Below are 56,611 nucleotides of genomic sequence, written 5' to 3' on the forward strand. Positions count from 1 at the left end.
GCCCGGGCGGTGAGCGCCTCGGCCAGTTCGGCGACGACGATCCGCTGGTCGGCGCGCAGCCGCTCCTGCTCGGCGCGCTGCATGACGTAGAGGTCGGCGACGGCCTTGAGGACGGCGCACTCCATCCGGGTCTCGCGCGGGACGACCAGCTCGGCGGCGTACCGGGTGAGCCGGCCCGCCCCGTACGCGGTGCGGGTCGCGGTCTCGGCGGCCAGGCAGAAGCGGCCGATGAGCTGGCTGGTGGCGTCCTTGAGGCGGGCCTGGGCGACGGCCGTGCCGTCGTAGCCGTGCGGCCACCACTCCTGGGCGAGGAGCCGGTCCAGGGCGGCGGCGAGTTCGGCGGGGTCGGTGTCGGCGGGGACGTACCGGCCGCGGGCCACCTCGAAGACGTCCCGGCGTTCGGGGTCGGCGTGCAGGCAGTTCGGGTCGATGTGGCCGGCGTGCAGGCCGTCCTCCACGTCGTGCACCGAGTAGGCCACGTCGTCGGACCAGTCCATGACCTGCGCCTCGAAGCAGGTACGGGTGCCGGGGGCGTCCTTGCGGAGCCAGTCGAAGACCGGGCGGTCGTCCTCGTAGACGCCGAACTTGTGCGACGCCGGGTCGGTGGGGTGGGCGCCGCGGGGCCAGGGGTACTTGGTGGCGGCGTCGAGGGTGGCACGGGTGAGGTTGAGGCCGACGGAGCCCTCGGGGGTGAAGCGTTTGGGCTCGATGCGGGTGAGGAGCCGCAGGGACTGGGCGTTGCCCTCGAAGCCGCCGCAGTCCGCCGCGAACTCGTTGAGGGCCTGTTCGCCGTTGTGGCCGAAGGGCGGGTGGCCGAGGTCGTGGGAGAGGCAGGCGGCTTCGACGAGGTCGGGGTCGCAGCCCAGGGCCGCGCCCAGTTCACGGCCGACCTGGGCGCATTCGAGGGAGTGGGTGAGGCGGGTGCGGGGGCTGGCGTCCCAGGCGGGGCCCAGGGTGCCGGGCGTCACCACTTGGGTCTTGCCGGCGAGGCGTCGCAGGGCGGCGGAGTGGAGGACTCTGGCGCGGTCGCGTTGGAAGGCGGTGCGGCCGGGGCGTTTGTCGGGTTCCGGGGCCCAGCGGTCGACTGACGTCGGGTCGTAGGCGGGGGGGTGTTGTGCGGTGCCGTCCATGTGACGACAGTAAGCGCGTCTGCGTGTGCCGGGTTCCGATCTCGGGCGGATGCGGGTTGTTCTGGGCTGGTCGCGCAGTTCCCCGCGCCCCTTAGGGGGCATGTTCCCGCCGGCGATTTCAGGCCGAGGCCAGTACCGGTTCGGCCGCCGCCGTCAGCGCCTCCTCGTAGCGGTGGAGGACGAGGTCGGCCGTCGACGGGTGGGTTCCCAGGGGGGCCGCCGCTATCCACGGGGCCGCCTGGGCGCACTGCGTGGCGAAGCGGCCGGGGGCCGTGAAGTAGGAGGCGAGGGCGATGTGGCGGCGGCCCCTGGCCAGGAGGGTGCGGACGGCCGTTTCGACCGTCGGGGTCGCGGCGGAGGCGTAGGCCGGGATGACGGGGACGCCGAGGCGGGCCGCCAGGAGGTGGGCCGTGCGGCCCGTGTCCGTCTTCGCGTCCGGGTCGCGGGAGCCGGCCGCGGCCAGGACGACCGCGCTGGTGCGGTGGGGTGTCCCGCCCCAGCCGGCCTCCGTGAGGCGGGCCTGGAGCGCGTCGACCAGGAGGGGATGCGGGCCCAGGGGGCCGGCGAGGTGGGTGCGGGCCCGGGAGGCCGCCGCCATCTCGGGGATGTCCTGCTTGACGTGGTAGCCGCGGCTGAGGAGCAGGGGGACGAGAACCGCCTCCGAGTCCCCGAGGGCGGCGAGCGTGTCGGGGAGCAGCGGGGCGTTGAGTTCGATGTGGCCCAGGTGCACGGGCACGTCGGGGCGCAGGGCCCGGACCCGGTCGAGGAGTGCGCTCACGGTGCTCAGCGCGCGGGGGTCCCGGCTGCCGTGGGCCACGACCACGAGGGCGGGCGGGGCCGGGCGGCGCGGGGCGGGCGGCGGGAGGAGGCTGAGCTGACTGGGCATGCACCGATGGTCGCGGCGGCACGTTGCCTTCCCGTTGCCTGGGCGTCACGGGTGTTTTCCAGCGGTTCACGACGTGGGAGAGGGGTGTGTGAGGCGGCGTGACCTGCGGTTTCCCGGAACCGGGTGAAGCTGGTCACGTGGGCGTGGATGAACCGGGCGGCCCGGGAGGACGTCCCTGACTGTCGAGGGGCCGACCTGGGGAGGGACCGTTCGATGCGTGGTGTGACCTTGCGCAGGCCGCGGTTGCCGCGTACCCGGCGGGGACAGCGGCGGCTGGTCCAGGCCGTGATGGCCGGGTGCGTGCTCGCGCTGCTCCCGGCGACGTGGATGTACGCGGTGGCGGGTGACCGGCTGCGGACGGCGGCGGAGGTGCCGCGCACCGAGGTGGCCGTGGTGTTCGGCGCGGGGCTGTGGGACGGCGAGCCCTCGCCGTACCTCGCGCACCGGCTCGACGCCGCCGCGAAGCTGTACCGGGAGGGGCGCGTCGAGGTGGTGCTCGTCACCGGCGACAACAGCCGTGCGGACTACGACGAGCCGGACGCGATGCGTGGCTATCTGACGCGGCACGGGGTGCCTGACGGGCGGATCGTCAGCGACTACGCGGGGTTCGACACCTGGGACTCCTGTGTGCGTGCGAAGAAGATCTTCGGGGTGGACGAGGCCGTGCTGATCAGCCAGGGCTTCCACATCCGGCGGGCGGTGGCGCTGTGCGAGGCGGCGGGGGTCGCGTCGTACGGGGTCGGGGTGGACGCGGTGCACGACGCGACCTGGTACTACGGCGGCGCCCGGGAGATCCTCGCCGCCGGGAAGGCCGCGCTGGACGCGGCCTTCCGGCCCGACCCGCGGTTCCTCGGGCCGCGGGAGCCGGGGGTGGAGAGGGCCTTGGCGACGGGCCGGGCCCCTCTCCCCTGACCGGCCGGGCCCTCGCCTCACGCGGGCGGGGCGGCGGCGGGGAGGTTGCCGTCCCGGCCGCGTAACAGGCAGCCGCCCCCGGCGTAACACGGCCGACGCACGCTGGACGGCATGCTGAACTCCGCGACGCCCACGCACTGCCCGTACTGCGCCCTGCAGTGCGGGATGAACCTCACCGCCGCCCCGGACGGGGCCGTCGAGGTGAGCGAGCGCGCGGACTTCCCGGTGAACCGGGGCGCCCTGTGCGGCAAGGGCCGGACGGCCGCGGCCGTGCTGGCGCCCGACGTGCGGCTGACCTCCCCGTTGGTGCGCGACGAGGGCGGCACGCTGGTGCCCGCCTCCTGGGACGAGGCGCTGGAGAGGATCGCCGCGGGGCTGGGCCGCACCCGCGCGGAGCACGGCCCGGACGCGGTCGGGGTGTTCGGCGGGGGCGGCCTGACGAACGAGAAGGCGTACACACTCGGCAAGTTCGCCCGCGTCGTGCTGGGCACCTCCCAGATCGACTACAACGGGCGTTTCTGCATGTCGTCGGCGGCGGCCGCCGGCATCAGGGCGTTCGGGCTGGACCGCGGGCTGCCGTTCCCGCTGGAGGACATCCCGAAGTCCGGCTGTGTGATCCTCGTCGGGTCGAACCTCGCGGAGACCATGCCGCCGTCCCTGCGGTTCTTCACCGAGCTGAAGGAGAACGGCGGCACCCTGATCGTCATCGACCCGCGCCGCACGAAGACCGCCGAGCAGGCGGACCTGCACCTGGCGCCCCGGCCGGGCACGGACCTGGCCCTCGCCCTGGGTCTGCTGCACCTGGTGATCGCCGAGGGCCGCGTGGACGAGGAGTACGTCCGGGAACGCACGGCCGGCTGGGAGGACGCCCGGGCCGCCGCGATGGCGCACTGGCCGGAGTACGTGGAGCGGATCACGGGGGTGTCCGTTCCTCGACTCCGTGAGACGGTCAGGCTGTTCTGCGAGCCGGAGTCGGCGATGGTGCTCACCGCCCGGGGGCCCGAGCAGCAGTCCAAGGGCACCGACACCGTGGGCGCGTGGATCAACCTGTGCCTGGCGACCGGCCGGGCGGGCCGCCCGTTCTCCGGGTACGGCTGTCTGACCGGCCAGGGCAACGGGCAGGGCGGGCGCGAACACGGGCAGAAGGCCGACCAGTTGCCGGGCTACCGCAAGCTCGACGACCCGGCCGCGCGGGCGCACGTCGCCGAGGTGTGGGGCGTCGACCCGGACAGCCTGCCCGGGCCGGGGCGCAGTGCCTACGAGCTGCTGGACGCGCTGGGCACCGACATCAGGTCACTGCTGCTGATGGCGTCCAACCCGGTGGTGTCCGCGCCGCGTGCCGCGCACGTCGAGGAGCGCATCCGGTCCCTGGACTTCCTGGCGGTCTGCGACGTGGTGCTGTCGGAGACGGCCGAACTGGCGGACGTGGTCCTGCCGGTCACGCAGTGGGCCGAGGAGACGGGCACGACGACGAACCTGGAGGGCAGGGTGCTGCTGCGGCGCCGGGCGGTCACCCCGCCCGACGGCGTGCGCAGCGACCTGGAGGTGCTGCACGAACTCGCCGCGCGCCTGGGCGTCGAGAAGGGCTTCCCGACCGACCCGGAGGAGGTCTTCGAGGAACTGCGCCGCGCGTCGGCGGGCGGCCCGGCGGACTACTCGGGGATCACCTACCGGAGGCTGGCAGAGGAGAACGGAGTGTTCTGGCCGTGCCCGGCGGTGAAGCCGACGGCCGAGGACACCCTGCCCGGCGGAAAGGCCATGGCCGGGGACACCCTGCCCGGCGGGAAGGCCATGGCCGGGGACACCCTGCCCGGCGGGAAGGCCATGGCCGGGGACACCCTGCCCGGCGGGAAGGCCATGGCCGGGGACACGCAGGCCGAGGACGGCTTGCCCGGCGGAAAGACGCAGGCCGGGGCCACCCTGCCCGGCGGAAGGGCAGCAACCCTGGACACTCCGCCCGGCGGGAAGGCACCGGGCGGGGATACGCCGGCCGGCGTCGAGGCACCGGGCGTGCACCCCGGCACGCCTCGCCTCTTTCTCGAGCGGTTCGCCACCCCCGACGGCCGGGCCCGGTTCGTTCCCGTCTCGCACCGGGCGACCGCCGAGGAGCCCGACGACGAGTACCCCGTGCTGCTGACCACGGGCCGGGTCGTGGCGCAGTACCAGTCAGGGGCGCAGACCCGGCGCGTCGCGGAGCTGAACGCCGCCGCGCCCGGGCCGTTCGTGGAGCTGCACCCGAGGATGGCGGCCCGGCTCGGAGCGGCCGAGGGCGATCCGGTGGCCGTCGTGTCGCGGCGGGGCCGGGTCGTGGCGCCCGCGAGGATCACGCACGCCATCCGGCCCGACACCGTCTTCATGCCCTTCCACTGGCCGGGCGAGGGCCGCGCCAACACCCTCACCAACCCCGCGCTCGACCCGACCTCCCGGATGCCGGAGTTCAAGACGTGCGCGGTGCGGCTGGAGGCGGTCCGGCGGTAGCGGTCAGCTCACCTCGACCGCCTTCCAGGCCGCCGCGACCGCCTTCTGCTCGGTGCTGTCGGCGCCGTAGAGGTCCCTCGCCGCGTTCAGGGTCGCCGCGCGGGCGTCCGCGTACGTCGTCGAGGACGTCATGTAGACCGTCAGCGCGCGGTACCAGATCTTGCCCAGCTCGGCGCGGCCGATGCCGGTCACCGTGGAGCCGTCGCAGGTCGGGGAGTCGTAGGCGACGCCGTTGAGGGTCCTGGCGCCGCTGCCCTCCGCGAGCAGGTAGGCGAAGTGGTTGCCGACGCCCGAGGAGTAGTGCACGTCGAGGTCGCCGAGCTTCGCGTTCCAGCAGTCCGCGGACTTGCCGTCCTTGGACGGCCTGTCCATGAAGCGCAGGGCCTCGCGGCCGAGGCCGGAGCGGACGACTTTCTCGCCGATGAGCCAGTCGCCCCGGTCCTCGGCGTTCTCCGCGTGGAACTCCACCAGCGTGCCGAAGATGTCCGACGTGGCCTCGTTCAGACCGCCGGACTCGCCGGAGTAGGTCAGCGCGGCCGTCTTCGACGTCACGCCGTGGGACATCTCGTGCCCGGCGACGTCCAGCGACACCAGCGGGCCCATGAGCTTGCCGTCGCCGTCGCCGTAGGTCATGCAGAAGCAGTTGTCGTCCCAGAAGGCGTTGTTGTAGTCCTTGCCGTAGTGGACGCGGTTGAAGGAGCCCTTGCCGTCGCCGGCGATGCCGTCACGGCCGTGGACCGTCTTGTAGTAGTCCCAGGTGACGTCCGTGCCGTACTGGGCGTCCACCGCGACCGTGGACCGGTCGGAGGCCGCGCCCGTGCCCCAGTGGTTGTCGGCGTCCGTGAAGAGCGTCGCGGGGGCCCGGGTCAGGCAGACGGTCAGCAGGCACTTGTCCGTCTTGTTCCCGGCGTCGCCGGTGTACGTGCCGCCGCGTGTCGCGTCCTTGAGCTGGTACGACGAGCCGGACGCGGTCGTCTCCAGGGGGACCGTGCCGCCGTAGAGGGACCGGCCGTCGCCCGACGCCGACTCCATGGAGTCCCAGGCGTCGATCCGGTCGCCGGTCCTCGCGTCGGTCAGGAGCGTGCGCCCGACGGGGTTGCCGCGCTCGTCGTGCGCGACCGCGTCGGTCTGCCAGGCCAGCTTCGGGGTGCCGTGCAGGGCGTCGACGACCAGCCGGGGCTTGGCGGTGAGCTTCTTCAGGGTCTGGCCGAGGTGGGCCGCGCGCAGCAGGTTCGCGGCGAGGTCGGCGGCCTTGGGGGCCGTCACCTCGGGGGTGACGGTGGCCAGGGAGAGCGCGGACCTCGTCGCCCGGTCCGTGCCACGGTAGGAACCGTCCGGGTTCAGGTGGAGGACGAAGTCACCTCCGAGGACCGGGAGTCGGTGGTAGGTGCGGTCGTAGCGCACGTGCCGGGTGCCGTCCTCGTCGACGACGACGTCCCGGACCTTCGTCTCCTGGGCCGGGGTGAGGCCCAGGGCTCCGGCCCGGTCCGCGAGCACCGCCTCCGCGTCCTGGATCGCGCCCGACCTGGTCGGCTGGTCCGCCGCTCCGGCGGACGGGGAGAGAACGGCGGCCAGCAGGGCGGTGGTGCCGGTGACGGCCACACCGGCGAGGGCGAGACGGGAACCGCGGACATGACGTATCCGACTCATCGGTCTCCTCATACGGGCGCACCCGGTCGCGTGGGGTCGACCGGGTGCGGCGTTGATGTTGACCGCGAGTTAAGGCGGCACGGACATGGCATGTCCATAGCCCTGCTGTGGAGGTGTGTGAGGGTGGAGAATCGTTCCTGTGACCCTCCCCTTCTTCGTCTACGGCACCCTCCGCCCCGGGGAGGTCAACCACGACCTCTTCCTGCGCGGACGCACCCACTCCGAGGAGCCGGGCAGGCTCGCGGACGCGGTGCTCTACGACGGGCCGGGCTATCCCTACGCGGTCGACGAGCCGGGCGGCGGCACGGTCAGCGGGGAGCTGATGACCGCGCTGCCCGGGACGTACGCGGGGCTGCTCGCGGAGCTGGACCGGCTGGAGGAGTACGTACCGGGGGATCCGCGCAGTCTGTACGTGCGCGTCGAGCGGAAGGTCGTCCGGGCGGCGGACGGGGCTGCCGTGCGGGCGTGGGTGTACGTGGCCGCGCCCGCCGTCGCCGCGCGGCTGCGGGCCCGGGGGCGGGCGATCGCGGGCGGCGACTGGCGGGCGCGGGTGTGACGGGGTGCGGCGAGCCGGCGGCGTGCGGCTGAGGCAGGCTCAGCCTCCGTACGGCCGCTTCTCCCTGGCCTCTCGCAACGCGGTTCCCCACCACACCAGTTGGTCCAGCATGGTCTTCGCCGCCGCGTCCGGGCCGGAGGGGTCGCGCAGGGCGCCCCGGTCGTCGAAGGCGGCGCCGGCGTTGTGGAAGGAGACGGTGTCGCGGACCGTCACGGCGTGCAGCTCCGCGAAGACCTGACGCAGGTGCTCCACGGCGCGCAGACCGCCGGACAGGCCGCCGTAGGAGACGAGGCCGACGGGCTTGGCCTGCCACTCGGTGAAGTGCCAGTCGACGAGGTTCTTCAGGCCCGCCGGGAAGGAGTGGTTGTACTCGGGGGTGAGGACCACGAAGGCGTCCGCGCGGGCCAGCTTCGGGGTGATGCCGGACAGTGCGGCGGTCGCCTCCGGGGTGGGTTCGAGGGACATGGGCAGCGCGGCCTCGGCGACGTCGACGACCTCGGCGACCAGGTCGTCGCGGTCCCGGACGCGGGCGAGGAGCCAGTCGGCGACGACGGGGCCGAAGCGGCCGTGCCGGTTGCTGCCCACGACGAGGGTCAGGCGGAGCGGGCCGGTCGCGGCGGCGGCTGATGCGGTGGCGGTGGGATTCATGCGGCACAGCCTGGTACCTCAACCAAAGTTGAGGTCAAGCGGTGGGACGTACACCGGGGTCACCCGTTCACACGCGCACCCCGCGCATTTCCCCGACTCTCCCCGGGAGACGTCCGTGACCTGGCGAAACGACCGTGAGGAGCAGCCCGGTTCACCTGCCCCTGACACCCGTTCACCCCAATTCTGACGCTCCCTCAGGGGGCGCGGTCGACCCGCTGCCCGTTACCTCGGAAGGGCAGGCGCACGACCGACCCGCTCGAGGGAGCACCGATGCGACGTACCGCCCGGCAGCTGACCGCCACCGCGCTCACCGCCACCGCGCTCACCGTCGCCGCCGCGGCCCTCGCCGCCGCTCCCGCGTACGGCACGTCCGGCGGCGGTCTGGAGGTGTCCCCGGCGTCGGTCGTGCCCGGGGGCGGGGTCACGGTGCGCACGGCGGCCTGCGGCGGCGGCTCGGTGACGGGTGACGCCAGCGCGGTCGGGGCGGGCTCCCTCAGCCTGGTGCCGGACGCGCACGGGCAGGATGCGACCGGGCGGTTCAGGGTGCCGCCGAGTGCGCAGCCGGGCACGTACGAGATCACCGCGACCTGCGGCGGCAGCGGCCGGCGGATCACCGGGGACCTGGTGGTCACACTGACGCCGGTGCGCGGGCAGGTGCATCCCCGGGGAAGTGTGAAGACGGGGGTCGGCGGCGCCCTGGGCCCCGATCCCGCGCAGACCGCGGCCGGTGTGGCGGCTCTCGCCGTCGCCGCCGCGGGCGGTACCTGGCTCCTGCATCGCCGGGCGAGAGGCGACGGGATCTGACGGACACCCTCCGCTGTCCGTCGCCGGTACCGCATCTCCCCTCCCCCTCCGGGTCCGACGCCCCTCGCGGCCCGGAGGGGGGTACGGGGCCGAGCTCAGAAAGGGGTGGGTATGCGCAGGGTTCCCGGGTTCGCCGGCGGCGTCCGCAGCCCCGCCGACGCGGCCATGGCGGCCGTCACGGTGTTCGCCCTGTGCTCGGGGGTGTGGCTGCTGCGCGACGCCGCCGGGACGCACGCCCCGCCCCAGCCGTCCGCCGCGCAGGCCCGGGCCGCGCTGGACGGCGGCACCGAGCCGGACGGCAGCACCAAGCCGGACAGCGGCACCGAGCCGGACGGCAGCACCGGACCGGACGGCGGCACCGAGCCGGACGGCGGCACCGAGCCGGACGGCAGCACCGGACCGGACGGCAGCACCGGACCGGGCGGAAGCACCGAGCCGGACGGCGGCACCGGGCCGGACGGGCGGGCCGGTGAGCGGCCCGCCGTGCCCGCGCTGCCGCCCTCGCCGCCCGACCGGATCCGTATCCCGTCGCTCCGGGTCGACGCGCCCCTGACCGGGCTCGGCCTGACGAGGACCGGCAGCCTCGACGTGCCGCCCGCCGCGGACGTGAACCTCGCCGGCTGGTACGAGGCCGGCACCACCCCCGGTGAACGGGGCACCGCGATCGTCGCCGGCCACGTCGACAACGCCGACGGCCCCGCCGTCTTCTACGGCCTCGGCGCCCTGGCCAAGGGCAGCACGATCGAGGTGGACCGGCGGGACGGCGGCGTCGCGGTGTTCACCGTGGACGCCGTCGAGGTGTACGCCGCGAAGGACTTCCCCGACGAGAAGGTCTACGGCGCCGCCGACCGCGCCGAGTTGCGGGTCATCACCTGCGGCGGCACCTTCTCACGCGGCACCGGTTACCAGGGGAACGTCGTCGTCTTCGCGCATCTGACCGGGAGCCGGTGACCCGCCGAGGACGTGGGCCCTCCCCCAGGCCCCCAGCGGTTCCAGCGCCTCGTTCAGGGAGACGCCCCGGGGCGTCAGCGAGTACTCCACGCGCGGCGGCACCTCGTCGTACGCCTCGCGGTGCACCAGCCCGTCGGCCTCCATCTCCCGCAGGTGCGAGGCGAGCACCTTCTCGGTGACGCCCGGCAGTTCACGGCGGAGCTCCCCGAAGCGGCACGGCCGCTCGTTCAGGGCCCAGAGGATCAGCACCTTCCACTTGCCGCCGATCACGTCCATCGCCGCGTCGATCCCGCACACGTACGCCCCCGGCCGCCGCCCGGTCGTCCCCATGCCCGCCCCTCCCCTTGCGCTGCCTGCACCCTTCCCCCGGAGTAACCACCCACTTCGAAGTGCGTACTTGAGCGGGTGCTTCCCCTGCGACGAGCCTAAACGCCATGACAGACACCGCAGTTGCTCCCCGCACTCCTCTGACTCTGCTCGGCACCGGTGCCATGGGCACCGCCCTCGCCCGCGCCTGGCTGGCCGCCGGGCACGAGGTGACCGTCTGGAACCGGACCGCCGCCCGCGCCGAGCCGCTCGCCGCCGAGGGCGCCACCGTCGCCGCGAGCGCAGCCGAGGCCGTGGCCGCGAACCGCCTCGTGATCGTCTGCCTGCTGGACGACGCCTCCGTGGGCGAGGCCCTGGACGGGGCCTCGCTCGCCGGGCGGGACCTGGTGAACCTCACCACCGGCACCCCGGGCCAGGACCGGGCGCGCGCCGCCTGGGCCGGGGAGCGGGGCGCCCGCTTCCTGGGCGCCGGGATCATGGCCGTCCCTCCGATGATCGGCGCCCCGGGCTCCGGCGGCTACGTCCTCTACAGCGGCTCCACCGAGCTGTTCGAGGAGCACCGCGAGACACTCGCCGTCCCGGCCGGAACCCGTTGGGTGGGGGCCGACCCGGGCTTCGCCGCGCTGCACGACGTGGCGCTGCTGAGCGCCATGAGCGGCATGTTCGCCGGCATCGCCCACGCCTTCGCGCTGATCCGCCCCGAGGACATCGCGCCGAAGGACTTCGCGCCGCTGCTGGTGGACTGGCTCACCGCGATGGCCCCGGCCGCCCACCAGAGCGCCGCGGGGCTGCACAGCGGCGACTACACCCGCGACGTCGTCTCCAACCTCGCGATGCAGGTCGCGGGCAACGCCACGCTGCTGCGCACGGCCGAGGAACAGCGGGTCAGCCCGGAGCTGCTGACGCCGTACACGCGGCTCATGGAACGCCGGCTCGCACAGGGGCACGGCGACGAGGACGGGACAGGGGTGGTCGAACTGCTGGACCTGCGAGGTCGTTAGGCGATCCACTGCTCGTACGCCAGGTTCCCCACCAGGGCGAAGACGACCGTCAGCAGCACGATGCGCACGAAGCCGCTGCCCTTCTTCAGGGCCGTGTGGGCGCCCAGGGTGCCGCCCGCCAGGTTGAAGACGGCCATGAGGGCGGCCAGCTGCCACAGGACCGCGCCCTGCCAGGCGAACGTCGCGAGGGCGCCCGCGTTGGTGCAGCAGTTGACGATCTTCGCGGTGGCGGAGGCCGTGACGAGGTCGAGGTGGAGGATCGCGGTGAGCGCGAGGACCAGGAACGTGCCGGTGCCCGGGCCGATCAGGCCGTCGTAGAAGCCGATGCCCAGGCCCGCGAGGCCGATCGCGGCGAGAATGCGGCGGGGGCCGGCCGGACCGGTCGCGGGGGCCGTGCCGAAGGCGGGCCGCAGGATCACGAAGGCGGCGACCCCGAGCAGCACCACCATGATCACCGGCTTGAGGACGTCGGTGCTCATCCCGGCCGCGAAGAACGCCCCCGCGGAGGACCCGGCGAGGGCGGCCAGGCCGATGCGGACGGCTGTGCGCACGTCCACCGGGGCCTTGCGGGCGTACGTCACCGCCGCGCCCGTGGTGCCGACGATGGCGACCGCCTTGTTCGTGCCGAGGGCGTGCGCGGCGGGCGTCCCGGACGGCAGTCCGAGGAGCAGCACCGGCAGCAGGAGCAGCCCGCCGCCACCGACCACGGCGTCGATCCACCCGGCGGCGAGGGCCGCGAGGCAGAGCAGGGCGATCATGGTCAGTGATATGTCGGGCATGATCGAGACCCTATGCGAGGCCCGCGCAGCCTCCCTCACAGCCCGCTGTCACCGCACCTGGAGAACCCTCACAGCCCGCTGTCACTGCACCTCGGCAACCCTCACAGCCCGCCGTCGCCCCGGCAGGGGAAGCCTCACAGCCCGCCGTCGCCCCGGCAGGGGAAGCCTCACAGCCCACCGTCGCCCCTGCCGGGGAAGCCTCACATGCGGCCCCCTCCCCCGCTGAGGGCAGCGTTCCCCGTGGGAAACAGAGGTGATGCTGCCGGGTAACACCGGCACCGCACGCTCGGATGCATGACCTCGAATGAGCGTGTGGTGGTGATCGGCACCGGCCTCGCGGGCGTACGGCTCGCCCGGCGGCTCGGTGAGCTCGGCACGCCCGCGCTGCTGATCGGCGAGGAGGAGCACCGGCCCTACAACCGGGTGCTGCTCGCCGAGGTGCTGGCCGGACGGTACAGCCCGGAGGTGATCGCCCTGCCGGCGCCGGCGCGGCTCGTGCGCGGCCGGGTCGTCGGTGTCGACCGCGCGCAGCGGACCGTCACCTGCGCGGACGGGACGGTGATCGCATACGACCGGCTCGTCCTCGCGACCGGCTCCAACCCCGTACTGCCGCCGCTGCGCGGGCTGTTCACCGAGAACAGCGAACTGCCCGAGGGCGTCCACGCCTTCCGCACCATGGACGACTGCCTGGGGCTGTCGAAGGCGGTCCGGCCGGGTGCGCGGGCCGTCGTCGTCGGCGGCGGTCTCCTCGGCGTGTCCGCGGCCCGGGCGCTGGCCCTGCGCGGCGCCCAGGTCGTCCTCGCCCAGCAGTCCGAGCGGCTGATGGAACGCCAGCTCGACCCGGCCGCCTCGAAGCTCGTGCAGCGGCATCTGACCGACCTGGGCGTCGAGGTGCACACCGAGTGCCGCGTGCGGGACGTGCGCTGCGTCGCGGGCGCGGTCCGCTCGGTGGAGATGGCCGACGGGTACGCGCTCGACGCCGACCTGGTCGTCGTCGCCTGCGGGGTCCACCCCCGGGTCGGTCTCGCGCAGGCCGCCGGGCTCACTGTGCGCAAGGGTGTCGTCGTCGACGACGAACTGCGCACGTCCGACCCGTTCATCCACGCCGTCGGCGACTGCGCCCAGCACGCCGGCGTGCTCTACGGACTCGCCACTCCCGCACTCGAACAGGCCGACGCACTGGCCGAGTTGCTGGCCGGGGACGCGAGCGCCCGCTACACCGGCACACGCTCGCTGACCCGGCTCACCCTCACGGGGCACGACAGCCCCTTCGACCTCGCCGCGTTCGGCGAGACCGAGGCACTCCCGGGCGACGACGTCGTCCAGCTCGCCGACGCCACGCGCGGCACCTACCGCAAGGTCGTCGTCCGTGACGACCGCCTGGTCGGCGGGGTCCTCGTCGGCGAACTCGGCACCGTCGGCGCGCTCGCCCGCGCCTGGGAGGGAGCAGAGCCGCTCCCCTCCGACGGCGGCCCCCTGCTCCACCTGCTCACCAACGATGGAGGCTCCTGATGACCGCCACCCCGGAGGCCACGGAGGCCACCCCCACGATCGTGCTCGTCGGCCACGGCATGGTCGGCCAGCGCTTCCTCGAAGCGCTCGCCGAGCGCGGCCTGACCGCCACGCACCGCGTGGTCGTCCTCTGCGAGGAGCCGCGTCCGGCCTACGACCGTGTCGCCCTCACCTCGTACTTCGCGGGGAAGACGCCGGACGACCTGTCCATGACGGACATGCGGTTCATCGAGGACCACGGCATCGAGCTGTACGTCGGCGACCCGGCGGTCCGCGTCGACCGCGAGGCCCGCGAGGTCACCGCCACGTCCGGTGCGGTCTTCGCCTACGACACCCTGGTCCTCGCCACCGGCTCCTACCCCTTCGTCCCGCCGGTCCCGGGCAAGGACGCCGAGGGCTGTTTCGTCTACCGCACGATCGAGGACCTGCTCGCGATCGAGGAGTACGCCAAGTCCAGGGCCACGGTGGGTGCCGTGGTCGGCGGCGGGCTGCTCGGCCTGGAGGCCGCGGGAGCGCTGAAGGGCCTCGGACTCACCTCGCACATCGTGGAGTTCGCGCCGCGGCTGATGCCCGTCCAGGTGGACGACGGCGGCGGTGCCGCGCTGCTGCGCACCATCGAGGGGATGGGGCTGACCGTCCACACGGGCGTGGGCACGCAGGAGATCCTGGTCGACTCCGAGGGTGCCGTCACCGGCATGAAGCTCTCCGACGGCTCCGAACTCGCCACCGACATGGTGGTGTTCTCCGCCGGTGTGCGGCCCCGCGACCAGCTGGCCCGCGACTGCGGTCTGACGGTCGGCGAGCGCGGCGGCATCACGGTCGACGAGCAGTGCCGTACGGTCGCCGATCCGCACGTGTTCGCGATCGGCGAGTGCGCGCTGGCCTCCGACGGCCGGGTGTACGGCCTGGTGGCCCCGGGTTACGAGCAGGCGGAGACGGCGGCGGCCACCATCGCCTCGGACGAGGCGTCCTTCACCGGCGCCGACCTGTCCACCAAGCTGAAGCTGCTCGGCGTGGACGTCGCGTCCTTCGGCGACGCGCACGGCACCGCCGAGGACTGCCTGGACGTCGTCTACTCCGACTCCCGCGCGGGCCTGTACAAGAAGCTCGTCATCGGCCGGGACGGCACGCTGCTCGGCGGCATCCTGGTCGGCGACGCGGAGGCCTACGGCACGCTGAAGGCGTTCACCGGCTCGGTCCCGCCGGTCTCGCCCGAGTCGCTGGTGCTGCCCGCCGGCGCCGGGGAGTCCGTGCAGCTCGGCCCGTCGGCCCTGCCGGACGACGCGATCGTCTGCTCCTGCCACAACGTCTCCAAGGGCACGATCCGCGGCGCGGTCACCGACCACCGGTGCACGACGGTGCCCGAGGTGAAGAAGTGCACCAAGGCGGGCACCGGCTGCGGCTCCTGCGTCAAGGTCCTCGGCCAGCTCGTCAACGCCGAGCTGGAGGCGAGCGGCGTCGAGGTCGACAAGGGCCTGTGCGGCTGCTTCGCGCAGACCCGCGAGGAGCTCTACGAGATCGTCCTCGCCCTGCGTGTCACCACCTACCAGGACCTGCTGGATCGGCACGGCCGCGAGGAGGCCCGGGGCGGTGACGGCTGCGAGGTCTGCAAGCCGGCCGTCGGCTCGATCATCGCCTCCCTCGCCCCGACGATCGGCGCGAGCGGTTACGTCCTGGACGGCGAGCAGGCGGCCCTCCAGGACACCAACGACCACTTCCTGGCCAACCTCCAGAAGAACGGTTCGTACTCGGTCGTGCCGCGCATCCCCGGCGGTGAGATCGCCCCGGAGAAGCTGATCGTGATCGGCGAGATCGCCCGGGACTTCGGCCTCTACACGAAGATCACCGGCGGTCAGCGGATCGACATGTTCGGCGCCCGCGTCGAGCAACTGCCGCTGATCTGGGCCCGGCTGGTCGACGCGGGCTTCGAGTCCGGCCACGCCTACGGCAAGTCGCTGCGCACGGTGAAGTCCTGCGTGGGCCAGACCTGGTGCCGCTACGGCGTCCAGGACTCCGTGAAGATGGCGATCGACCTGGAGCTGCGCTACCGGGGCCTGCGCTCCCCGCACAAGCTCAAGTCGGCGGTCTCCGGCTGCCAGCGCGAATGCGCCGAGGCCCAGTCGAAGGACTTCGGCGTGATCGCCACGGCCAACGGCTGGAACCTCTACGTCGGCGGCAACGGCGGAGCGACGCCGCGCCACGCGGACCTGCTCGCGCAGGACCTGTCGGACGCCGAACTGGTCCGCCTGATCGACCGGTTCCTGATGTTCTACATCCGCACCGCCGACCGCCTGGAGCGCACGTCGACGTGGCTGGAGCGGATCCCCGGCGGCCTCGACCACGTACGGGACGTCGTCGTCCACGACTCGCTCGGCATCTGCGACGAGCTGGAGCAGCAGATGCGGGCGCATGTCGCGCACTACCGCGACGAGTGGGCCGAGACCGTCAACGACCCCGAGAAGCTCGCCCGGTTCGTGTCCTTCGTGAACGCCCCGGACACCCCGGACCCGGTCGTCGCCTTCGTGCCCGAGCGCGACCAGATGAAGCCCGACCTGCCGCTGCTGTCCATCGGCATGCGACCCGCCGCCGACGTACTGGAAGGAAGCGCCCAGCGATGACCCTGGCACCCGAGACCACCGACCTCAAGATCGAACTCGCCCTCGACGACGACTGGTTCGCGGTCTGCGACCTGAGCACGCTGCTGCCGGGGCGCGGGGTGGCCGCACTGCTGCCGGACGGCCGGCAGGCCGCGGTCTTCCGTGACCGCTCCGGCGACCTGTTCGCCATCGACAACCGCGACCCCTTCACCGGCGCGGCCGTCCTCTCCCGGGGCCTCACCGGCACCCACCAGGGCCGCCCCTTCGTCGCCTCGCCCCTGCTGAAGCAGCGCTTCGACCTGACGTCCGGCCAGTGCTTGGACGACGAGTCGGTCCGGGTGACGGCGTACAAGGTGCGGGCCTCGTAGCCACCTTTCCTGACCTACGGCGTGGTCCGTTCCCACCGGTGGATCTCGGGCAGCTGCGGCTGAACCGGCCCTCGGCACCGACGCGGTGGCGTGCACGCCCGGCCGGGTGTGCACGCCACCCCGGCATGCCCGGCAGCGGGACGTGCCGGGCAGCGCCGTGTGCAGGTGTCCGGCGGCGCGGGGGTCTCAGCCCACGAGGGGCGAACGCGCCTGCGCCTGTTCCTCCGGCAGGGGCCGGGTGTCGAGGTAGAACCACTCGGCGTCGGCGGTGGGCCAGGGCGGTGGTTCGGCCGCGGCCACCTCCGGTGCGGGGACAGGGCGCCTCGGCAGCGGCGCCGTCGCCGGAGCCTCGAAGACGGGCGTCCCGGAACCGGCCTGCGGCGCCTCCCCCGGCATCAGCAGCTCCACCCGCCGCCCCAGCCCACGCTGCTGCGCGGTGAACTCCTCGACCTGGTTGCGGCAGGCGTGGTCCAGGTGGGTCACACCGGTCAGGTCGAGACGGATCCGGGGTGTGCCGGACGCGGCGGCCGCCTCCAGGGCGTCGATCACCTTCGGCAGCCGCAGGAACGTGGCGTTGCCCGCCATGACGACCTTCGCCGTGTCCCGCTCGACGTGCTGGCGGACCACCGTCTGCGACATACGCAGCGCGGCCAGCACGATCCCCGCGGCGAGACCGAACAGCACGCCTTCCAGCAGCGCCGTCGCCACGATGACCAGCATGGTCAGCGTCATCACGGCGAACTCGCCCTTGTCCTGCCGCCACATCCTCGGGAACTCGGCGGGCCCGAACAGTTTCCAGCCGCTGTGCACGAGGACACCGGCCAGCACCGAGATCGGGATCAGTGCGAGCACCTGCGGCAGCAGCAGCGCGAACGCGAGCAGCCACAGGCCGTGCAGGGTGCGGGAGAGCCGGGTCTTGGCCCCGGCCTGGACGTTGGCCGAACTGCGCGCCACCACCGCGGTGACGGGGAGCGCGCCGAGGATGCCGGCGACGGTGTTGCCGGCGCCCTGCGCGATCAGCTCGGTGTTGTAGCGGGTGCGGGGACCGCTGTGCATGCGGTCCACGGCTGCGGCCGTGAAGAGGCTCTCCGCGGACGCGATGACCGTGAAGGTGAGGACGGCGGTGATGATCGTCCCGTCGGCCAGTCCCGCGAACTGCTCCGCGCCCGGCACCTGCACCGAGTCGAGCAGGTTGCCCACTTGGAGCGTCTTCACGCCGACGCCGGGCAGCGCCGCGACGACCACGCCGATGCCGACGGCGACCAGGGCGGCGGGGATCTTCCCGGCCGGTCCGGGCACCTTCTTCCACACGAAGCTGAGCACGATCGTGGCGACGCCGAGCAGCGTGGCGATCATCGCCTGCGGGTTCGTCAGAATGCCGGCCAGCAGCCCGGGGATCCCGGCCATGTTCTCGATCGGGGTGCCGGGCGCCCTGGCGTCGGCCATCGGGTAGGCCTGACTGAACATCAGCGGTACGCCGATGCCCGCGAGCATGCCCTGGACCACGGCCACGGAGATGGCCTGGAACATCCGGCCCAGGCGTACCAGTCCCAGGACGATCTGGAGGAGGCCGGCGAACAGGACGATCACGCCGAGCATGGCCACGCCGACCTCGGCGACGGTCTCCGCGACCAGCGCGGCGAGGCCCGCGGCGGGGCCGCTGACCTGGAGCGTGCTGCCACGGACCGCGCCGACGACCAGTCCGCCGATCACCCCGGAGATGATCCCGAGCTCCGGCGGGACACCGGAGGCCACGGCGACACCGATGCACAGGGGCAGGGCGACCAGGAAGACGACGAGCGAGGCGGTGATGTCGGTGACGAGATCCCCCTTGCCTCTCCCCTCACCGCCGTCCCCTTTGCCGCCGGGGCCCGTGGCGCCGCTCATCACGGCACGCAGCGTCCCGCCGACCCCACCACCCCCCTCGCCGCCCGGCAGCCCCCAGGATCGCCCGCCCCCCGGGCCCGACCGTGTCCTGCCCCGCGCGTGTGCCCCGCTCACGCGGCGTGCACCCGGAAGTCACCGTCGTCGCCGAGTTCGTGCACGAACCCGGTGTCGACCTCGTAGTACCAGCCGTGCAGCCGGAGCCGGCCCGCGTCGAGGCGTCGCCGCACCACGGGGTAACTCCGCAGTGAGGCCAGTTGGTTGACGACGTTGCCCTGGGAGACCTCCGGCAGGGACGGGTCGTCCGGCGCGGTTCGGAGGACCGGGGTCAGTTCGGGGCGGGCGATGCGCAGCCACGCGTCCACGCCGGGCAGTGCCGACAGGTCGTCGCCGGACTTCAGCGCGCCCATCGCACCGCAGTGTGAGTGACCGCACACCACGATGTCCTGAACCCCGAGCACCTCCAGTGCGTACTCGATGGTGGCCGCCTCTCCACAGGCCCCGGGCCACCCGTAAGGCGGCACGATATTGCCCGCGTTCCGGAGCTCGAATATCTCCCCGGGGCGCGCAGCCGTGATCATCGCGGGTATGACACGAGAGTCCGAACAGGTGATGAACAGCACCTCCGGATATTGCCCTTCAGCCAGTTTCCGAAATGCGCCTTCGTCGAAATCGACGCGCGTCCTGAACGCACGGGCGCGCTGCAGTAAAGCCTGCAAGATACTCTCCTGAGCTGGGTGTTCATCCGACGCAGCCCACCGTAGACGGCCGACCTACAGAGGAAGGTTAAGTAAAGTCCAGAGCCCGGACAGCAAGGGAACATTCTTTGGCCCCGTTTCCGGATCCGGCGTCTTCTTGTAGCGTGTGAACTCCGCGGCGGAGAATGCGAATTGACGCTGCGCGGATTCACGCCGGTTTCACCGAGAGACAGGACCCATGGGCCTACGAGTGCTGCTCATCGAAGACGACGAGACGATCGCCGAGCCGCTCGCGGAAGGGCTCGGCCACTTCGGGCTGACGGTCGACCACGTCGCCACCGGGACGGACGGCCTGAGAGGGCCGTACCACGACGTCGTCCTGCTCGACCTGGGGCTGCCCGACATGGACGGCATCGACGTCTGCCGCGGCATCCGGCAGGTGTCGGACGTCCCCATCGTCATCCTCAGCGCGCGCGGCGAGGAGGCCGACCGTGTGCTGGGGCTGGAACTGGGTGCCGACGACTACCTGGCGAAACCTTTCAGCGTGCGGGAACTGGTCGCCCGGGTCCGCGCGGTGACCCGCCGCACGCACCGCGGCACCCCACAGGCCCGGCAGGCCTTCCCGGAGACACCGGGCGCCCGGTCCGTCCCCGAGCCGCCGCCGTGGGAACCGGCTCCGGCCCCCGCCCCCGAGCCGGCCCCGGCACTGTCCTACGAAGCCCCGGCGGCCACCTCCCACGCCCCCGCCCCCGACCCGCCGCACGACCCGGGCCCGCTCGTCGTGGACCGCCGCACCCGCCAGGTCTGGGTCGGCGACGCCCCCGTCCCGCTCACGCCCAAGGAGTTCGACCTGCTGGCGCTGCTCAGCGAGGATCCGGGCGCGGTCTACTCCCGGCAGCAGATCCTCGACCGCGTCTGGGACCCGCACTACGACGGCCCGACCAAGACCCTGGACGTCCATGTGGCCGCGCTGCGCCGCAAGTTGGGGCACCCGGCGTGGATCACGACGCTGCGCGGTGTCGGCTTCCGTCTGTCGGTGCACACGGGGCCCGCCGCGCAGGTGGCCTCTCCGTGACCCGCCGGCTGTTGCTCAGCTACCTCAGCCTCGCGGCGTTGGTGCTGCTCTGCCTGGAGATCCCGCTGGGCTTCGTCTACTCACGCGGTGAGCGGGAGCGGGTCGTCAACGCGGCGAAGGACGAGGCCGAGTCGGTCTCCGCGTACGCCGCGCTGTCTCTCGCGGCGGGCCGGGCCGCGCAGGACCTGCCCGCGCGGGTGGCGCACTGTGCGGAGCGCATCGGCGGGAAGGTGGTGGTCGTCGACGCCTCGGGCACGCCGCTCGCCGCCTCGCACCCCCTGCACGCCGAGATGTCCGGCTCGCTGGCCGCCCGGCCGGGCATCGCGGCGGCGCTGCGGGGCGACTCGACCGTGGACGTGCGCACGTCGCGGATCGGCGGTGTGGAGTACCTGTCGGTGGCCGCGCCGGTCGGACAGGAGGCACGGCCGGTGGGTGCCGTGTGGCTGACGGTGCCGACCCGGACGGTGCACGAGCGCGTCCACCACGTGTGGCTGCTGCTCGCCCTGGGCGGACTGGCCGTGCTCACGGCGGTGGCCGTGGTCGGCTTCGCCTTCGCCCGCTGGGCCGGCCGCCCCATCCGGGAACTGGAGGACGCGACACACGAGTTGGCCGAGGGCGGTGGCCGGTTCACTCCGGTGACGGTCACGGCGGGGCCGCCGGAAGTACGCAGTCTGGCCGCCGCGTTCAACCACACCGCCGCTCGGCTCGCCCATCTGCTGGCCTCCCAGAGGGCGTTCGCGGGCGAGGCCTCGCACCAGCTGAAGACGCCCCTGGCGGCGTTGCGACTGCGCCTGGAGAACCTGGAGCCGTACATCGCCGCCCGGGCCCGGGGCAGCCTGACCGCCGCCGTCACGGAGACGGACCGGCTGGCCCGGATGGTCGAGCACCTGCTGGCCATGGCCCGGCTGGAGGAACACGCGGCGATCCCCACCGGTGTCGACCTCGGGGCGGTCTGCACGGAGCGGCACCGGACCTGGCAGCCCCTGTTCGAACGGGAGGGCGCCTCCCTCGTGCTCTTCACGGGGAGCGCGGTCCCGGTGCTGGCGGTGCCGGGGGCCGTCGAGCAGATCCTGGACAACCTGCTGTCCAACGCCCTGCGGGCCTCCCCGGCAGGCAGCACCGTCACGATCGAACCGCGCCTCCAGGCCCCGCCCCGGCGGGTGGTGCGCGACGGCCGCCCGGGCTGGGTCGACCTGCACGTCACCGACGAGGGCCCGGGCATGACGGAGGAGCAGCGAAGGCGCGCCTTCGACCGTTTCTGGCGCGCCCCGGGTGCTCCCAAGGGCGGTACGGGGCTCGGCCTCGCCCTGGTGCAGCGCCTGGCCCACGCCAGCGGCGGCGAGGCGGCCCTGCGCGCGGCGGCGACCGGCGGCCTGGACGTGGTGATCCGGCTGCCCGCCGCGCGACCGCAGGGCGAGCCCGGCCCCGGCCCGGGCGACGACCACCCGAGGAGGCCGAGACGGGAGGCACCGGCACTGCCCGCGTGACCGCGGACCCGCGCGGCCCTCACGACGCCGGGACGGCCCGGCGACAAGACCCGACCCGGTCGCCGTGGCGCGGGCGGACAGGCGCCAGGCGGACAGGCGGACAGGCGACGGCACCCGGCATGCCGCCCCACGGTCACGAGCTGGCCACGCTCCGTCAACCCGGCCCCCCTAGCGTCCTGTGCGCCTCCCCCACGCACGACCCTGCCGTCGACCGGCGGCGGGGCGGTACGCCACCTCTGGAGTGAGAGTGGAACGTCGTAGCCTTCTGCGTGCGGCCGTCCTCGGCGGGACAACGGCCGCTCTGGGCGGAACCCTGTGGCGCGGGGCCGCGTACGCGGCCCCGGCCCAGCCCGGTGCCGGCCCCTACGGGCCGCTGGGCTCCCCGGACGCCAACGGCATCAGACTCCCCGCCGGCTTCACGAGCCGGGTCATCGCCCGGTCGGGCCAGCGGGTCGGGACGACCTCCTACACCTGGCACAACGCCCCGGACGGCGGCGCCTGTTACGCCGACGGCTCGGGCTGGATCTACGTCTCCAACTCCGAGATCAACCCCTCGGGCGGCGCGAGCGCGGTGAAGTTCTCCTCCTCGGGCGCGATCACCGGCGCGTACCGCATCCTGTCCGGCACCCGGCAGAACTGCGCGGGCGGCAAGACGCCGTGGAACACCTGGCTGTCCTGCGAGGAGGTGTCCCTCGGCTACGTCTACGAGACCGACCCGTGGGGCACGAACGCGGCGGTGCAGCGCGCGGCGATGGGCCGTTTCAAGCACGAGGCGGCGGCGGCCGACCCGGTGCGCAAGGTGATCTACCTGACCGAGGACGAGACCAACGGCCGCTTCTACCGCTTCGTCCCGACGACTTGGGGCAACCTGTCCTCCGGCACGCTCCAGGTGATGGTCGCGGGCAGCGCCACCAGCGGCTCCTTCACCTGGACCGACGTCCCCGACCCGGACGGCTCCCCCACCGCCACCCGTTCCCAGGTCTCCGGCTCGAAGTCCTTCAACGGCGGCGAGGGCTGTCACTACGCGAACGACACCGTCTGGTTCACCACCAAGGGCGACAACCGCGTCTGGCAGCTCAACCTGCTGAACAACACCTACGAACTGGCCTACGACGACTCCCTCGTCAACGGCACGGCCCCGCTCACCGGCGTCGACAACATCACCGGCGCCGCCTCCGGCGACCTGTTCGTCGCCGAGGACGGCGGCAACATGGAGATCTGCGTGATCACCCCGGACGACGTCGTCGCCTCGTTCCTGCGCGTCGACGGCCAGTCCGCCTCGGAGATCACCGGCCCGGCCTTCTCCCCGGACGGCACCCGCCTGTACTTCTCCAGCCAGCGCGGCACGAGCGGCAGTTCCTCGGGCGGCATCACCTACGAGGTGACGGGCCCGTTCCGCTCGTAGCCGACCCGTCCGGCTTCATGTGACCATCACAAGTCGGTCACTCCTCCCTCACGCAGGGCCGCCCGGTCCTACGGTCATCCCCTCACGCATCAGCCCTGGGGGGATGACCATGACCCATCCGTACACCGGCCCGCACAACAGCCCCTACCCCGCACCGCCGGTGCCGGGGCCCGGCGGACCGGCGCCCCGCTGGGCCCGGAAGCGCTACGTACTGCCCGCCCTCGGACTCGCCCTGTTCGTGGGTGTCGGCATCGGCACGGGCGGCGGGAAGACCACGGACGACGCGAAGCCCGCGTCCGCCGCGCCCCGGCCCACCGTCACGGTCACCACGACGACCACCGCCACCGCGACGCCGCCCGCGAAGGAGCCGGAGCCCGCTCCCACCGTCACGGCCACGAAGACCGTCGAGGTCACCACCACGGTGACCGCACGACCGGCGGCGGGCGGGGGGTCCGGCGACGACGGCTCCGGGGGCGGCGAGGACGTGTACTACGGCAACTGCAGCGAGGTCCGTGCCGCCGGTGCCGCCCCCATCCACCGGGGTGAACCCGGGTACGCCTCGCACCTGGACCGGGACGGCGACGGGGTCGCCTGCGACATCTGAGCGGGATGTGCCGGTGACCATCGGCGGGTACGGCCGTTCCACCGGTTGGGCAGTTCGCAGCGGGCTGTCCAGCCGACGGAAGGAACACCACCGTGGACACGACCGTGCCCGTCCCCAACGCGCCGGGGGTGCTGCCCCGTGCCGAGTGGATCAAGACACTGCCGCAGACCGTCGTCGCGTCCTGCGTGCTGCTGCTCGACGACCAGGACCGGATCCTGCTGCTGCGCTACGCCGAGGGCCTGCCCGCCGCGGGGCTCTGGGGGCTGCCGGGCGGCATGCTCGACCAGGGTGAGGACCCCGTCGGGGCGGCGCGCCGGGAGCTGCACGAGGAGACCGGCATCGCCCTCGAAGGGGACCTGCGGTTCCTCGGGTACGACCACCGGGCCGACGTGCTGGGGACAGGGCCGGTGATCGACTTCTACTTCCACGGCGGCCGGCTCCCGGCCGGGCAGCCCCTGCGGCGCAGCTCGGAGCACGACGACCACGGCTTCTTCGCCCTCGCCGACCTGGGATCCACCCCGCTGGCGACCGGCCTGCCCACACTCACCGCCCTGCTGACCGCGGCCCGGACCGGCACCGCCGTGTGCCTGCGGGAGGGCGTCCCCGGCTAAGCGGGACGTGCGGACGCGGAAAGGCTCGCTGGAGGGGGAACGGCTGCCGGGACGGGCGAGAAAGCTTCCCGGGCGGCCGGGGACGCCGAAGGGGCGGCACCTCCGCACAGGTGCCGCCCCTTCGTCTCGTGCTCCGGAGCCGCCGCGATCGGTGAGGGTCGGGGACCGCCGACGGCTCCGGGTTCTCTACGCCCCGGTCAGCGGTGGTCGCTGCCCTGGGACTGGACCGCCGCCCGGCCCGCCTCCAGGCGGGCCACCGGGATGCGGAACGGGGAGCAGGAGACGTAGTCGAGTCCGACCTCGTGGAAGAAGTGGACCGACTCCGGGTCGCCGCCGTGCTCGCCGCACACGCCGAGCTTGAGGTCGGGCCGGGTCTCACGGCCGGCCTTGGCGGCCAGCTTCACCAGCGAGCCCACACCGTCCTTGTCGATCGTCTCGAACGGGGAGACACCGAAGATGCCCTTCTCCAGGTACGCCGTGAAGAACGAGGCCTCCACGTCGTCCCGGGAGAAGCCCCACACCGTCTGGGTGAGGTCGTTCGTGCCGAAGGAGAAGAACTGCGCGGCCTCGGCGATCTGGCCGGCGGTCAGCGCGGCGCGCGGCAGCTCGATCATCGTGCCGATGGACAGCTTCAGCTGCGCACCGGAGGCCGCCTCGACCTCGGCGATGACCTGGTCGGCCTCCTCGCGCACGATCTCCAGCTCCTGGACCGTGCCCACGAGCGGGATCATGATCTCGGCGCGCGGGTCGCCCTTGGCGGCCTTGCGCTCGGCCGCGGCCTCGGCGATCGCCCGGACCTGCATGGTGAACAGGCCGGGGATGACCAGACCGAGACGCACACCGCGCAGACCCAGCATCGGGTTCTGCTCGTGCAGCCGGTGCACGGCCTGGAGCAGGCGCAGCTCGTTCTCGTGCGGCTCCTGGCGGGACTCGGCCAGGGCCACGCGGACGGACAGCTCGGTGATGTCCGGGAGGAACTCGTGCAGCGGCGGGTCGAGGAGGCGGATGGTGACCGGCAGGCCGTCCATCGACTCGAAGAGCTGCACGAAGTCCTGCTTCTGCAGCGGCAGCAGCTGCTTGAGGGACTCCTCGCGCTCGGCGTCCGTGTCGGCCAGGATCAGCCGCTCCACGAGCTCGCGCCGGTCACCGAGGAACATGTGCTCGGTGCGGCACAGGCCGATGCCCTGGGCGCCGAAGCGGCGGGCGCGCAGCGCGTCCTCGGCGTTGTCGGCGTTGGCGCGCACCCGCAGGCGGCGCTTGCGGTCGGCGAAGGCCATCATGCGGTGGACGGCCTCGACGAGCTCGTCGGCGTCGTCGGCGCCCGGGTGCATCCGGCCCTCGAAGTACTCCACGACCGGCGACGGCACGACGGGTACCTCACCGAGGTAGACCTTGCCGGAGGAGCCGTCGATGGAGACGACGTCGCCCTCCTCGACGACGTGTCCGCCCGGGACCGTCATCCGGCGGCGCTTGGTGTCGACCTCCAGCTCCTCGGCGCCGCAGACACAGGTCTTGCCCATGCCGCGCGCGACGACGGCCGCGTGGGAGGTCTTGCCGCCGCGGGAGGTGAGGATGCCCTCGGCGGCGATCATGCCGTCCAGGTCGTCGGGGTTGGTCTCACGGCGGATCAGGATGACCTTCTCGCCGGAGCGGGACCACTTGACGGCCGTGTAGGAGTCGAAGACGGCCTTGCCGACGGCCGCGCCCGGGGAGGCGGCGATGCCCCGGCCGACCTGCTCGACCTTCGCGCTCTCGTCGAAGCGCGGGAACATCAGCTGGGCGAGCTGGGCGCCGTTGACGCGGGTGAGCGCCTCGGCCTCGTCGATCAGGCCCTGGTCCACCAGCTGGGTCGCGATGCGGAAGGCCGCGCCCGCGGTGCGCTTGCCGACGCGCGTCTGGAGCATCCACAGCACACCGCGCTCGATGGTGAACTCGATGTCGCAGAGGTCCTTGTAGTGGTTCTCCAGCGTCTCCATGATCTGCATCAGCTGGTCGTACGACTTCTTGTCGATCCGCTCCAGCTCCGCGAGCGGCACGGTGTTGCGGATGCCCGCGACGACGTCCTCGCCCTGCGCGTTCTGGAGGTAGTCGCCGTAGACGCCCTGGTGGCCGGAGGCGGGGTCGCGGGTGAAGGCGACGCCGGTGCCGGAGTCGGGTCCGAGGTTGCCGAAGACCATGGAACAGACGTTGACGGCCGTGCCCAGGTCGTGCGGGATGCGCTCCTGGCGGCGGTAGAGCTTGGCCCGGTCGGTGTTCCAGGAGTCGAAGACCGCGTGGATGGCGAGGTCCATCTGCTCGCGCGGGTCCTGCGGGAAGTCCCGGCCGGCCTCGGTCTTGACGATCTTCTTGAACTTGGTGACGAGCTTCTTGAGGTCGGCCGCCTCCAGCTCGGTGTCGACGGTGACCTTCTTGGCCGCCTTGGCCGCGTCCAGCGCGTCCTCGAAGAGCTCGCCGTCGACGCCCAGGACGGTCTTGCCGAACATCTGGATGAGGCGGCGGTAGGAGTCCCACGCGAAGCGGTCGTCGCCGGCCTGCTTGGCGAGGCCCTGGACCGACTTGTCGGACAGGCCGATGTTGAGGACGGTGTCCATCATGCCGGGCATGGAGAACTTGGCGCCCGAGCGCACGGACACGAGCAGCGGGTCGTCGGCCTGGCCGAGCTTCTTGCCCATGCGGGCCTCGAGGGCGTCGAGGTGCGCGCTCACCTCGTCACGCAGTGCCGCCGGTTCCTCACCGCTGTCGAGGTAGGTCTTGCAGGCCTCGGTGGTGATCGTGAAGCCGGGCGGGACCGGCAGACCGAGGTTGGTCATCTCGGCGAGGTTCGCGCCCTTGCCACCGAGGAGGTCCTTGAGGTCCTTGTTGCCCTCGGTGAAGTCGTAGACGAACTTCACGCCCTCAACGCTCGCGGCCTGCTCGGCTACCGGGAGATCTTTGTTTTCCGACACGGGTCTCGACTCCTCGAGGACGCGGTGGCTGCCCTGACGGCGAGGAACATACCCAGATCAAAGGCGTCTGGGTACGTCCACTCGTGCGTCATGCGCCTGTAACCACTCGTCCGCCAGCGGATCGAAAGTCAAGGCTGGGCAAGCGATCGCAGCCGCATGTTTTCACTTCTTGAACGCAAGAACCTCCCTGAAGCCCTCCGGACGCTCATATGAGCAGAGTTTCCGCACATCTGATTTCGCTCGATGAACGATCAAAGGGTGGCACTCAGTGCCACCCTTTGGAGAAGTGCAGCCGCTCAAGATCCGCTCATCTGAGCGCAACCCTTATCAGGGGTGGCGAGAATCACGCTGCCACAGCCGCCCGGATTTCACCATGCGGACGCGACTCGGAACCGAAACGCGGCCGTCACACCCCCAGCGCGCGCAGCCGCTCCTCGACCCGCTCGGGCGCGTAGAGGTGCTCCACGACCATCGCACCGGCTCCGACCAGCGCGGCCCGCTCGCCGAGACGCGCGGTCACCACGTCCAGGTGCGCGGTGGAGCGGGGCAGAGCCCGCTGGTACAGCAGCTCGCGCACCCCTGTCAGGAAGGGAGTTCCGGCCAGATCCCCGGCGATCATCAGCACCCCGGGGTTGAGCAGTGTCACGACGGTCGCGAGCACGTCCCCCACCCGCCGCCCCGCCTGCCGGGCGAGGCCGACCGCCTCCGGGTGCCCGGCCGCCAGCAGGTCGCGCACGTCCGAGCCGGAGGCCGCCGGCACCCCGGACTCCGCCAGCCGCCGCGCCACCGCGCCACCGCTCGCGACGGCGGCCAGGCAGCCGTACGCACCGCACCGGCACAGCGTCTCGGCGCCCTCCGGTACCCGGATGTGCCCGATGTCGCCGGCGCCGCCGTCGACACCCCGGAACAGCGCGCCGTCCACCACGACCCCGGCACCGATGCCGGTGGAGACCTTCACCAGCACGAAGGCCGAGCAGTCGGGGTAGCCGACGCGCTGCTCGCCGTAGGCCATGAGGTTGGCGTCGTTGTCCACCAGGACCGGCACCCCCGCGGCCCCCGCGTGCTCGGCGAGCGCCCGGGCCAGCCGGCCCCTTATGTCGTAGCCGTCCCAGCCGGGCATGATCGGCGGTTGGACGACGCGGCCGGTCTCGGTGTCGACCGGGCCGGGCACGGCGAGCCCGACCCCGCAGACCGCCGCGGCGCCGCGCCCGGTCTTCTCCAGCAACTCGGCGAACCAGCGGCCGAGTTCACCGAGGACGGCGTCCGGCCCGTCCTCGATGACGAGGGTGCCGGAGTGCTCGGCGAGGATCTCACCGCTCAGCGACAGCACGGCCGCCCTGGCGTGCCGGGTGTCGAGGTCACCGGCGAGGACCACCGCGTGCTCGTCGTCGAACTCCAGGGTGATGGAGGGCCGCCCGCCCAGCGGCGAGTCCACCGGCCCCCCTGCCCCCTCGCGCAACCAGCCCGCACGGAAGAGCCGGTCCAGCCGCTGCCCGACGGTCGCCCGGGACAGTCCGGTCGCCTGCTGCAGCGCGCCCCGGGTCACGGCGCGGCGGCTGCGTACCAGTTCGAGCAGATCGCCCGCGCTCGCCTGGCCCGCGCCTCGTCCGGTTCTTCCGGCCCGTCCGGTCATGCACACCCCCTTGTGTTTCCCAACCTTGCCTTACATAGTGGGTTTTGCGTGTTAAATAGACGTAACCCCACGGTAGCCGCAGCCGAACCCGTCGGCCGGACGTCTTTTCGGAGAGCCCCGAGTGGACCGCACCGCCCAACGCGCCCCACGTCCCCCAGGACGCACCGTCGCATACGATCCGTCCTCCTCCGCGCCGCCCCTGCACACCAGGGCCGCCGCCGTGCTGGAGGCCGGCTGGACGGGGGCGTCGACAGTGCCCTCGCGCAGTCTGTACCCGCACCAGTGGTCGTGGGACTCGGCGTTCATCGCGATCGGCCTCAGGCACCTGTCGCCGTTACGGGCCCAGACGGAGCTGGAGACGCTGCTGGCGGCCCAGTGGGCGGACGGGCGGATCCCGCACATCGTGTTCAACCCCTCCGTCCCGCTCGACGCGTACTTCCCGAGCCCCGACTTCTGGCGCTCCTCGACCGCCGGGCGCGCCGCCGGTGCCCCGCGCGGCGTGGAGACCTCCGGGATCGTGCAGCCACCGGTCCACGCCCTGGCCGCGTGGCTGGTGCACCTCGCCGACCCGGGCCTGTCCAGGGCGCGCGGCTTCCTCACCCGGGCGTACCCCCGACTGGCCGCCTGGCACGACTATCTCCTGCACCGGCGCGACCTCGGCGGGGGCGGCCTCGTGTCCGTCGTGCACCCCTGGGAACAGGGTATGGACAACAGCCCCTGCTGGGACCGCCCGTTGTCCCGTGTCACACCCGCCCCGGCCCGCTCCTTCCGGCGCGCCGACCTCGACCACGGCGCCCCCGAGGACCGGCCGACGGATCTGGACTACGGGCGGTACGTGCGGCTGGCGGCCGACTACCGGGACGGCGGATACGCCGACGGAGCCGGCGACTTCGCCGTCGAGGACCCGGCGTTCAACGCCCTGCTCATCGCCTCCGAGTACGCGCTGGACCGGATCGCGCGGGAGCTGGGCGTGGCCCGGCCGGACCGCGCCGAGCGGCTGACCGCCACGCTCGTGGAGCGGCTGTGGGATCCGGCGGCGGGGATGTTCCTGTGCCGGGACGTGCGCGCCGGTGAGCCGATTCCCGAGCGCGGCGTCTCCGGGCTCGTCCCGCTGCTGCTGCCCGCCCTGCCGCGCGACCTCGCGGCCACCCTGGTCCGCACCGTCTGCGGCCCGCACTTCGGCCTCGGCGGCGCGACCCGCCTGGTCCCGAGCTACGACCTGCTCGGCGAGGCCTTCGACCCGCACCGCTACTGGCGCGGCCCGGCCTGGTTCAACACCAACTGGCTGCTGGAGCGGGGGCTGCGGCTGCACGGCGAGCGCGGCCGGGCCGACGCCCTGCGCAAGGGCATGCTGCACACCGCCGGCGCCTCCGGATTCGCGGAGTACGTCGACCCGTACACGGCTCAGGCCTGCGGCGTCACCGGTTTCGGCTGGACCGCCGCGCTCACGCTCGACCTGCTGCACGACCGGCCCGCACGGGGCAGGAACGGCCTCACGGCGCTCAAGGAAGGGGACCGAGCATGACGGACCGGCACCATCTGCTCGTGCACGGCCGGACGTTCGCCGCCGTCGGCGACCGCGGCGACATCAGCGGCTACCGGGGCGGCAGCGCCCCGGACGGCCTGTTCGTACGGGACGCGCGGCATCTGAGCCGCTGGCAGCTCACCGTCGACGGGGCCGTGCCCGACACGCTCACCCCGGTGGCCGACGGGGACACCGCGACCTGTGTGCTCGTCCCGCGCGGCGGCCGCGACGAACCGCCCGCCTGCACGCTCTTCCGCGAACAGGCCGTCGCGGACGCCTCGTTCGTCGAGTCACTGCGTGTCACCAGCAACCGTCCCACGCCGACGACGGTCCACCTCGCGGTCACCGTCGACGCCGACTTCACCGACCAGTTCGAACTGCGCTCCGACCACCGCACCTACAGCAAGCCCGGCGCCGTCCGCTCCCGCCGGGTCCTCGACCACGGGGTGGAGTTCGCCTACCGGCGCGGCGAGTGGCGGTCCGTCACGACGGTGACGACCGATCCGCAGCCGGACGCCGTGGAGGAGACCGGCACCGGTGCCCGACGCCTGGTGTGGACCCTGGACCTCGCACCGCACGGCACGGCCGAGCTGACCCTGCGGGTCATGGCCCGACCGCACGGCGACCGGCGCGCCCTGCGCGTCCCCCGCTCCCCCGCCGCCGTCCGCGAACAACTCCGCTCTCGTGAGCGCGAGTTCACCCGGGGTGTGGACTTCCCGGCCGGCTGGCCCGAGCTGGCCGCCGCCTGTACCCGGGGTCTCGCCGACCTCGCCGCCCTCCAGGTCCCGGCCACCGGCCCCGACGGCGAGGATCTGCGCGTCCCGGCCGCCGGCGCTCCCTGGTTCCTGACCCTGCTGGGCCGGGACGCCCTGCTGACCTCGCTGTTCGCCCTGCCCTACCGGCCGGGCCTGGCCGCCGCGACCCTGCCCGCGCTCGCCGCGACCCAGGCCACCGGGACCGGCCCCGACGGGATCGCCCAGCCGGGCAAGATCGTGCACGAGGTGCGCCACGGCGAACTGGCCCACTTCGGCCAGGTCCCCTACGGCCGCTACTACGGTTCGGTCGACGCCACGCCGCTGTTCCTGGTCCTGCTCGGCGCCTACACCGAGCACACCGGCGACACCGGCCCGGCCCGCCGCCTCGAATCCCACGCCCGGGCCGCGATCACCTGGATGCTCGACCACGGCGGCCTGACCTCGCGGGGCTACCTGGTCTACCGCGCCGACCAGGGCGGCCTCGCCAACCAGAACTGGAAGGACTCCCCCGGCGCCATCTGCTCCGCCGACGGCACCCGCCCGCACGGGCCGGTGACGGCGGCGGGCGCTCAGGGCTACGCCTACGACGCCCTGCGCCGCACGGCGTACCTCGCCCGCACGGTGTGGCAGGACACCACGTACGCGCACCTGCTGGAGCAGGCGGCCGGCGATCTGCGCGACCGTTTCCAGCGGGACTTCTGGATGCCGGAGCGTTCCTTCCCGGCCCTCGCTCTCGACGGCCGGGGCCGGCAGGTCGACGCGCTCGCCTCCGACGCCGGGCACCTGCTGTGGTCGGGGCTGCTGGACAAGGAGTACGGCGAACAGGTCGGCCGGCGGCTCCTCGAACCGGACTTCTTCTCCGGCTGGGGCGTGCGCACCCTGGCCGCCGGGCAACCGGCGTACCACCCGCTCTCCTACCACCGCGGCTCGGTCTGGCCGCACGACAACGCGCTGATCGCCCTGGGGCTGGCCCGCTACGGACTGCACGACGAGGCCCGCGCGATCGCCCGCGGCCTGGTCGACGCGGCGGCCGCGACGGGCCACCGGCTCCCGGAGGTGCTCGCGGGCTACGGCCGTGACACGCACCCGGAGCCGGTGCCGTACCCGCATGCGTGCGTGCGGGAATCGCGTTCGGCCTCGGCCCCGTTGGCGCTGCTCACGGCGGTCGGCGTGGTCTGAGAGGCGGTTGGCCCGCCGTTTGCCGGGTGTTTGCCGAGCGCTGGCCCGGCGGGCTGAACACACCTGGAGGACGCACCGTACGGAACGGTGGCGGACCCGCACCCCCACCCGGGTCCGCCACCTCACCTTTTCCGCATGGGAAGGACCTCCGGGTGCCTGTCTTCACACGCTCCAGCGAGCCGCCGCAGCCGAGCGACGCCACAACCGAGGCCACCACCGAGGCCACGGCAGACACCGAGGGCGGGGCAGGGGCCGGGGCCGGGGCGGAGGCCGGGGCGGAGGCCGGGGCCGGGGCGGAGGCGGGACCCGAGGTCGCGACGGAGACCGAGGCTGCGGCGAAGCCCGACGAGGCGGAGGCCGGGCCGGAGACGGAGGCTGCGGCGGAAGCCGAGACTCTGGCGAAAACCGGGGGCGAGGCGGAGGCCGGGCCGGAGACGGAGGCCGAGGCCGGCGGGGCCAGGGCCGAGACTGCGGCGAAGACCGGGGGCGAGGCGGATTCCGGGCCGGAGATGGCGGCCGAGGCCGGCGGGGCCAGGGCCAGGGCCGGGGGCGCGGTGGAGGCCGAGGGTGGGGTGGCGGGGTTTGGTGGGCCGGAGCAGGGGGCGGCGGCGGCCGGTTCTCCGGGGACGGCGGCCGCACGTACCGGAACCGGCTCCCTTCCCTCGTCTCCGCGCGCCTGGCGCACCCGCCATCCCGGGTCCGCCCGCGTGCTCCGTCTCACCACCACGGCTCTCGCCGCCGTCCTGGTCCTCGGCGCACTGCTGCTGCCCAACACGCTCCCCGCCCTGAAGGCGGCCGGCTTCGTGCGGATGCCGGTGGAGGCGGTTCTCGGGGCCGTCGTCGTCCTGGCGCTGCCCCGTCGGCCCCGGCTCGCGGCGGCGGTGCTCTACGGGCTCGGCCTCACCGTGCTGACCACCGTGAACCTGCTCGACATGGGGTTCAACGAGTACCTGGGCCGAGGCTTCAACGCCGCGCTCGACTGGGACCTGCTGCCCGATGCGCAGGCGTACGTCGAGGACACCTTCGGCGGGGGTGTCGCGACCGCCGCCGCCGTCGGCGCGGTCGTGCTCGTGCTGCTCGTCGCGGCCGTCATGGTCGCGGCGTCGGTCCGGCTCGCCGGTGTGCTGGCCCGCCACCGGGTGCGGGCCTCGCAGGGCGCCCTGGCCGCCGGGGTCGTCTGGGTCACCTGCTCCGCCCTGGGCCTGACCTTGTTCGGCGGCCCGATCGCCTCCGAGCGCGGGGCCGGTGCCCTCAAGGTGCACGCGCAGCGGACGCTGGAGTCGCTGCGGGACGAGGCGGCGTTCGTAAAGGAGTCGAAGGCGGACACCTTCGGCAACACCCCGCCCGGCGAACTGCTGCCGGACCTGCGCGGCAAGGACGTCGTCTTCACGTTCATCGAGAGCTACGGCCGCAGCGCCATCGAGGACCCGGTCATGGCCCCCGGCGTCGACCGCACCCTGGACACGAGCACCGAGGCGTTGAAGAAGGCCGGTTTCGCCGCCCGCAGCGGCTGGCTGACGTCGGCGACCTACGGCGGCAGCAGCTGGCTCGGCCACTCCACGACCATGTCCGGCCTGTGGATCGACAACCAGCGGCGCTACCGCACGGTCAGCGCCGGCGACCACCTCACCCTCACCAAGGCCTTCCAGAAGACCGGCGCCTGGGACACGGTCGGTGTGATGCCGGGCGTGCAGAAGGGCTGGCCGGAGGAGAAGTGGTACGGCCTGGACAAGCTCTACGACGCCTTCGACCTGGGCTACAAGGGGCCGAAGTTCAGCTGGTCGACCATGCCCGACCAGTACGCGCTGGAGGCGTTCCAGCGGCGGGTGCACGGCAAGAAGCGGGACAAGCCGCTGATGTCGTTCGTCATCCTGACCTCCAGCCACCAGCCCTGGGCGCCCATCCCGAAGACGGTCGGCTGGGACGAACTCGGCGACGGGTCGGTCTTCGACGCGATCCAGAAGGCCGGCAACAAGGCCTCGGACATCATCACCGACACCACCAGGTCCCGCGAGGAGTACGGCAAGTCCATCCAGTACTCGGTGACCAGCCTCACCCAGTGGCTGGAGCGCTACGGCACCGACGACACCGTCCTGGTCTTCCTCGGCGACCACCAGCCCATCGCCCGGGTCAGCGGCGACCACGCCTCCCGGGACGTGCCGGTGTCGATCGTCGCGAAGGACCCGAAGGTCCTGGACAAGGTCGCCGACTGGCACTGGACCGAGGGCCTCAGGCCCGAACACGACGCGCCCGTGTGGAAGATGAGCTCCTTCCGCGACCGCTTCCTGACGGCGTTCGGCTCCACGCCGCGCCCCTCGAAGGGCTGATCAGCCGCCGGAGGTGTCGAGCTCGGCGTCCTCGCCGACTCCGGCGCAGTCGTAGGGGTCCTTCAGCCAGCCGTCCGGCAGCACCACGCGGTTGTTGCCGGACGTACGGCCGCGGGGCCCGTCGGCGCCGGCGGGCCAGGGCTGGTCGAGGTCCAGCTCGTCCAGGCCCGAGCGCAGCTCCTCCAGGGACGAGGTGATCGCGAGACGCTTTCGCATCTCGGAGCCGACCGCGAAGCCCTTCAGGTACCAGGCGACGTGCTTGCGGAAGTCGACGACGCCCTTGGACTCGTCGCCGATCCACTCACCGAGCAGCGCGGCGTGCCGGACCATGACGTCGGCGACCTCGCGCAGGGCGGGGCGGGCGATGTCCTCGGTGCGGCCCTCGAAGGCAGCGACCAGGTCGGAGAAGAGCCAGGGCCGCCCCAGGCAGCCGCGGCCCACGACCACGCCGTCGCAGCCGGTCTCGCGCACCATCCGCAGGGCGTCCTCGGCCGACCAGATGTCGCCGTTGCCGAGCACCGGGATCTCCGGCACGTGCTCCTTCAGCCGGGCGATGGCGTCCCAGTCGGCGGTGCCGCCGTAGTGCTGGGCGGCGGTGCGGCCGTGCAGGGCGATGGCGGTGACGCCCTCCTCGACGGCGATGCGGCCGGCGTCGAGGAAGGTGATGTGGTCGTCGTCGATGCCCTTGCGCATCTTCATCGTCACCGGCAGGTCGCCGGCCCCGCTGACGGCCTCGCGCAGGATGGCCCGCAGCAGGTGCCGCTTGTAGGGCAGCGCCGAGCCGCCGCCCTTGCGGGTGACCTTCGGCACGGGGCAGCCGAAGTTCAGGTCGATGTGGTCGGCGAGGTCCTCCTCCGCGATCATGCGGACGGCCTTGCCGACGGTCGCGGGGTCCACGCCGTACAGCTGGATGGAACGGGGGCGCTCACTCGCGTCGAAGTGAATGAGCTGCATGGTCTTCTCGTTGCGCTCGACCAGGGCCCTGGTGGTGATCATCTCGCTGACGAACAGGCCCTTGCCGCCGCTGAACTCCCTGCACAGGGTGCGGAAGGGCGCGTTGGTGATCCCGGCCATGGGGGCCAGGACGACGGGCGGCCGGACGGTGTGCGGACCGATCTGGAGGGGCGTGGACATGCCTCCATTGTGCCGTGCAATGAGAGGGCAAAGTCATTAGTTAGCCACACTATCGAAGTCGGCGTACGATGGACCGCATGCCCGAGCTCAGTCATCGCCGCCGCATGCTGGTGCTCGCGATCTGCTGCATGAGCCTGCTGATCGTGAGCCTCGACAACACGGTCCTGAACGTGGCCCTGCCCTCCATGCAGCAGGACCTGCACGCGAGCACATCCGGCCTGCAGTGGACGATCGACGCCTACACCCTGGTCCTGGCCTCGCTGCTGATGCTCGCGGGCTCCACGGCCGACCGGATCGGCCGCAAGCGGGTCTTCATGGCGGGTCTGGTGGTGTTCACCGCCGGCTCGGTGCTGTGCTCCCTCGCGCCCGATCTGGAGGCGCTGGTCGCCTTCCGGATGGTGCAGGCGGTGGGCGGCTCGATGCTGAACCCCGTCGCCATGTCCATCATCACCAACACCTTCACGGACCCGCGGGAGCGGGCCCGGGCGATCGGCGCCTGGGGCGCGGTGGTCGGCATATCGATGGCCGCCGGCCCGCTGGTCGGGGGCCTGCTGGTGGACTCCGTCGGCTGGCGCTCGATCTTCTGGATCAATCTGCCGGTGGGCCTGGCGGCCCTGCTGCTCACCCTGCGCTTCGTCCCCGAGTCCCGCGCGCCCCGGGCCCGCCGCCCCGACCCGGTCGGGCAAGTGCTGGTGATCGCGCTGTTCGGCTCACTGACGTACGCGATCATCGAGGCGCCGAGCACGCCGTTCGGGTCGATCGCGCCGCTGGCCGCCGTCGCCCTCGCGGCCCTGGTGGGACTGCTCCTCTACGAGCCGCGTCGCAAGGAGCCGCTGATCGACCTGCGGTTCTTCCGCTCGGCGCCGTTCAGCGGGGCGACGGTGATCGCGATCAGCGCGTTCGCGGCGCTCGGCGGCTTCCTGTTCCTGTCGACGCTGTACCTGCAGAACGTGCGGGGCCTGACCGCCCTGGAGGCGGGCCTGTGGATGCTTCCGATGGCCGTGCCGACGTTCCTGTGCGCACCGCTGTCGGGCCGCCTCGTCGGCTCCCGCGGTCCGCGCCTGCCCCTGCTGATCGCGGGCACGGCGATGACGACCAGCGGCGTCCTGTTCGCCGCGTTCGAGGCCGAGACCTCCGATGTCACGCTCTTCGCCGGCTATGTCCTGTTCGGCATCGGCTTCGGCTTCGTCAACGCGCCCATCACCAACACGGCGGTGTCCGGCATGCCGCGCGCCCAGGCGGGCGTGGCCGCGGCGGTCGCCTCCACGAGCCGGCAGCTCGGCCAGACGCTGGGCGTGGCCGTGGTGGGCGCGGTGCTCGCCTCGGGCGTCGGCGCGTCCTCGTACCGCGAGGTGTTCGTGTCCGCGGCCAGGCCCGGGTGGTGGATCCTCGCCGTGTGCGGGTTCGCGGTGCTGGCGCTGGGGGCGGTGACGAACGGGCGGTGGGCCCGCGGGACCGCCGAGCGGGCCGCGCGGCGCCTGGAGCCACCGGAGGTGCGGGACGTGGCGGTGACCGCGGACCGCTGATGGCCGGTGCCGTGCGCTTCACTGTCCGCCATGGAGCGCACGCAAGCCACCGTCGACGACCTGCTGGGCAGGTTGGACCGGCGAACGGCCACCTCTGCCTTCGACTGGATGGAGCGGCTCACCCGCATCACCGGCTGGAGCGAGCCCGCCCGGCGGCCCGGCCTGGAGCGGACCGAGACGGAGGCCCGCTTCTTCGGCACCCACTGGTCCATGAACTACCGGGAGAGAGCCTGAGGGCCCGACTCCCTGTTCAGCGCCATCTCCCTGTTCAGGGCCATCTCCCTGTTCAGGGCCATCTCCCTGTTCAGGGCCATCTCCTGGAGCATGTCCAGCCGCCGCCGGGACTCCTCGTCCGCCGGGACGTATGTGACGATCCGTGGTCCCGTACCGGGTGTCAGCCACAGGTCCGTGTGGTCGACGGTGATGCGGCCGACGTGGCGGTTGCGGAACTCCTTGCGCTTGGAGCGGTGGGCGACCACCTCGTGGCGGTCCCAGGCCTTGCGGAACGCGGGTGACTCGCTGTGCAGCCGGTCGAGAAGCATCTTCCAGGCCGGCTCGGCGAGATGGCCGGCCATCATCGCGCGGAAGCGGGCCGCCATGAGGCGCTGGGTCTCCTCCAGGTGCACGATCGAGGACTGCCACTCGGGGTGGGTGTAGGAGAGGACGATGCAGTTGCGGTCCTCCGGCGGCACCGTGTCCAGGTCGCACAGCAGCAGCCCGTAGGTGCGGTTGAAAGCGAGGATGTCGTACCGGCTGTTCTGCAGGCACGCCGGGAACGGCTCGACCTGCCCCAGCAGGGCCCGCATCGCCGGTGTGACCGACGGGCACATGGTCGCCGGGGTCGGATCGGCGGCCCCGGCGAGCTGGAAGAGGTGTGCGCGTTCGCTCGGGTCGAGCAGCAGCGCCCGGGCCAGCGCGTCCAGGACCTGCACGGAGACCTGGATGTCCCGGGCCTGCTCCAGCCACGTGTACCAGGTGACGCCCACCGCGGAGAGCTGGGCGACCTCCTCCCGGCGCAGTCCGGGGGTGCGGCGCCGGCGGCCCCGGGGCAGCCCGACCTGCTCGGGGGCGATCCGCTCGCGGCGGCTGCGCAGGAAGGCCGCCAGTTCGTGCCGGCGCACGTCGGTGTCGCGGGGCACGGCCTGCGCCGCGGGTCCGCGGGGCGTCGTCTCGTGCGCCGTGGTCGTCATGCCCCCAGCATGCCCTTGCCCGGACCCTGTTTCCAGGTGGTGCCACTACCAGGATAAGAACACTCTGGTACCAGCCTGGGCGACGCCGCAGGCTCGTGACCGTGACCACCGAATCCCTTGCCCCGAGTCCCGTCCGTTCACCCACCGCCCCCGCTCCCGTGCTCGGCGGGCTCGGGCTGTTCGCGGTGCTGCTGGCCGCGGCCCTCCCCCTCATCGACTTCTTCATCGTCAACGTCGCCCTGCCCACCATCGGCACCGACCTCGGCGCGAGCGAGTCCGTGCTCGAACTCGTCGTCGCCGGGTACGGCCTGTCGTACGCCGTCCTGCTGGTCCTCGGGGGCCGGCTCGGCGATCTGTTCGGCCGGCGGCGGCTGTTCCTCGCGGGGATGGCGGCCTTCGGGCTGACCTCGCTGGCCTGCGGGCTGGCGCCCGGCGCCTGGTCGCTGGTGGCGGCCCGGGTCGCACAGGGCGCGTCGGCGGCCGCGATGCTGCCGCAGGTGCTCGCCACCATCCAGGCGACCACCACCGGCCCCCGGCGGGCCAGGGCCATGGGCCTGTACGGCGCGACCGCCGGACTGGCGATGGTCGCCGGGCAGATCCTCGGCGGGGTCCTGGTGGCCGCGGACATCGCCGGGACCGGCTGGCGGTCGGTGTTCCTCGTCAATGTGCCCGTCGTGCTCGCGGGGCTGGTTCCGGCCGTCCGGGCCGTCCCCGAGACCCGCTCGACGCGCCCGGAACCCGTCGACGTCCCGGGCACGTTCCTCCTCGCGGCCTCCCTCCTCACCCTCCTCGTGCCGCTCACCGAGGGCCGGTCGGCGGGCTGGCCGCTGTGGACGTGGCTGTCCCTGGCGGCCTTCCCCTTCGTGGTGGCGGCGTTCTTTACGGTGGAGCGGCGGGCCGACCGCGCGGGCCGTACGCCGCTGGTGCCGCCGAGTATGTTCGCGCTGACCTCGCTGCGCCGCGGACTTCTGCTGGTGCTGCCCTTCTCGATCGGCTTCAGCGGGTTCATGTTCGTGATCGCGGTGGCGTTGCAGCAGGGGGCCGGTCTGAGTCCGGTCGCCGCCGGTCTGGCGCTCGCGCCGCTGGCGGTGGTGTTCTTCGTGTTCTCGCTGCTGGGTCCGCGCCTGGTCGCCCGGTACGGCACCCGTGTGGTGACGGCCGGCGCCGCCCTCCAGGGTGTGGGCCTGGCCCTGATGACGCTGGCCGCTTGGCGGTTCTGGCCGCATCTGGGCTTCGTCGAACTGCTCCCGGGCGCGGCGGTCGCCGGTGCGGGCCAGGCGCTGCAACTCCCCGTCATCTACCGAGTGATCCTCTCCGAGGTGCCGCCCGCCCGGGCCGGGGTCGGCAGCGGCGTGATGATCACCACCCAGCAGTCGGCGCTGGCCCTCGGCGTGGCGACCCTGGGCACGCTGTTCCTGTCGCTGGTCCCGGGGATGGGTATGCGGGACGCCCTGGTCACGACGCTGCTGGTGCAGCTCGGCGGTGTCCTGCTGACCGGTCTGCTGAGCCTGCGGCTGCCCCGCACGATTGCCTGAGGTCTCTCACAGCCTGATAACGCACTTCCGGGGAAGCCCTGTTGATGTCGGTCGTGCTGCACACTCCTTGCTGCGGGCAGGCCGGGACGGCAGTTTCTCGATGCGGAGGGCGTCATGGCGCAGATCGACACGAGCAAGGTCAGCCGGTGGGACCAGCACGGCCGGGAGCACGTGGTGCGGGTGCTCCGGACGGGCGTGCAGCGCACGATCAGATGCGACACCTGCGGCTGGCGCCGAGGCGCCCAGTTCCTGCCCTGGCTGAAGGCGGAGGAGCACCTGCTGGAGGCCCACCAGGCCACGGTGGATCCGACGGGCGGCGTGACACGGCAGCGTGACGCAGCGGTATGACGCAGCGGTGTGACGGCGGCATGGCCGGTGGCGCGGCGGCGGCGTATCGGCGGCGCTGAGGTGGCGTGCGGAGCGCCCCGGCTGGGCGCGTGCCCCGGCTGAGGCGCTCACCACCCCAACCCCACGCGCCCCGGCTGGGCGCTCACCCCAGCCCAAGCGCCCTGGCCAAAGCGCTCACCCCAGCCCACGCGCCCCGGCTGGGCGCTCACTCCACCCCCTGCCCCCGGCCTACGGCGTCCGCCGCAGCCCCTGTACCAGCAGGTCGACCACCGCTGCGAAGTCCGCCTCGGTGCCCGGCTCCTCCCACTCCCGCGCATAACAGGGGTCGTGGAAGCGGCCGGTGGCCTGGAAGACCGCGCGGGCGGAGGCCTCCGGGTCGGGGGCGGCGAAGTCGCCGGTCTCGACGCCGGCCTGGATGATGCGGGTCAACTGCGTCTCCAGGTCGGTGATGTGCTCGCTCACCGCCGTGCCGTTCTCGTCGGTGAGGACCGTGTACGTGGCGAACAGCTCGGGGTCCTCCCCCGCCTTGCGGCGCTTGGCGGCGAACAGCGCGGCGAGCCACTCCCGCAGCCGGTCCTCCGGGACGGTGTCCGCGGCGACGATCCCGGACAGCTGCCCCGACGTGCGGTCCAGCCAGCGCTTGGTGACCGCCTCGCGCAGCGCCGCCTTCGTCCGGAAGTGGCGGTACACGCTGCCGTGGCTGACGCCGAGCGCACGCGCCACGTCCACCACGGTGGCCTTGGCCGGGCCATGGCGCCGCAGCACCTCCTCGGTCGCTTCGAGGATGCGCTCGGCGGTCAGGATCTCGCTGGTCGGTGCCATGCCCTGACCGTACCCAACGCCCGGTTCAGCTCTCGAGGTGCGCCATCTGGGCCGCCGGGTAGCGCTCGCCCGCGGCGGCACCGGCCGGTATCGCCTCCTCGATCGCGGCCAGGTCGGCCGGCTCCAGCGTGACGTCCAGCGCGCCCAGTGCCTCCGTGAGCCGGTCGCGGCGGCGGGCTCCGACCAGGGGCACGATGTCCTCACCGCGGGAGAGCACCCAGGCGATCGCGATCTGCGCGACGCTGACGCCCTTCTGCTCGGCGATCTTCCGCAGGGCCTCCACGAGGTTCAGGTTGTGCCGGAGGTTGTCGCCCTGGAAGCGCGGCGACATCGCACGGAAGTCGCCCGCGCCGAGCTGCCGGTCGGCGGTGAAGTGGCCCGAGATCAGGCCCCGGGAGAGCACGCCGTACGCCGTGATGCCGATGCCCAGCTCGCGGGTGGTGGGGAGGATCTCGTCCTCGATGCCGCGGGATATGAGGGAGTACTCGATCTGGAGGTCGGACACGGGTGCGGTGGCCGCCGCCCGCCGAATGGTCCCGGCACCGACCTCGCTGAGGCCGATGTGCCGGACGTAGCCCTCCTCGACGAGCTCCGCTATCGCGCCGACCGTCTCCTCGATGGGGACGTCCGGGTCGAGGCGGGCGATGCGGTAGACGTCGATGTGGTCGACGCCGAGCCGCTGGAGGGAGTAGGCGGCGAAGTTCTTCACGGCGGCCGGGCGGCCGTCGTAGCCGGACCAGCTGCCGTCCGGGCCGCGCAGGGCGCCGAACTTCACGCTGATCAGGGCCTGTTCGCGCCGGGCAGCGGGGGCGGTGCGCAGGGCCTCGCCGATCAGCATCTCGTTGTGACCCATGGCGTAGAAGTCGCCGGTGTCGAGCAGGGTGACGCCCGCTTCGAGCGCCGCGTGGATCGTCGCGATGGACTCGGTCCGGTCCGCCTCGCCGTACAGGGCGGACATACCCATGCAGCCGAGGCCGAGGGCGGACACCTGGGGGCCGGTGTTTCCGAGGGGGCGGGTAAGCATCGTCATGCCCTCCACCATGCCATGACAGCTGACAGATTTCAATATCTGTCAGCCGATACTTGTCAGCAGACCGGTATTTGTCAGCAGACCGATACTTGTCAGCAGGCCGGTACTTGCCATCGGCCGGTACTTGCCGGCAGTCGACACATGTCAGCGGCCCGCGGACGCGTCAGCCGACCGCCACCCTCGTCCCGTGGCTACCGCGCCGTGAACGCCAGCTTCGCCCCCAGTGCCACGAACGACCCCGCGAAGCCCCGCCGCAGCCAGGCCGTCACCCGCGGCCGGCCCACCACGTGCCGGCGGACCGACGCGGCCAGTACCCCGTACGCGGCGAACACCGCGAAGGTCGCCAGCATGAAGACCCCGCCGAGCGCCGCCATCCGCGGCACCGCGTGCGGCTCCCCGGGGTTCACGAACTGCGGCAGGAACGCGAAGAAGAAGATCGTCAGCTTCGGGTTGAGGATGTTGACCAGCACGCCGCGCACGATCACCCGCCGCGCCGGCACCTCCGGGGCCGCCTCGTCCTCCTCCACCACGAGCGCGCTCTTGTCCCGCGCCGTCGCCCACGCCATGTACAGGAGGTAGGCGACACCGGCGTACTTCAGTACCTGGAACGCGGTCGCGCTCGCGTGCAGCAGCGCGGCGGCGCCGGTGACCGTGGCCAGCAGGTGCGGGACGATGCCGAGCGTGCAGCCGACGGCCGCGACGACACCGGCGCGGCTCCCCCGGGAGAGTGCGGCGGCGAGGGTGTAGACGACGCCGGTGCCCGGCGTGGCGACGACGACAAGGGTGGTCAGCAGGAACGCGATGCTCATGCCGCCACCCTGGGTCCGCCCCGCCCACCGGAACAGGACCAATCACCCTCGGCCCTCCAGGACCAATCCCCCTGGACAATCCAGGACCAGCGCCCTCGGCCCTCCAGAACCAATCACCCTGGCCCTCCAGGACCAGCCCCTCGGCCCACCAGAACCAACCACCCTGGCCCCTCCAGGACCACCCCCCTCGGCCCTCAAGGCCCGATCCACGCGCCCCGGCGATCGCACAGGCCCCAATCGCCCCACCGTTCGACACGCTTCACACCGGCTCGGACAATGGAAAGTGCCGGTGAGCGGTCTCCCCGGCGGCGCCCGCCCATCGGTCGCGCGGCACTCCTGCGCCGCCCGAGGGAGCGCGTCATGACGATCCGTATCGCGACTTTCAACACGGAGAACCTCTTCCGCCGCCCCAAGGTCTTCCGCCTGCCGGGCGACAAGCAGCGCCGCGAGATCCTCGACGACTACGCCGAGCTGGTCTCCCTCCTGGAGAAGAAGACCTACGACGACGACACCAAGGCCCGTGCCGCCGAACTCCTGAAGAAGCACCGGGTGCACGACTCCCGCTCGGACAGGCCGTTCTTCGTCAACGAGACGCGCGGCCAGGGCACGCTGTTCAGGACGAAGGGCGGCGGCGAGCACGTCACCTTCGAGATCGTGGCCAAGGGCCGCTCGGGGTGGACGGGCTGGGTGGAACTGGTCCGTGACGACCTCGACTGGGAGGTGGTGCACAACACGGGCCGCGTGATCACCGAGGTCGACGCGGACATCCTGCTCACGGTGGAGGTGGAGGACCGGACGACCCTGCGCCGCTTCAACGAGCAGGTGCTGGGCGCCGACCTGAAGAGGACGCCGTACCCGTACGACATGGTGATCGACGGGAACGACCCGCGCGGCATCGACGTGGGGATCCTCAGCCGCCACCCGATCACGTCCCTGCGGTCGCACGTGTTCGACACGGACCCGGACCGCCCCGGCACGTATCTGTTCAGCCGGGACTGCCCCGAGTACGAGATCCAGATCGGCGGCACTCCGCTGTGGCTGCTGGGCAACCACCTCAAGAGCCAGAGCGGCGACGACCCGGAGCTGCGCGTCGCCCAGGCCAAGAGGGTGGCGTCGATCTACCAGGCCGCCCTGGAGCGCTCCCCCTACGTCGTGGTCGCGGGTGACCTCAACGACGAGCCGTCCAGCGAGGCGATCCGGGCCCTGCTGGGGACGGGCCTGCGGGACGTGATGAGCCACCCGTCCTACCGGGGCGCCCCGGGCACCCACGGCACGGGCGCCTCCGAGAGCCAGAAGCTCGACTACGTGCTGCTGCCGCCACCCCTGTGGGAGCAGGTGCAGCACGTGGAGGTGGAACGGCGCGGCGTCTGGGCCCCGTCCACGTTCAAGTCCTTCGACACCGTCACCTCGAAGTGGAACCGCGCCTCGGACCACGCGTGCGTCTACGTCGACCTCGACCTCTGAGCGTCCGAGCCGGCCAGGAGCCGTGAAACGCCGCGGCGCCGGGCCCCTCCGTGGAGGAACCCGGCACCGCGCGGCAGTGAGAGGCGGTCAGCAGCCGACGAGGCGGGCCGCCAGGTAGCCCTCGATCTGGTCGAGGGAGACGCGCTCCTGCTTCATCGAGTCGCGCTCGCGGACGGTCACCGCGTTGTCCTCGAGGGTGTCGAAGTCGACGGTCACGCAGAACGGCGTACCGATCTCGTCCTGGCGGCGGTAGCGGCGGCCGATGGCACCGGCGTCGTCGAACTCGATGTTCCAGTTCTGCCGCAGCGCCTGGGCCAGGCCCTTGGCCTTCGGGGACAGCTCCGGGTTGCGGGACAGCGGCAGCACCGCGACCTTCACCGGGGCGAGGCGGTGGTCGAGGCGCAGCACGGTGCGCTTCTCCATCTTGCCCTTGGCGTTGGGGGCCTCGTCCTCGATGTAGGCGTCCAGGAGGAACGCCAGCATCGCGCGGCCGACACCGGCCGCGGGCTCGATGACGTAGGGGGTCCAGCGCTCGCCGGCCTCCTGGTCGAAGTAGGTGAGGTCCTGGCCGGAGGCCTTGGAGTGGGCGCCGAGGTCGTAGTCGGTGCGGTTGGCGACGCCCTCGAGCTCGCCCCACTCACTGCCGCCGAACTGGAAGCGGTACTCGATGTCGGCGGTGCGCTTGGAGTAGTGGGAGAGCTTCTCCTGCGGGTGCTCGTACCACCGCATGTTCTCCTCGCGCAGGCCGAGACCGGTGTACCAGTTCCAGCGCTGCTCCATCCAGTACTCCTGCCACTTCTCGTCCTCGCCCGGCTTGACGAAGAACTCCATCTCCATCTGCTCGAACTCGCGGGTGCGGAAGATGAAGTTGCCGGGCGTGATCTCGTTGCGGAAGGACTTGCCCATCTGGGCGATGCCGAACGGCGGCTTGCGGCGCGAGGTGGTCTGCACCTGCGAGAAGTTGGTGAAGATGCCCTGCGCGGTCTCGGGACGCAGGTAGGCGACGGAGCCGGAGTCCTGGGTCGGGCCGAGGTGGGTGGACAGCAGGCCCGAGAACTGCTTGGGCTCGGTGAACTGGCCCTTGTTGCCGCAGTTGGGGCAGTTGACGTCGAGGAGGCCGTTCTCCGGGGCGCGGCCCTTCTTCTCCTCGTAGGCCTCCTCCAGGTGGTCCGCGCGGAACCGCTTGTGGCAGGAGGTGCACTCGGTCAGCGGGTCCGTGAAGGTGGCGACGTGACCGGAGGCGACCCAGACCTCGGGGGCCAGGATCACGGACGAGTCGATGCCCACGACGTCCTCGCGCGACGTCACCATGTAGCGCCACCACTGGCGCTTGAGGTTCTCCTTGAGCTCGACACCCAGGGGGCCGTAGTCCCAAGCGGCGCGCTGACCGCCGTAGATCTCACTACAGGGGAATACGAAGCCACGGCGCTTGCTCAGGCTGACGATGGTGTCGATCTTGTCGGCGGCCACGGTGCTCTCTTCATTACGACGACGAATACTGACGGGTGCGGAGTGGAAGCGCCTCGATGAGGGGTGGTGGTCGGGATCCGGGCGGGCGAAGCGAGTTGCTTCCAGCGAATGATTCAGGTTACCGGCGGGGGCGCCCCCTCAATCAAATCGCTCCCCCCATGGCGGCCTCAAGGACCCGCCGGGACTCCGCTGAGACCGTTTGTTGACAACGGTTTCCATATTTGTTGAAAATGAGTGTCATGAACGTACGACGACGCCTCATACCCGCCGCCGTGGCCTCCGCTCTCGGCCTCGGCACCCTGACCCTGACCGCCTGCTCCAGCGACAGCGCGGCGACGGGCAACACGGACAAGTTCGACGTCGTCGCCTCGTTCTACCCCATGGCGTTCCTCGCGCAGCAGATCGGCGGCGACCACGCGAACGTCACCAGCCTGACCGAGCCCGGCCAGGAGCCGCACGACCTGGAGATCAGCACCAAGCAGCGCGCGCAGCTGGAGGAGGCCGACGCGGCGCTCTACCTCAAGGGTCTCCAGCCCGCCGTCGACGAGGCCGTCGGCCAGACCGGCATCAAGACCAAGATCGACGCGGCCACGCTGACCCACCTCGAGGACCACGGCACCGGCGGCCACAGCCACGAGGGTGAGGAAGCCCACTCCGAGGAGCACTCCGACGAGGAGGAGCACGGCCGCGACCCGCACGTCTGGCTCGACCCGGTGAAGTACGCCGAGATCGCCCAGGGCGTCGGCAAGGCCTTCGAGAAGGCCGACCCGGACCACGCGGCCGACTACAAGAAGAACACCGAGGCCCTGGTCAAGAGGCTGAACGGGCTGAACGGCGAGTTCGAGAACGGCCTGAAGGACACGAAGACCAAGGTCTTCTTCACCAACCACGCCGCCTTCGGCTACCTCGCCGAGCGCTACGGCCTCACCCAGGAGGCCATCTCCGGTCTCGACCCCGAGAGCGAGCCCAGCGGCGCCCGCGTCCGCGAGCTCCAGCAGGAGGCGAAGGCCGACGGCGTCACCACCGTCTTCTACGAGACACTGGTCTCCGACAAGACCGCGAAGACCCTCGCCCGCGACGCGCACCTGAAGACGGACGTCCTCGATCCGCTGGAGGGCATCACCGACACGTCCCGCGGCGACGACTACTTCCAGGTGATGGAAGCCAACCTCAAGGCCCTGCGGACGGCCCTGGGAGCCAAGTGATCGACCCATCGGAGGACGGCATGACCGAGCCCGTCGTATCCCTGCGCGGCGTCCGCGCGGACCTGGGCTCGCGCCCCGTACTGCGCGGCATCGACCTCACCGTGCACCGCGGCGAGGTCGTCGCGCTGCTCGGCGCGAACGGCTCGGGCAAGTCCACGGCCGTGCGCAGCATCATCGGCCAGGTGCAGACCGGCGCCGGCGCCATCGAGCTGTTCGGCACGGACCGCGGCCGGTTCCGCGACTGGCACCGCGTGGGCTACGTCCCGCAGCGCACCACGGCCGCCGGCGGGGTGCCCGCCACGGTCACCGAGGTGGTGTCCTCCGGCCGTCTGTCCCGGGCCCGCTTCGGCGTGCTGCGCAAGGCCGACCACGCGGCCGTACGGCGCGCCCTGGACCTCGTCGGCATGGCCGACCGGGCCAAGGACTCCGTCGACGCCCTCTCCGGCGGCCAGCACCAGCGCGTCCTGATCGCCCGCGCGCTCGCCTCCGAACCCGAGCTGCTGATCATGGACGAGCCGATGGCCGGTGTCGACCTGGCCAGCCAGGAGGTCCTCGCGCACACCCTCACCGAGCAGGTCTCGCAGGGCGCGACGGTGCTGCTCGTGCTGCACGAACTGGGCCCGCTGGAGCCTCTGATCGACCGGGCGGTCGTCCTGCGCGACGGCTGTGTCGTCCACGACGGGCCGCCCCCGAAGGCCGTCGGACAGCACGCCCTGCCCGGCCACGACCACGTGCACCCGCACGCACCCGCGGGCGCCGAACCGATCCGCACGGGACTGCTGAGCTGATGGACTTCCTCGACTACGCCTTCATGCAGCGGGCCCTGCTCGCCGCCGTCCTGGTCGGCATCACCGCCCCCGCGGTCGGCATCTACCTGGTCCAGCGCCGCCAGGCCCTGATGGGCGACGGCATCGGCCACGTCGCGATGACCGGCGTGGGCCTCGGCTTCCTGCTCAGCTGGTCCCCGGTGTGGATGGCGACCCTGGTCTCCGTCCTCGGCGCGGTCCTCATGGAGCTGATCCGCTGGTACGGCAAGACCCGCGGCGACATCGCCCTCGCGATGCTGTTCTACGGCGGCATGGCCGGCGGTGTGATGTTCATCAACCTCGCACCGACGGGCTCCAACGCCAACCTGACGTCGTACCTGTTCGGCTCCCTGTCGACGGTGTCCCAGTCGGACGTCACCGCGATCTGCGTCCTGGCCGCGTTCGTCGTCCTGGTCACCCTCGGCCTGCGGCGGCAGCTGTTCGCGGTCAGCCAGGACGAGGAGTTCGCCCGGGTGACGGGCCTGCCGGTGCGCGTGCTGAACCTGCTGACGGCCGTCACCGCGGCCGTCACGGTGACGGTGGCGATGCGCGTGGTCGGGCTGCTGCTGGTCAGTGCGCTGATGGTGGTGCCGGTCGCGGCCGCCCAGCAGATCGCCCGCAGCTTCGCCGCGACCTTCGTGATCGCCGTGGCCATCGGCGTGAGCGTGACGATCGGCGGCACCGTCACCTCGTACTACCAGGACGTGCCGCCCGGGGCGACCATCGTGCTGCTGACCATCGGCGCGTTCATCGCCCTGACGGCGCTCGCGGCCCCGCTGGCCCGCCGCCGCGCCCGGGCCCGGGCGGCCGCGGACGGTGCGGCCGATCCCGCCGAGTGCGCGATCCCGGGCAGCCGGCAGGCGACCGACGAGGTCGGCGTCTGACCGCCGCCACCCCGGGCTGGCACAATGGCCCGGGCAAGGCAGACGTGAGGAGGCAACGGTGACGACCGCTGGACCGTCCGTGAAGGGCCGCGCCACCAAGCAGCGGGCCGCTGTGGCGGCGGCCCTGCAGGAGGTCGACGAGTTCCGCAGTGCGCAGGAACTGCACGACATGCTCAAGCACAAGGGCGACTCGGTCGGGCTCACCACGGTCTACCGCACGCTGCAGTCCCTCGCCGACGCCGGTGAGGTCGACGTCCTGCGCACGGCCGACGGCGAGTCGGTGTACCGGCGTTGCTCCACCGACGACCATCACCACCACCTCGTGTGCCGTGGCTGCGGCAAGGCCGTCGAGGTGGAAGGGCCGGCCGTGGAGAAGTGGGCCGATGCCATCGCGGCGGAGCACGGGTATGTGAACGTGGCGCACACGGTGGAGATTTTCGGGACGTGCGCCGACTGTGCGGGGGCCTCCGGCGGTTGAGCCGGTTCTCCTCCGCGCGGTGGGGTGAGGCTGTGTGGCGGCTGCGGAGGGGTGGGGGCTGGTCGCGCAGTTCCCCGCGCCCCTTGGGTTGGTGTCCCTCTGCCCCGTTGGTCAGGACGGGATGAGGCTGCGTTGCGGCTGCGGAGGGGTGGGGGCTGGTCGCGCAGTTCCCCGCGCCCCTGAGGTCGGTGGCCACCTGCCCCGCTTGCACGTTTCTCAGGACGGGATGAGGCCGCGGGCGCTCAGTCTGTGGCGGACGAGCAGTGACAGGGCCGAGGAGGCCAGGATCACGGCGCCGCCGACGCGCAGGATGAGGTCGTAGGCGTCCTCCGGGCCGGTCTCGGGAGTGAGCGACGTGATGGCCGCCGCCACCGCCGCGAGGCCGATCGCGCCGAGCGTGACGAGGGCCGTGAGGACGACGCCCGAGGCCTCTCCCGCCCGGGCGGGTGAGACGACCTGCTGGGTGGCGACACTGGCGAAGGTCCAGCCCAGGCCGAGCCCGAGCGCGCACCAGGTGAAGACGGGCAGGTAGACCCACCAGGACCAGGCGAAGCTGAGCCCGATCATGCCGGTGCCGGCGATCGTCCCGGCCAGGGCCATGACGCTGGTGGCGCGCATCCGGCCGGACAGCCAGGCGCCGATCGGTCCCGAGCAGGCGACCATGACGGCCGGGGCGAGGAACACCGTGCCGGACAGGATCGCCGACAGGCCCCGCACCTGCTGCAACTGGAGCGTGGCGAGGAACACGGTGACGGCGTAACCCATGTTCGCGAGCGAGCCCATCACGGTGACCAGGTCGAAGCGGATGTTGCGGAAGAGCCGGAAGTCGACCAGCGGATGCCGGCAGGTCCGCTCCCGCACTGCGAAGAGACCGCCGGCCACCACGGCGGTCCCGAACAGGGCGAGCGTGCGGGCGTGGTCCCAGCCCCAGGCGCTTCCCCGCTCCACGGCCAGGGTCAGGGCGGCCAGGCTCGCGACGACGGCCAGACATCCCGGCAGATCGATCTGGCGCGGCGCGCTCTCGTCCCGTGAGTCGGGGACGTACCGCAGGGCGATCAGCAGGGAGAGGGCGCTGAGCGGGGCCAGCAGCCAGAAGATCCACCGCCAGCCCGGCCCGTCGGTGAAGCCGCCGCCGACGAACGGTCCGAGGGCGGTGCCGACGTTGGCGATGCCGAACATCGCGCCGAGCGCCCGGGCGCGGGTCTCCTCCGGATAGGCGTTGGTGATGACGGAGACCGACACGGGGAAGATCAGCGCCGCGCCCGCGCCCTGCACGATCCGGGCCACGACGAGCACACCGAGGCTCGGGGCGAGGGCGCAGCCGACGGAGGCGGCGGCGAACAGCCCGGTCCCGGCCAGCAGGATCGGGCGCCGGCCGAGGAGGTCGCCCAGCCGTCCCCCGACGATGAACAGGCAGCCGACGGCGAGCATGTACGCGGATAGCGTCCACTGCGCCGCGGAGACGGTCGTGTCCAGTTCGGCGGATATCCCGGGGATGGCGAGGTTGAGCGCGAAGAAGTCCAGCTGGATGCAGAACAGGGCCAGCGAGGACGCGACGAAGGCCCCGGCCCGGTGTACGGTCCGGCCGGGCGCGCTGACGGCGGTGGAACCCATGCGACCAGGACACCGCCGCAGCGGCCCGACTGCCACCGGAGGGACTGCCGGGCCGGTGGGGGTTGGCGGGCCCCTGGGGGCACCTGGGCCGCCGGGGCTGCCGGGCCGCTGGGGCACCTGGGCCGTCGGGGGGCCGTCGAGCCACTGGGGGCCGTCGAGCCATTGGGGGCTGCCGGGCCGATTGGGAGCTCCCGGGCCGCTCGGGGCTGTCGGGCCGGTGGGGATGGAGGGCCGCCGGGACCTCCTGCGCCGTCTTGGGGCCTATGCCTGCTTGCCCTCCATGGCCAGCAGCTCCTCGTTCGGGATCGCCCCGCCGAAGCGGCGGTCCCGGGAGGCGAACTCCAGGCAGGCCCGCCACAGGTCGCGCCGGTCGAAGTCCGGCCACAGCACGTCCTGGAAGACCATCTCGGCGTAGGCGCTCTGCCAGATCAGGTAGTTGGAGGTGCGCTGCTCGCCGCTGGGCCGCAGGAACAGGTCCACGTCCGGCATGTCCGGGTAGTACATGTACTTCGCGAAGGTCTTCTCGTTGACCTTGGACGGGTCGAGCCTGCCGCTCTTCACGTCCTCCGCCAGCGCCTGGGCCGCGTCGGCGATCTCGGCCCGCCCGCCGTAGTTCATGCAGAAGTAGAGCGTGAGCTTGTCGTTGTCCTTGGTCTGCTCCTGGGCGACCTGGAGCTCCTTGGCCACGGACCGCCACAGCTTCGGCATCCGCCCGACCCAGCGCACCCGGATGCCCAGTTCGTCGAGCTGGTCCCGGGTCTTGCGGATGAAGTCCCGGTTGAAGTTCATCAGGAAGCGCACCTCGTCGGGCGAGCGCTTCCAGTTCTCGGTGGAGAAGGCGTACAGGGAGATGGCGCCCACGCCCATCTCGATGGCGCCCTGGAGCACGTCGAGCACGCGCTCGGCGCCGACCTTGTGCCCCTCGGTGCGCGGCAGACCCCGGTCCTTGGCCCAGCGGCCGTTACCGTCCATGACGATCGCCACATGCTGCGGTACGAACTCCCCGGGGATCTTCGGGGGCCGCGCGCCGGACGGGTGCGGCTCCGGCGTCCTGTACTCCCGGCGCTGGCGCCCCAGGATCCCGCGTACGGCCATGTGTTTCTCGTCTCCTCGTGCTCGCTTGCTGCTGTACTGCTGTGCTGCTCGGTCGTGCGCTGCCCTGTCGTGCGCCGCTCGCGCTACTTCTCGACGTAGCGCAGGGAGCGCAGCCCGCGCTCCATGTGCCAGTGCAGATAGGCGGACACCAGCCCGCTGCCCTCCCGGACGTAGCGCGCCTCGCACGCGTCGGCGGTGTCCCAGTCTCCCGTAAGCAGGGCGCCGAGGAGTTCCAGGGCCTGGGGCGAGGGTACGACGCTGCCGGGGACGCGGCAGTCCCCGCAGACGGAACCGCCCGAGGCGACCGAGAAGAACCGGTTCGGTCCGGGCATCCCGCACTTCGCGCAGTCGGTGAAGCTCGGGGCGTACCCGTTCACGGCGAGGGAGCGGAGCAGGAACGCGTCGAGCACGAGATGGGGTGCGTGCTCCCCCCGGGCGAGGGTCCGCAGGCCGCCGACCAGCAGCAGGTACTGCTGCACGGCCGGCTCGCCCTCGTGGTCGGTGAAGCGCTCGGCGGTCTCCAGCATGACGGTCCCGGCCGTGTACCGGGCGTAGTCGCTGACGATGCCGCCGCCGTAGGGCGCGATGGTCTCGCTCTGGGTGCACAGCGGCAGCCCGCGGCCGACCAGCTCGCTCCCCTTCGCGAAGAACTGCACGTCGACGTGGGAGAACGGTTCGAGACGCGCACCGAACTTCGACTTCGTCCGGCGCACGCCCCGGGCCACCGCGCGTACCCGTCCGTGACCGCGCGTGAGCAAGGTGATGATCCGGTCCGCCTCACCCAGCTTCTGGGTGCGCAGCACGATGCCGTCGTCGCGGAACAGACTCATGGAGCCATTCTGGCAGGGCCGTCACGTCAAGGGACCTCGCCCCTGCTGCGGGCGTTGGCGTACGCGGTCGCCGCGCTCAGCCGCTCGGCGGGGGTGGCGTGTCGGACGGCTCGGGGGTCGGCGTCCCACTCCCTGCCGCCTCCGTACGGCCTCAGCTGCACATAGGGCCCCTCATGCCCCATGACGATGCCGATGCGACCGCTGCGGGTGTCCACGACGTACGCGCCGACCGGAGGCTTCACCGCAGCACCGCCGTGGGCCGACGGCTGCCGTGCAGGGCGCTGCGACGGGTGCCCCGTACGGCGGAGCGACCCGGTGCGACGAGCGGGCAGGGCGCTTTTCGCGCGAGACTCACCGGGTCGAGCTCCAGTGTGGGCGGGATCATTCCGGCCCTGGCGAGTTCTGCCCGCAATTCTTTCACCGCGTCCTCCGTTTCTCCGGCGCTGGGCGCCGAGTTCCGTGCCTCCACCGTGCTCCCCCTTCCTGCGCGTTTTCACTCTTCGCGTCCTGACGGTGACGCTCGGCGACTACACTCCGGAGGGGTGTATGACCTACAACTGCGCCGCAACGCGCAGGGGTTCGGCACGGGGCACTGCAGAACGAGGCGCTTTTCGAAACAATCCAGCCGCGGGAGCAACGGAATGCCACGCGGAGCGCGCACGACCCCCCGCACCACCGGCTCTCACGAAGCCGTTGGGGGCGACCGGCGCGCACCCGAGAGGCGTTCATGGGGTAAACCCCCTGCCGGATCAGGCAGTTGCCCCCCGACTCCGCCGACGCCTACCAGAAGGACGTCCGCGAGAGCCGGCCGCCCACCCGCTGACCGCGGGCATGCCGCGCGGGCCGATGGTGTGCGCCGCCTGGCTGTTCGCTCCGAGGGAGGCGGCCGTACGGACACGGGTCACGGGCCCTCCACCATCCTGCTCGTGCAGAACGAACGGGACGTCGCCACCCCGCTCGCCGGGGCGCGCACGCTGCGCCGGGCCCTCAGGGACCGGGCCGTCATGGTCACCGTGAACTCCACCGGCCACGACGCCCATCTGGACAACGGCAACGCCTGCGGCGACCGGACCGTCTCCGGGTTCCTGGCCACCGGCCGACGGCCCGCCGCCGACCTCTACTGCGACTGCACGGTGCGGTGGCCCGCCGCCCCGTACCGGCGGGCCACCGCGTGGAACGCCTCCTTCGGCTCCCAGTGCCAGCCGGAGGAGGGGTCATCGGGGCGGTCCTTGATGACTTTGGTGAGGGCGTATGACGCCATGTCGAGGTCGAGGCGGGGCGCGTCCGGGCGGTGCGGGGCGTCGGCGCTGATGAACTCGAAGGCCATCGCCGCGTACAGGCCCATCGACGCGAAGACGTCCAGCAACCCGCCCACGTGGTCGGCCTGGACGCGCTCGCTGCGGACCAGGTCGCCCTTGATCTCCGGTGGTTGCTTGTCGTAGTCGACGACGTCCCAGCCCATGCCGCCGGTCTCGGGCGCACCGGCGTACGCGCAGGTGCCGAACTCGGTGACGGCCAGCGGCTTGCCCCAGCGCAGGTACTGCTTCAGTTCCCGGACGTGATCCGACCGCTTGCGGAAGTACGAGTAGTAGTCGATGCCGACGATGTCGAAGAGGTTCCAGTCCGGGTCGTCGATGTCCTGGGCCGCGGCGTAGCTCAGGTTGCCCTTGAAGACGGAGCGGCCGGTCCGCGCGGCCTTCGCCGTGAACGCGGTGAGGCGGCGCAGCGTCGTCGGCCGGTCGACGGTGCCGTTGCGGAGGTTCTCGATGCGCTCCAGCGCCGTTCCGCCCGGCAGGATGCCGGGGACGAACAGCCAGAACTCGCAGCCGACGCTGAAGTCGACGCTCGCGCCGTGCTTCCGCAGCCGCTCCGCGAACCGGCCGGTCTCGGCCATGTGCTCCAGGATGTCGCGCTGCGGGGCGTCTCCGAGGGTCGGCTGCAGCCAGACGTGCAGCCCGCGCTCGGCGGCCTCGGCGGCGGTCGTCGTGAGGCGCTCGACGCCGTCGCCCGTGACGTCGACGGTGTCGGCGCGCAGTCCGTCCCGGATGGCCCGGATGTCGTGGCGCATCCGCCGGGCGCTCCACGCGGTGCCCGGCGTCTCCCCGGCCCCGACCGTGTAGACGACGCCCCGGCGCCGCAGCCCGCGGCCGTGCGGGGCGTCCACGGCCCGGGCCTGCCCCGCCACCCCGGCGATCCCCACCGCCGCGGCCCCCGCCAGGAACTGCGCCCGGCTGATTCCCCGCGTCCGCCCGGTCCCCTCGGTCTCATCCATGCCGCCCACTGTGCCGAAGGGGCGTCGGGCGCGCCGTCGGCCGTCGGTCTACGCCGCCGCGACCAAGGGATGAGGTGACCGCGCCGAAGGAGAGGCTCGCCCATGCCCGCCACTGCCCGCTCGCGTACCGGCCGGCCCGTGTTCACCCCTCGCCGAACCGGCGCACGTACCGCCGCTGCCACGGCGTCTCCACCGCACCCCGGTGGTAATACCGGCGGACGTACGCCACCGCCTCCTCCCCCGGTACCCCCTCCAGCACCGCCAGGCAGGCCAGTGCCGTGCCCGTGCGGCCTCGGCCGCCTCCGCAGGCGAGTTCCACCCGCTCCCCGGCGCTGCGTTCCCACGCGTCGGCCAGCACCGCCCGTGCCGCCGCCCGGTCCGACGGGAGGCGAAAGTCGGGCCAGCGGATCCACGCGGACGCCCAGGGGACCTGGGGCGGCGGCCGGTCCAGCAGGTAGACGCCGTAGGAGGGCCGGGGCGCCCCGGGGTCCAGGGCGTGGCGCAGGCCCCGGCCCCGTACCAGCCGGCCGGACGGCAGGCGCAGGACGCCGGCGTCACTCTCGTTCCACAGCTCGCTCACCCCCTCATCCTGGTCCGCCCCCGCCCGCCAGGTGGCGGAACGCGAAGGTCCGCCGGCCCGGCGCAGGCCGCGAGAACGGCTCGGCACCGGTGCCGCACCTGCGCTGATACACCGTCAACTGAGTCGCCGCGCAGCGCCATTGGTCCGCCCTCTGGCGGCTACGCCATTCGTGTGCGAGCTCTTGACCACCCCCACGGCCCCTCCTATGGTCGCGCTGACCAGAGGACGTAGGACGTCGTATCTCCGCTGCCAGTCCCCTCCCCCCAGACCTCGCTGGAGGACCCGTGCGCGACGTGACCCCCGACGTGCCGGCGCCGCACCGCCGGGCGTTCCTGAAGTACACGGGCGCGCTGGGCGCGGCCGCCGCCGTCTCCGCGTCGCTGTCGGCCTGCTCCGGGCCGGAGTCCACCAACGACACCGGCAGCGGCGGCGGCCGGGACCGGACCCTGACCGCGGTGATCGGCTACGGCAACGACGGCAGCTGGGACCCCACGCAGACGGCGTCCGCGTTCTGCATGGCCGCCAACCACCACATCTACGAGGGGCTGCTGGACACGGACCCGATCTCGCGCGAGCCGTACGCCGCGCTGGCGACCGAGGTGCCGAAGGACCCGGGCGGCACCACGTGGAGGTTCACGCTGCGGGAGGGTGCGAGGTTCCACGACGGCGCGCCGGTCACCGCCGACGACGTCGTCTTCGTCTTCGAGCGGATCCTCGACCCGGACACGCAGACCCTCGCCAAGGGCTTCTTCGCGAGCTGGCTGAAGGAGGTCCGGAAGATCGACGCGCGGA

The 56,611-nt window shown here is 72.5% G+C and carries 49 protein-coding genes and 1 pseudogene (2 of these 50 only partly in view); 28 read left to right on the forward strand and 22 right to left on the reverse strand.

Annotation, left to right across the window (positions count from 1 at the left end):
• Positions 1-1,130, reverse strand: partial view of a deoxyguanosinetriphosphate triphosphohydrolase gene (locus ACFV20_RS14865; protein WP_385656278.1) — the 5' portion only. 148 nt of this gene lie to the left of the window's left edge; the window shows 1,130 of its 1,278 coding nt (coding positions 1-1,130); it begins with the start codon at positions 1,128-1,130; its stop codon lies beyond the left edge, outside the window.
• A 118-nt stretch (positions 1,131-1,248) separates the two neighbouring features.
• On the reverse strand, positions 1,249-2,016 hold the full coding sequence (locus ACFV20_RS14870; protein ID WP_385656280.1) for a sirohydrochlorin chelatase: 768 nt from the start codon (positions 2,014-2,016) through the stop codon (positions 1,249-1,251).
• Positions 2,017-2,229: 213 nt separating this feature from the next.
• Here ACFV20_RS14870 and ACFV20_RS14875 point away from each other — a divergent pair, with 213 nt between their 5' ends.
• Positions 2,230-2,928 (forward strand): vancomycin high temperature exclusion protein, encoded by a 699-nt coding sequence (locus ACFV20_RS14875; protein ID WP_385656282.1) that lies wholly within the window; start codon positions 2,230-2,232, stop codon positions 2,926-2,928.
• 111 nt (positions 2,929-3,039) lie between these two features.
• Positions 3,040-5,406, forward strand: a complete 2,367-nt coding sequence (locus ACFV20_RS14880; RefSeq protein ID WP_385656284.1) for a molybdopterin oxidoreductase family protein — start codon at positions 3,040-3,042, stop codon at positions 5,404-5,406.
• Between the two features lie 3 nt (positions 5,407-5,409).
• Here the strand turns inward: ACFV20_RS14880 and ACFV20_RS14885 are convergent, their stop codons facing one another.
• Positions 5,410-7,056, reverse strand: a complete 1,647-nt coding sequence (locus tag ACFV20_RS14885; RefSeq protein ID WP_385656286.1) for a M4 family metallopeptidase — start codon at positions 7,054-7,056, stop codon at positions 5,410-5,412.
• A 139-nt stretch (positions 7,057-7,195) separates the two neighbouring features.
• Here ACFV20_RS14885 and ACFV20_RS14890 point away from each other — a divergent pair, with 139 nt between their 5' ends.
• The gene (locus ACFV20_RS14890) at positions 7,196-7,612 is read left to right on the forward strand and encodes a gamma-glutamylcyclotransferase family protein (RefSeq protein WP_385656288.1); all 417 of its coding nucleotides are present in this window, start codon (positions 7,196-7,198) and stop codon (positions 7,610-7,612) included.
• 39 nt (positions 7,613-7,651) lie between these two features.
• On the opposite strand, the gene ACFV20_RS14895 is transcribed toward ACFV20_RS14890, so the two are convergent.
• Positions 7,652-8,260 (reverse strand): NADPH-dependent FMN reductase, encoded by a 609-nt coding sequence (locus tag ACFV20_RS14895; RefSeq protein ID WP_385656290.1) that lies wholly within the window; start codon positions 8,258-8,260, stop codon positions 7,652-7,654.
• A 270-nt stretch (positions 8,261-8,530) separates the two neighbouring features.
• Between ACFV20_RS14895 and ACFV20_RS14900 the strand changes: the two genes are divergently transcribed.
• On the forward strand, positions 8,531-9,064 hold the full coding sequence (locus tag ACFV20_RS14900; protein WP_385656292.1) for a hypothetical protein: 534 nt from the start codon (positions 8,531-8,533) through the stop codon (positions 9,062-9,064).
• Positions 9,065-9,175: 111 nt separating this feature from the next.
• Positions 9,176-10,015, forward strand: coding sequence for a class F sortase (locus tag ACFV20_RS14905; RefSeq protein ID WP_385656293.1), 840 nt, complete (start codon positions 9,176-9,178; stop codon positions 10,013-10,015).
• Here ACFV20_RS14905 and ACFV20_RS14910 read toward each other — a convergent pair.
• The gene (locus tag ACFV20_RS14910) at positions 9,953-10,345 is read right to left on the reverse strand and encodes a winged helix-turn-helix transcriptional regulator (protein WP_385656296.1); all 393 of its coding nucleotides are present in this window, start codon (positions 10,343-10,345) and stop codon (positions 9,953-9,955) included. The genes ACFV20_RS14905 and ACFV20_RS14910 overlap by 63 nt on opposite strands.
• Before the next feature lie 104 nt (positions 10,346-10,449).
• Between ACFV20_RS14910 and ACFV20_RS14915 the strand changes: the two genes are divergently transcribed.
• A complete protein-coding gene (locus ACFV20_RS14915; RefSeq protein ID WP_385656298.1) occupies positions 10,450-11,343 on the forward strand; it encodes an NAD(P)-dependent oxidoreductase in 894 nt (297 codons plus the stop codon).
• On the opposite strand, the gene ACFV20_RS14920 is transcribed toward ACFV20_RS14915, so the two are convergent.
• The gene (locus ACFV20_RS14920; protein ID WP_385656300.1) at positions 11,340-12,122 is read right to left on the reverse strand and encodes a sulfite exporter TauE/SafE family protein; all 783 of its coding nucleotides are present in this window, start codon (positions 12,120-12,122) and stop codon (positions 11,340-11,342) included. The genes ACFV20_RS14915 and ACFV20_RS14920 overlap by 4 nt on opposite strands.
• Before the next feature lie 294 nt (positions 12,123-12,416).
• Here ACFV20_RS14920 and ACFV20_RS14925 point away from each other — a divergent pair, with 294 nt between their 5' ends.
• The 3 genes from ACFV20_RS14925 to nirD are packed head-to-tail and all read left to right on the forward strand — an operon-like array spanning position 12,417 to position 16,599.
• The gene (locus tag ACFV20_RS14925; RefSeq protein WP_385656302.1) at positions 12,417-13,634 is read left to right on the forward strand and encodes an NAD(P)/FAD-dependent oxidoreductase; all 1,218 of its coding nucleotides are present in this window, start codon (positions 12,417-12,419) and stop codon (positions 13,632-13,634) included.
• A complete protein-coding gene (gene nirB, locus ACFV20_RS14930; protein WP_385656304.1) occupies positions 13,634-16,252 on the forward strand; it encodes a nitrite reductase large subunit NirB in 2,619 nt (872 codons plus the stop codon). The genes ACFV20_RS14925 and nirB overlap by 1 nt, the downstream gene beginning before the upstream one ends.
• Positions 16,249-16,599 carry a nitrite reductase small subunit NirD gene (gene nirD, locus ACFV20_RS14935; RefSeq protein WP_385656306.1) on the forward strand — a complete coding sequence of 117 codons (351 nt, stop codon included), beginning with the start codon at positions 16,249-16,251 and terminating at the stop codon, positions 16,597-16,599. Before nirB ends, nirD begins: the two co-directional genes overlap by 4 nt.
• 186 nt (positions 16,600-16,785) lie before the next feature.
• Here the strand turns inward: nirD and ACFV20_RS14940 are convergent, their stop codons facing one another.
• Positions 16,786-18,486: a SulP family inorganic anion transporter gene (locus ACFV20_RS14940; protein ID WP_385656308.1), complete on the reverse strand. Its 1,701-nt coding sequence runs from the start codon at positions 18,484-18,486 to the stop codon at positions 16,786-16,788.
• Positions 18,487-18,596: 110 nt separating this feature from the next.
• Complete coding sequence (locus tag ACFV20_RS14945; protein WP_385656310.1) at positions 18,597-19,202, reverse strand: carbonic anhydrase; 606 nt, start codon at positions 19,200-19,202, stop codon at positions 18,597-18,599.
• 217 nt (positions 19,203-19,419) lie between these two features.
• Between ACFV20_RS14945 and ACFV20_RS14950 the strand changes: the two genes are divergently transcribed.
• The 5 genes from ACFV20_RS14950 (at position 19,420) to ACFV20_RS14970 (ending at position 24,363) form a co-directional block, all read left to right on the forward strand.
• A complete protein-coding gene (locus ACFV20_RS14950) occupies positions 19,420-20,256 on the forward strand; it encodes a response regulator transcription factor (RefSeq protein WP_385656312.1) in 837 nt (278 codons plus the stop codon).
• Positions 20,253-21,743 (forward strand): sensor histidine kinase, encoded by a 1,491-nt coding sequence (locus ACFV20_RS14955; RefSeq protein WP_385656314.1) that lies wholly within the window; start codon positions 20,253-20,255, stop codon positions 21,741-21,743. Before ACFV20_RS14950 ends, ACFV20_RS14955 begins: the two co-directional genes overlap by 4 nt.
• A 247-nt stretch (positions 21,744-21,990) precedes the next feature.
• Positions 21,991-23,148, forward strand: a complete 1,158-nt coding sequence (locus ACFV20_RS14960; RefSeq protein ID WP_385656316.1) for an alkaline phosphatase PhoX — start codon at positions 21,991-21,993, stop codon at positions 23,146-23,148.
• A 109-nt stretch (positions 23,149-23,257) separates the two neighbouring features.
• Positions 23,258-23,752, forward strand: a complete 495-nt coding sequence (locus ACFV20_RS14965; RefSeq protein ID WP_385656318.1) for an excalibur calcium-binding domain-containing protein — start codon at positions 23,258-23,260, stop codon at positions 23,750-23,752.
• A 92-nt stretch (positions 23,753-23,844) separates the two neighbouring features.
• On the forward strand, positions 23,845-24,363 hold the full coding sequence (locus ACFV20_RS14970; protein WP_385656320.1) for an NUDIX hydrolase: 519 nt from the start codon (positions 23,845-23,847) through the stop codon (positions 24,361-24,363).
• Positions 24,364-24,560: 197 nt separating this feature from the next.
• Here the strand turns inward: ACFV20_RS14970 and ppdK are convergent, their stop codons facing one another.
• A complete protein-coding gene (gene ppdK, locus ACFV20_RS14975) occupies positions 24,561-27,308 on the reverse strand; it encodes a pyruvate, phosphate dikinase (RefSeq protein WP_385656322.1) in 2,748 nt (915 codons plus the stop codon).
• 406 nt (positions 27,309-27,714) lie between these two features.
• On the reverse strand, positions 27,715-28,941 hold the full coding sequence (locus ACFV20_RS14980) for an ROK family protein (RefSeq protein ID WP_385656324.1): 1,227 nt from the start codon (positions 28,939-28,941) through the stop codon (positions 27,715-27,717).
• Positions 28,942-29,062: 121 nt separating this feature from the next.
• On the opposite strand from ACFV20_RS14980, the gene ACFV20_RS14985 reads away from it, so the two are divergent.
• The 3 genes from ACFV20_RS14985 to ACFV20_RS14995 all read left to right on the forward strand — a co-directional run bounded on the left by ACFV20_RS14985 (position 29,063) and on the right by ACFV20_RS14995 (position 34,727).
• Positions 29,063-30,466: a hypothetical protein gene (locus tag ACFV20_RS14985; protein ID WP_385656326.1), complete on the forward strand. Its 1,404-nt coding sequence runs from the start codon at positions 29,063-29,065 to the stop codon at positions 30,464-30,466.
• Complete coding sequence (locus ACFV20_RS14990; protein WP_385656328.1) at positions 30,463-32,400, forward strand: glycogen debranching N-terminal domain-containing protein; 1,938 nt, start codon at positions 30,463-30,465, stop codon at positions 32,398-32,400. Before ACFV20_RS14985 ends, ACFV20_RS14990 begins: the two co-directional genes overlap by 4 nt.
• A gap of 509 nt (positions 32,401-32,909) precedes the next feature.
• A complete protein-coding gene (locus tag ACFV20_RS14995) occupies positions 32,910-34,727 on the forward strand; it encodes a sulfatase-like hydrolase/transferase (RefSeq protein WP_385656461.1) in 1,818 nt (605 codons plus the stop codon).
• On the opposite strand, the gene dusB is transcribed toward ACFV20_RS14995, so the two are convergent.
• Positions 34,728-35,861, reverse strand: coding sequence for a tRNA dihydrouridine synthase DusB (gene dusB, locus ACFV20_RS15000; protein ID WP_385656329.1), 1,134 nt, complete (start codon positions 35,859-35,861; stop codon positions 34,728-34,730).
• A 77-nt stretch (positions 35,862-35,938) separates the two neighbouring features.
• Between dusB and ACFV20_RS15005 the strand changes: the two genes are divergently transcribed.
• Together ACFV20_RS15005 and ACFV20_RS15010 are read left to right on the forward strand one after the other, a co-directional pair.
• Complete coding sequence (locus ACFV20_RS15005; RefSeq protein ID WP_385656331.1) at positions 35,939-37,387, forward strand: MFS transporter; 1,449 nt, start codon at positions 35,939-35,941, stop codon at positions 37,385-37,387.
• A 30-nt stretch (positions 37,388-37,417) separates the two neighbouring features.
• Entirely contained in the window at positions 37,418-37,621 is a 204-nt protein-coding gene (locus ACFV20_RS15010) for a hypothetical protein (RefSeq protein WP_385656333.1), read from the forward strand.
• Here ACFV20_RS15010 and ACFV20_RS15015 read toward each other — a convergent pair.
• Positions 37,603-38,577, reverse strand: coding sequence for a helix-turn-helix domain-containing protein (locus ACFV20_RS15015; protein ID WP_385656335.1), 975 nt, complete (start codon positions 38,575-38,577; stop codon positions 37,603-37,605). The genes ACFV20_RS15010 and ACFV20_RS15015 overlap by 19 nt on opposite strands.
• 101 nt (positions 38,578-38,678) lie before the next feature.
• Here ACFV20_RS15015 and ACFV20_RS15020 point away from each other — a divergent pair, with 101 nt between their 5' ends.
• Together ACFV20_RS15020 and ACFV20_RS15025 are read left to right on the forward strand one after the other, a co-directional pair.
• Positions 38,679-40,112: an MFS transporter gene (locus tag ACFV20_RS15020; RefSeq protein WP_385656337.1), complete on the forward strand. Its 1,434-nt coding sequence runs from the start codon at positions 38,679-38,681 to the stop codon at positions 40,110-40,112.
• 114 nt (positions 40,113-40,226) lie between these two features.
• The gene (locus ACFV20_RS15025; RefSeq protein ID WP_385656339.1) at positions 40,227-40,460 is read left to right on the forward strand and encodes a hypothetical protein; all 234 of its coding nucleotides are present in this window, start codon (positions 40,227-40,229) and stop codon (positions 40,458-40,460) included.
• A gap of 228 nt (positions 40,461-40,688) precedes the next feature.
• Here ACFV20_RS15025 and ACFV20_RS15030 read toward each other — a convergent pair whose 3' ends face one another.
• From ACFV20_RS15030 to ACFV20_RS15040, 3 genes are all read right to left on the reverse strand, one after another.
• Positions 40,689-41,282, reverse strand: a complete 594-nt coding sequence (locus tag ACFV20_RS15030) for a TetR family transcriptional regulator (RefSeq protein WP_385656341.1) — start codon at positions 41,280-41,282, stop codon at positions 40,689-40,691.
• Positions 41,283-41,307: 25 nt separating this feature from the next.
• Positions 41,308-42,312, reverse strand: a complete 1,005-nt coding sequence (locus tag ACFV20_RS15035) for an aldo/keto reductase (protein WP_385656343.1) — start codon at positions 42,310-42,312, stop codon at positions 41,308-41,310.
• Between the two features lie 191 nt (positions 42,313-42,503).
• Positions 42,504-43,121, reverse strand: a complete 618-nt coding sequence (locus ACFV20_RS15040) for a LysE family translocator (protein WP_385656345.1) — start codon at positions 43,119-43,121, stop codon at positions 42,504-42,506.
• A gap of 360 nt (positions 43,122-43,481) precedes the next feature.
• On the opposite strand from ACFV20_RS15040, the gene ACFV20_RS15045 reads away from it, so the two are divergent.
• Entirely contained in the window at positions 43,482-44,585 is a 1,104-nt protein-coding gene (locus ACFV20_RS15045) for an endonuclease/exonuclease/phosphatase family protein (RefSeq protein ID WP_385656347.1), read from the forward strand.
• Between the two features lie 87 nt (positions 44,586-44,672).
• Here ACFV20_RS15045 and ACFV20_RS15050 read toward each other — a convergent pair whose 3' ends face one another.
• A complete protein-coding gene (locus ACFV20_RS15050) occupies positions 44,673-46,055 on the reverse strand; it encodes a glycine--tRNA ligase (protein WP_234848362.1) in 1,383 nt (460 codons plus the stop codon).
• A gap of 239 nt (positions 46,056-46,294) precedes the next feature.
• On the opposite strand from ACFV20_RS15050, the gene ACFV20_RS15055 reads away from it, so the two are divergent.
• From ACFV20_RS15055 to ACFV20_RS15070, 4 genes are read left to right on the forward strand one after another with little or no spacing between them, the layout of a single operon-like run.
• Positions 46,295-47,260, forward strand: coding sequence for a metal ABC transporter substrate-binding protein (locus ACFV20_RS15055; protein WP_385656350.1), 966 nt, complete (start codon positions 46,295-46,297; stop codon positions 47,258-47,260).
• 20 nt (positions 47,261-47,280) lie between these two features.
• Positions 47,281-48,048: a metal ABC transporter ATP-binding protein gene (locus ACFV20_RS15060; RefSeq protein WP_385656352.1), complete on the forward strand. Its 768-nt coding sequence runs from the start codon at positions 47,281-47,283 to the stop codon at positions 48,046-48,048.
• Complete coding sequence (locus tag ACFV20_RS15065) at positions 48,048-48,950, forward strand: metal ABC transporter permease (RefSeq protein WP_385656354.1); 903 nt, start codon at positions 48,048-48,050, stop codon at positions 48,948-48,950. The genes ACFV20_RS15060 and ACFV20_RS15065 overlap by 1 nt, the downstream gene beginning before the upstream one ends.
• A 58-nt stretch (positions 48,951-49,008) precedes the next feature.
• A complete protein-coding gene (locus ACFV20_RS15070; RefSeq protein ID WP_385656355.1) occupies positions 49,009-49,428 on the forward strand; it encodes a Fur family transcriptional regulator in 420 nt (139 codons plus the stop codon).
• Between the two features lie 216 nt (positions 49,429-49,644).
• Here the strand turns inward: ACFV20_RS15070 and ACFV20_RS15075 are convergent, their stop codons facing one another.
• The 4 genes from ACFV20_RS15075 to ACFV20_RS15090 form a co-directional block, all read right to left on the reverse strand.
• A complete protein-coding gene (locus ACFV20_RS15075) occupies positions 49,645-51,042 on the reverse strand; it encodes an MFS transporter (protein ID WP_385656357.1) in 1,398 nt (465 codons plus the stop codon).
• Between the two features lie 261 nt (positions 51,043-51,303).
• Positions 51,304-52,137, reverse strand: a complete 834-nt coding sequence (locus ACFV20_RS15080; protein ID WP_385656358.1) for an isoprenyl transferase — start codon at positions 52,135-52,137, stop codon at positions 51,304-51,306.
• 83 nt (positions 52,138-52,220) lie between these two features.
• Positions 52,221-52,967 carry a DNA repair protein RecO gene (recO, locus tag ACFV20_RS15085; protein WP_385656359.1) on the reverse strand — a complete coding sequence of 249 codons (747 nt, stop codon included), beginning with the start codon at positions 52,965-52,967 and terminating at the stop codon, positions 52,221-52,223.
• Between the two features lie 26 nt (positions 52,968-52,993).
• The gene (locus ACFV20_RS15090) at positions 52,994-53,209 is read right to left on the reverse strand and encodes a hypothetical protein (protein WP_385656361.1); all 216 of its coding nucleotides are present in this window, start codon (positions 53,207-53,209) and stop codon (positions 52,994-52,996) included.
• 521 nt (positions 53,210-53,730) lie between these two features.
• Between ACFV20_RS15090 and ACFV20_RS15095 the strand changes: the two are divergent.
• Positions 53,731-54,094, forward strand: a pseudogene (locus ACFV20_RS15095) (alpha/beta hydrolase); the annotation flags it as partial.
• On the opposite strand, the gene ACFV20_RS15100 reads toward ACFV20_RS15095, so the two are convergent.
• Positions 54,085-55,239, reverse strand: coding sequence for an abortive phage infection protein (locus tag ACFV20_RS15100; RefSeq protein ID WP_385656363.1), 1,155 nt, complete (start codon positions 55,237-55,239; stop codon positions 54,085-54,087). The pseudogene ACFV20_RS15095 and the gene ACFV20_RS15100 sit on opposite strands and share 10 nt — an antisense overlap.
• 142 nt (positions 55,240-55,381) lie before the next feature.
• The gene (locus ACFV20_RS15105) at positions 55,382-55,819 is read right to left on the reverse strand and encodes a protein phosphatase (protein WP_385656365.1); all 438 of its coding nucleotides are present in this window, start codon (positions 55,817-55,819) and stop codon (positions 55,382-55,384) included.
• A gap of 284 nt (positions 55,820-56,103) precedes the next feature.
• On the opposite strand from ACFV20_RS15105, the gene ACFV20_RS15110 reads away from it, so the two are divergent.
• On the forward strand, positions 56,104-56,611 hold the 5' end (the start) of the coding sequence (locus ACFV20_RS15110; protein WP_385656367.1) for an ABC transporter substrate-binding protein. The gene runs 1,118 nt beyond the window's last position; 508 of the gene's 1,626 nt are visible here — the first part of the coding sequence; the start codon lies at positions 56,104-56,106; its stop codon lies beyond the right edge, outside the window.

Source organism: Streptomyces sp. NPDC059696, assembly GCF_042733745.1.
Lineage (GTDB): Bacteria > Actinomycetota > Actinomycetes > Streptomycetales > Streptomycetaceae > Streptomyces.

Coding starts and splice junctions, on each gene's coding strand:
- ACFV20_RS15065 (WP_385656354.1), top strand. CDS start 48,048: ATGGACTTCCTCGACTACGCCTTCATGCAGCGGGCCCTGCTCGCCGCC.
- ACFV20_RS15025 (WP_385656339.1), top strand. CDS start 40,227: ATGGCGCAGATCGACACGAGCAAGGTCAGCCGGTGGGACCAGCACGGC.
- ACFV20_RS14980 (WP_385656324.1), bottom strand. CDS start 28,941: ATGACCGGACGGGCCGGAAGAACCGGACGAGGCGCGGGCCAGGCGAGC.
- ACFV20_RS14905 (WP_385656293.1), top strand. CDS start 9,176: ATGCGCAGGGTTCCCGGGTTCGCCGGCGGCGTCCGCAGCCCCGCCGAC.
- ACFV20_RS15075 (WP_385656357.1), bottom strand. CDS start 51,042: ATGGGTTCCACCGCCGTCAGCGCGCCCGGCCGGACCGTACACCGGGCC.
- dusB (WP_385656329.1), bottom strand. CDS start 35,861: ATGTCCACGCCCCTCCAGATCGGTCCGCACACCGTCCGGCCGCCCGTC.
- ACFV20_RS15040 (WP_385656345.1), bottom strand. CDS start 43,121: ATGAGCATCGCGTTCCTGCTGACCACCCTTGTCGTCGTCGCCACGCCG.
- ACFV20_RS14965 (WP_385656318.1), top strand. CDS start 23,258: ATGACCCATCCGTACACCGGCCCGCACAACAGCCCCTACCCCGCACCG.
- ACFV20_RS15010 (WP_385656333.1), top strand. CDS start 37,418: ATGGAGCGCACGCAAGCCACCGTCGACGACCTGCTGGGCAGGTTGGAC.
- ACFV20_RS15055 (WP_385656350.1), top strand. CDS start 46,295: ATGAACGTACGACGACGCCTCATACCCGCCGCCGTGGCCTCCGCTCTC.
- ACFV20_RS14880 (WP_385656284.1), top strand. CDS start 3,040: ATGCTGAACTCCGCGACGCCCACGCACTGCCCGTACTGCGCCCTGCAG.
- ACFV20_RS14915 (WP_385656298.1), top strand. CDS start 10,450: ATGACAGACACCGCAGTTGCTCCCCGCACTCCTCTGACTCTGCTCGGC.
- ACFV20_RS15005 (WP_385656331.1), top strand. CDS start 35,939: ATGCCCGAGCTCAGTCATCGCCGCCGCATGCTGGTGCTCGCGATCTGC.
- ACFV20_RS14875 (WP_385656282.1), top strand. CDS start 2,230: ATGCGTGGTGTGACCTTGCGCAGGCCGCGGTTGCCGCGTACCCGGCGG.
- ACFV20_RS15060 (WP_385656352.1), top strand. CDS start 47,281: ATGACCGAGCCCGTCGTATCCCTGCGCGGCGTCCGCGCGGACCTGGGC.
- ACFV20_RS14995 (WP_385656461.1), top strand. CDS start 32,910: ATGGCGGCCGAGGCCGGCGGGGCCAGGGCCAGGGCCGGGGGCGCGGTG.
- ACFV20_RS14910 (WP_385656296.1), bottom strand. CDS start 10,345: ATGGGGACGACCGGGCGGCGGCCGGGGGCGTACGTGTGCGGGATCGAC.
- ACFV20_RS14950 (WP_385656312.1), top strand. CDS start 19,420: ATGGGCCTACGAGTGCTGCTCATCGAAGACGACGAGACGATCGCCGAG.
- ACFV20_RS14895 (WP_385656290.1), bottom strand. CDS start 8,260: ATGAATCCCACCGCCACCGCATCAGCCGCCGCCGCGACCGGCCCGCTC.
- ACFV20_RS14870 (WP_385656280.1), bottom strand. CDS start 2,016: ATGCCCAGTCAGCTCAGCCTCCTCCCGCCGCCCGCCCCGCGCCGCCCG.
- ACFV20_RS15080 (WP_385656358.1), bottom strand. CDS start 52,137: ATGGCCGTACGCGGGATCCTGGGGCGCCAGCGCCGGGAGTACAGGACG.
- ACFV20_RS15035 (WP_385656343.1), bottom strand. CDS start 42,312: ATGACGATGCTTACCCGCCCCCTCGGAAACACCGGCCCCCAGGTGTCC.
- recO (WP_385656359.1), bottom strand. CDS start 52,967: ATGAGTCTGTTCCGCGACGACGGCATCGTGCTGCGCACCCAGAAGCTG.
- ACFV20_RS14885 (WP_385656286.1), bottom strand. CDS start 7,056: ATGAGTCGGATACGTCATGTCCGCGGTTCCCGTCTCGCCCTCGCCGGT.
- nirB (WP_385656304.1), top strand. CDS start 13,634: ATGACCGCCACCCCGGAGGCCACGGAGGCCACCCCCACGATCGTGCTC.
- ACFV20_RS14990 (WP_385656328.1), top strand. CDS start 30,463: ATGACGGACCGGCACCATCTGCTCGTGCACGGCCGGACGTTCGCCGCC.
- ACFV20_RS15045 (WP_385656347.1), top strand. CDS start 43,482: ATGACGATCCGTATCGCGACTTTCAACACGGAGAACCTCTTCCGCCGC.
- ACFV20_RS15015 (WP_385656335.1), bottom strand. CDS start 38,577: ATGACGACCACGGCGCACGAGACGACGCCCCGCGGACCCGCGGCGCAG.
- ACFV20_RS15030 (WP_385656341.1), bottom strand. CDS start 41,282: ATGGCACCGACCAGCGAGATCCTGACCGCCGAGCGCATCCTCGAAGCG.
- ACFV20_RS14940 (WP_385656308.1), bottom strand. CDS start 18,486: ATGAGCGGCGCCACGGGCCCCGGCGGCAAAGGGGACGGCGGTGAGGGG.
- ACFV20_RS15100 (WP_385656363.1), bottom strand. CDS start 55,239: ATGGATGAGACCGAGGGGACCGGGCGGACGCGGGGAATCAGCCGGGCG.
- nirD (WP_385656306.1), top strand. CDS start 16,249: ATGACCCTGGCACCCGAGACCACCGACCTCAAGATCGAACTCGCCCTC.
- ACFV20_RS14900 (WP_385656292.1), top strand. CDS start 8,531: ATGCGACGTACCGCCCGGCAGCTGACCGCCACCGCGCTCACCGCCACC.
- ACFV20_RS14920 (WP_385656300.1), bottom strand. CDS start 12,122: ATGCCCGACATATCACTGACCATGATCGCCCTGCTCTGCCTCGCGGCC.
- ACFV20_RS14925 (WP_385656302.1), top strand. CDS start 12,417: ATGACCTCGAATGAGCGTGTGGTGGTGATCGGCACCGGCCTCGCGGGC.